The organism is Prauserella sediminis (genome assembly GCF_014195435.1).
GTDB lineage: Bacteria > Actinomycetota > Actinomycetes > Mycobacteriales > Pseudonocardiaceae > Prauserella > Prauserella salsuginis.
Window position 1 is genome coordinate 1 of the sequence record NZ_JACIBS010000007.1, and the last position, 57,671, is coordinate 57,671.

Genomic DNA, 57,671 nt, shown 5'->3' on the forward strand with positions numbered 1-57,671 from the left:
CTACCGCGACTTCTTCGACGGGATTCCCGTCACGTTCGAGCGCGTCAACCCGGGCCACTACCCGGAGTTCTTCGGCAGCGCGTTCGTGGTCTATCCCGAGGGCGACTTCCCCGCAGTGCAGATCATCGTGCCGACGCCGGACGGGCACTGGCCGTGGGCGGAGGCGGCACCCGAGGGCTTCGCCTCGTGGCAGCCGGTGCTCACCGAGAGCGGCGGACCCGAGAGCTGGACCCCTGGCGTCGACGGACCCTGAGTGTCGACGGTCCCTCAACGGTCCACTGCGCGCGGGACGTTCGCCCGGCGCGCCTGCGGGGCCGGTCGCGGCGCCGCCGGTAATCTGACGGCCTCGAACGGATGTTCCCGAACAGGGGGAGACAGGTGCGCGTGCTCGGTGTGGATCCCGGGCTGACCCGGTGCGGGCTCGGCGTCGTCGACGGTGGACTCGGCCGGTCGGTGACCTGTGTGGCCGTCGACGTGGTGCGCACGCCCGCGGACGCCGAGTTGTCGACGCGGCTGCTGCGGATCTCCGACGCGGTCGAGCACTGGCTGGACGTGCACCGGCCCGAGGCGGTCGCCGTCGAGCGCGTGTTCAGCCAGCACAACGTCCGCACGGTGATGGGCACCGCGCAGGCGGGGGGTGTCGTTGCGCTGAACGCGGCGCGCAGGGGGCTGCCCGTCGTGTTCCACACGCCGAGCGAGGTGAAGGCCGCCGTCACCGGGTCGGGCCGGGCCGACAAGGCCCAGGTCACCGGTATGGTGACGCGGCTGCTGAAGCTCGAGTCGCAGCCGAAACCCGCCGACGCCGCGGATGCGCTGGCGCTGGCCATCTGCCACCTGTGGCGCGAGCCGATGCGCAAGCGGCTGGCCGAGGCGGAGGCGCGGGCGGCGGAGCTGGCGCGCACCCACAAGGCGAAACTCGCTGCCGCGGCGAAGGACAAGACCCGCAGAGCGGCCGGCGACACGAACAGCGGAAGGGACACGCGCCGGTGATTTCCTCGGTGAAAGGTGAGGTTCTGTCGATCGGTCTCGACCACGTCGTGGTCGAGGTCGGGGGAGTGGGCCTCGCGGTACAGGCCACACCGTCGACACTGGCCACCCTCCGCCGCGGTGACGAGGCCCGGCTGGCGACCTCGCTCGTGGTGCGGGAGGACTCGCTGACCCTGTTCGGGTTCGCCGACACCGAGGCGCGTGACCTGTTCGGCCTGTTGCAGACCGTGTCGGGCATCGGCCCGCGCCTGGCGCTCGCCGCGCTGGCCGTGCTCGATCCGGATCAGCTTCGCACCGCGCTGGCCGACGGCAACATCACGACGCTCACCCAGGTGCCCGGCATCGGCCGCAAGGGAGCCGAGCGCCTCACGCTCGAATTGCGGGACAAGGTGCTCGCCGCGGATCCGGCCGACGGCGGAGCCGGCGCCGCGCCCGCCGCCGGGGCTGCGCGCGCCGAGGTCGTCGAGGCGCTCATCGGGCTCGGGTTCGCGCAGAAGCAGGCCGAGCAGGCGGTGGAGAAGGTCGCAGCCGACCACGCCGGCGCGGACACCTCCGCCCTGCTGCGCGCCGCGCTCACCACCCTCGGCACGAAACGCTGACCGGCCGCCATGCACGATGAGGACATGACCGACTTCGGCGACGCGGGCTCCGACGGCCGTGCAGGGCTCGACGGCGGCACCGGGCTCGACGGCGCTGCGGCTGGCGGCTTCGCCGATGCCGCGGCCGAGGCGGCGCTCTCGGCGTTCCCGCAGGCGGGCGACCGCGAGGTGGAAACTGCGCTGCGGCCGAAGAAGCTCGGCGACTTCGTCGGTCAGCCGCGCGTGCGTGAACAGCTCGAGCTCGTTCTCGAGAGTGCCCGCAAGCGCGGGGTGCCACCGGATCACGTGCTGTTGTCCGGCCCGCCCGGCCTGGGTAAGACGAGCCTGGCGATGATCGTCGCAGCCGAGCTGGGCGCGGCGATCCGCATCACCTCGGGTCCTGCGCTGGAGCGGGCGGGCGATCTCGCCGCGATGCTGTCGAACCTCGCCGAGGGCGATGTGCTGTTCATCGACGAGATCCACCGCATCGCCCGGCCCGCGGAGGAGATGCTGTATCTGGCGATGGAGGATTTCCGCGTCGACGTGGTCGTCGGCAAGGGGCCGGGCGCGACGAGCATTCCGCTCGAGGTCGCACCGTTCACCCTGGTCGGCGCGACCACCCGCTCGGGCGCGCTCACCGGCCCGCTGCGGGACCGGTTCGGCTTCACCGGGCAGATGGAGTTCTACACGCCCGACGAACTCGGTCACGTGATCGAACGGTCGGCTGCGCTGCTGGACATCACGATCGACGACGCGGGCCGCGCCGAGATCGCCCACCGGTCCCGTGGCACGCCGCGGATCGCGAACCGGTTGCTGCGGAGGGTGCGCGACTACGCCGAGGTGCGTGCGGACGGTCAGGCGACGCTGTCGGTGGTACGGGCGGCGCTCGAGGTGTACGACGTCGACCAGCTCGGCCTCGACCGGCTCGACCGGGAGGTGCTCGGCGCGCTCGTCCGCTCGTTCGGAGGCGGTCCGGTCGGGGTCTCGACCCTCGCGGTGGCGGTCGGCGAGGAGCCGACGACCGTGGAAGAGGTCTGTGAGCCGTATCTCGTCCGTGCCGGTATGCTCGCGCGTACCCCGCGCGGCCGGATCGCTACGGCGGCCGCCTGGGAGCACCTTGGCCTGGCGCCGCCGTCGGATGCGGCCGGGGTTGACGCCGGTGCGCCGACCCTGTTCGACTGAAACGTTGCCGGGGTGCGGTGGCAGGGGGTCGCTCGTCCGGGCGGCGTTACCTGGCACACTCGCAAGAGCACATCCAGACAAACGTGGACGTACCGCAAGGCGGAGAGACGTCCGGCGAATGGAGAACCATGGAAGGCCTTTTGCTGCCGCTCCTGCTCATGCTCGTGCTCGCGGTCCCGCTGATCATGGGTACGCGCAAGCAGAAGAAGGCGATGGCGCAGCAGCAGGAGCTGCAGAGCAGCCTTGGTCCCGGCGACCGTGTGATGACCACGTCGGGTATGTACGCGACGGTTGCGGACGCGACCGACGAGAGCACGATCGACCTCGAGATCGCCGACGGTGTCGTGACGACCTGGCTGCGTCAGGCCATCCGCGAGCGCATCGACCCGGTGGCGGCGGACGACGTCGAGGATGAGGACTCGGCCGACGAGGACGCCGCCGACGAGTCGGCGACCGTTACGTCGGACTCGGAGTCCGAGTCGGTGACGACGGCCCAGGTCGCGGAGCCGCTCGAGCACAAGAAGTAAGGCAAGGAACCTGCGACGTCCGTCGTTTCTTCACCGGATCGGCGGCATGAATTCGCGGCTTTGCACGCAGCGTTCACGCAGCGCCGAGTAGTGTCTCGGTGCTGCGTGCGTTCGCGTTGAACGGCCTTTCATCGCTGATCGACGCTCACGCTGCGCACTTTCCGGACTCATCGCAAGCCGCTGAACATCTTCGAGGAGAACCACCGACGTGGCACCACCGGCCGGGACGATCCGCCCGGGACGCTATCTGAGCATTTTCGTCCTCATCGTCGTCGCGCTCTATTCACTGGTGTTCCTCACCGGTGACCGCGAGCCGACGCCGAAACTGGGGATCGATCTTCAGGGCGGTACCCGGGTCACCTTGACCGCACGCACTCCCGACGGTCAGGAGCCGTCGCAGGACCAGCTCGACCAGGCGCGTCAGATCATCGAGACCCGTGTCAACGGGATCGGTGTCAGTGGCGCCGAGGTGGTGCTCGACGGCAGCAATGTTGTCATCACGGTTCCCGGCGAGGAGGGCGAGCAGGCCAAGAACCTCGGCCGTACCGCCAAGCTCGGCTTCCGCACGGTGATCAACGCCCAGCCGGTCCAGCAACAGGGCCAGCAGGGGCAGAACGGTCAGCAAGGCCAGAACGGCCAGCAGGATGGCCAACAAGGTCAGAACGGCCAGAACCAGCAGAACGGCCAGGGCCAGCAGGACGGCCAGTCCGGGCAGGGCGACTCCCCGGATGCAGCCGGGAGCCCACAGGGCGGTGGCGGCAGCCAGCCCCAGTCCGACGAGGACGTCGCCCGCGAGATCCGCGAGGCCAAGCAGGTCCGCCAGAACCCCGCCCTGGACCCGGGCCGCAATCCTCAGCAGGGTGCGTCCCAGCAGGCCATGCAGTTGCAGCAGCAGGCGATGGCGAGCCTGACGTGTTCGGGCAACGATCCCCTGGTCGGCAACGACGACCCGAACCAGCCACTGGTCACCTGCAACGAGGCGGGCACGGAGAAGTACGTACTGAGCCCGGTTTTCCTTGAGGGCACACAGGTCGACGACGCCTCGGCCCAGTTCGACCCACAGCAGGGAGGCTGGCTGGTCAACCTGCAGTTCAAGGGTGAGGGCCGGGAGACCTGGGCGGACTACACCGCGCAGAACACCGGCGCCAACGCCGCCTTCGTGCTCGACAGCCGAGTGGTGTCGGCCCCGACGATCAACGAGCCGATTCCCAATGGGCAGACGCAGATCAGCGGTGAGTTCACCGAGGACGAGGCGCGGAACCTCGCCGACATCCTCAAGTACGGTTCGCTGCCGCTGTCGTTCGAGTCATCGGACGCCACGACCGTGTCGCCGACACTCGGCCTGGCCTCGCTGGAAGCGGGCCTGATCGCCGGGGCGATCGGCATCGCGCTCGTGTTCGTCTACTGCCTGTTGTACTACCGCATGCTCGGTGTGCTCACGGTGCTGTCGCTGGCGCTGTCGGCGACGATCGTCTACGCCGTACTGGTGCTGCTCGGCCGCTGGATCGGGTTCACGCTCGACCTCGCAGGTGTCGCCGGGTTCATCATCGCCATCGGTGTCACCGCGGACTCGTTCGTCGTCTACTTCGAACGCATCAAGGACGAGATGCGTGATGCCAAGACGTTCAGATCGGCGGTGCCGCGAGCCTGGGTCCGTGCCCGCCGGACGATCCTCGCCTCCGACGCGATCATGTTCCTGTGTGCGGGTGTGCTGTACGCCCTGGCTGTCGGCGAGGTCCGCGGGTTCGCGTTCACGCTCGGTATGTCCACCGTGCTCGACCTGATCGTGGTGTTCCTCGTGACGCACCCGCTGGTGGCGATGGTGTCGCGGTCGAAGAAGCTGTCCAGTCCGAAGCTGTCGGGCCTCGGCACCGTGCAGCGCCTCGGCAGTCAGCGGCGCGGCGGCGTCCACATCAGCCAGGCGAAGGCCGCGACGAACACGAAGGGGGCCTGACGTGTCCGAGGGCAACAGCGCCAACACCGCGCCGGCCGCCGAGCCGGGCGGCTCCGGCGACGCGAAGACGTCGCTGTTCCAGCGGCTCTACACCGGCACCGGCGCCTTCGACATCGTCGGTCACCGCAAGCGGTGGTTCGCGGCGTTCGCGCTGCTGATCCTCGTGTGCGCCGGTTCGCTCGGGGTGAAGGGCTTCAACCTGGGCATCGAGTTCGAAGGCGGCACCCAGATCCAGCTGCCCGCCCAGGGCGCGGCCGGTCCGATCGACGAGGACGAGGCCAAGGCCGTCGTCAGCGAGGCGACCGGTGTGTCCGCATCGGAAGCGCAGGTCGTCGGTGTCGGCGACTCCGCGGCCGTTCAGGTACGGCTGAGCTCGCTGGATCCGGGCCAGGTCGCCGATGCCAAGCAGGCGTTGTTCGACGAGTTCCGGCCGCTGGCGGCGAACGGTCAGCCCAGCGGTGCGGTGATCAGCGACAGCGGGGTGAGTGCGTCGTGGGGCGGTGAGATCTCCAAGCAGGCCCTCATCGCGCTGGCCGTGTTCCTGGTGCTGGTGACGGTCTTCCTGGTCATCTACTTCGAGAAGTGGATGGCTGTATCGGCGATCATCACGTTGCTCCACGACATCGTCGTGACGGCCGGTGTGTACTCGCTGGTCGGGTTCGAGGTGACGCCCGCGACCGTGATCGGTCTGCTGACGATCCTCGGGTTCTCGCTGTACGACACCGTCGTGGTGTTCGACAAGGTCAAGGAGAACACCCGCGGGCTGCTCAACCTGACCCGGCGGACCTACGCCGAGGCCGCCAACCTGGCGCTCAACCAGACACTGATGCGGTCGATCAACACGTCGATCATCGCGCTGCTCCCCGTGCTGGGGCTCATGGTGATCGGTTACCTCCTGCTCGGCACGGGCACGCTGCAGGACCTGGCGCTGGTGCAGCTGACCGGCATGCTCGCCGGTGTCGTCTCGTCGGTGCTGCTGGCGACGCCGTTGCTCGTGACCTTCAAGATGCGTGAGCCCAAGTACCGCGAACAGGCCGAGCGCGTCGCCGAGCGCCGCGCCGAGCGGGCAGGCGCCGCCCAGGCAGGGGAGGCCGCCGAGGGCGTCGACCCGGACGACTACTTCGACCCGGGTGACGACGCCCAGCTCGAGACCGAGCTGCGGAAGGAGAAGGCGGTCGCCGCCGCGGCGTCCGTGCCCGCCCGCAACCAGAAGGCGCGCGACCGTAACCGCGGTCGCGACCAGCGGCCGCGACGGTCGGGGACCCCGACGGGGAAGAGCACGGCAGGCAAGGGCACCCCGACCGGGAAGAGGAAGCGGTCATGAACCTCGACGAGGCGCTCGAGCTGATCGCCGAGTTGCCGGACTTCCCCGAACCGGGCGTGGTGTTCCGCGATCTGACACCGCTGTTCGGAGACCCGAAGGCGTTCGCCACCGTGGTCGACGCGCTGGCCGAGGCGGTCGGCGACGTCGATCAGCTGGCGGCGGTGGAAGCGCGCGGGTTCGTGCTGGCCGCTGCCGTGGCGTATGCGAAGGGCGTCGGCGTGACGCTCGTGCGCAAGGCGGGCAAGCTGCCCTCGGTCGGGGGCAGCATCGACTACGCACTCGAGTACGGCACCGCGACACTCGAGCTGCCTGCCGACGCGGTCCGGCCCGGGGCGCGGGTCGCGATCATCGACGACATCCTCGCCACCGGCGGCACGGTTGCGGCGACACAGTCGCTGCTCGCCGGCGCAGGCGCCGAGGTGCGTTCGGTGGCTGTGGTGCTCGAACTCGCCTCGCTGGGCGGCCGCGAGCGGCTCGGTGACGTGCCGTTGCACGTGCTGAAGTCCGTGTGACCGGTCCGCGCGCGGGACGCCTCGCCCGTGCGCGGTGAGCGCCGGAGATCCGGCCCGCGGCCGGCGTGTGAACCCGTCGTGAACGGCGGTGCGCCGAGCCGCTCGCACCGGGGTCTACCCTGAAGGGACAGGCACCCGCGCGCGATGAGCTGGAGGTACGGGTGAGCCAAGAGCTCGATTCCGTGGCAGCCCGGTCGAACGACGGCGACGGCCCCGCGCGTGCGCAGGGCGGGAACCCGGAGTCCACAGGGAACTCGACGTCCAGCGGGGACACGGCACCGGCCGGGAACGCAACCTCGACAGGCAACACGACCTCGACGGGCAGCACGGCGGCTACCGGCGGCAACACGTCCGGTACGAACGCGCAGCGGAGCGGTACCGAGAACTCGTCGGGGACGAACGGCAGCGAGCGGTCGGGATCCGGTGCCGCGGCGTCGCGGGGCGCGGCACAGCCGGGAGCCACGCGGGCGCCCTCGCCGACACGGCGCGTCCGGGCACGGCTCGCGCGGCGGATCACCGCGCAGCGCGCCGCGCCGGTCAAACAGGTTCTCGAACCGCTGGCGGCGATCCACCGCGAGCTCCACCCGAGTGCCGACCTCGGCCTGCTCCAGCGCGCCTACGACGTGGCCGAACACCTGCACCGCGACCAGCGCCGCAAGTCAGGTGACCCGTACATCACGCACCCGCTGGCCGTGGCGACCATCCTCGCCGAGCTCGGCATGGACACCACGACGCTCGTGGCGGCGCTGCTGCACGACACGGTCGAGGACACCGGCTATTCGCTCGAGCAGCTCGGCACCGACTTCGGCGACAAGGTCGCCCAGCTCGTCGACGGGGTCACCAAGCTCGACAAGGTGAAGCTCGGCACGGCGGCGGAGGCCGAGACGATCCGCAAGATGGTCATCGCGATGGCCCGCGATCCGCGGGTGCTGGTGATCAAGCTGGCCGACCGGCTGCACAACATGCGCACGATGCGGTTCCTGCCGCCGGAGAAGCAGTCCCGGAAGGCGAAGGAGACCCTCGAGGTGCTCGCGCCGCTCGCGCACCGGCTGGGCATGTCGACGGTCAAGTGGGAACTCGAGGACCTGGCGTTCGCGATCCTGCAGCCGAAGAAGTACGACGAGATCGTGCGGCTGGTCGCCGACCGCGCCCCGTCCCGTGACACGTATCTGCGCGGGGTCATCGGCGAGCTGAACTCGCACCTCGAAGCGTCCCGGGTGGCCGCGAAGGTCGAGGGCAGGCCGAAGCACTACTACTCGATCCACCAGAAGATGATCGTCCGCGGCCGCGAGCTCGACGACATCCACGACCTGGTGGGCGTGCGGATCATGGTCGACGACGTCCGGGACTGCTACGCGGCCATGGGTGTGGTGCACGCGCTGTGGCAGCCCATGCCGGGCAGGTTCAAGGACTACATCGCCCAGCCGCGGTTCGGCGTGTACCAGTCGCTGCACACCACGGTGATCGGACCGGACGGAAAGCCGCTCGAGGTGCAGATCCGCACCCACGAGATGCACCGCACCGCCGAGTACGGCATCGCGGCGCACTGGCGGTACAAGGAGACGCGCGGGACGCACGGTGGCAACACCGTCGACGTCGACGAGATGGCCTGGATGCGTCAGCTGCTCGACTGGCAGCGTGAGGCCGCCGACCCGGGCGAGTTCCTCGAATCGCTGCGCTACGACCTCGCCACCCGCGAGATCTTCGTGTTCACGCCGAAGGGCGACGTGGTCACACTGCCGGTCGGATCGACACCCGTCGACTTTGCCTACGCCGTCCACACCGAGGTCGGCCACCGCTGCATCGGCGCGCGCGTCAACGGCAGGCTCGTGGCGCTGGAGCGCAAGCTCGAGAACGGCGAGGTCGTCGAGATCTTCACGTCGAAGGCGGAAGGTGCGGGGCCGAGCCGTGACTGGCTGCAGTTCGCCGGGTCGCCGAAGGCCCGCGCGAAGATCCGGCAGTGGTTCGCGAAGGAGCGGCGCGACGAGGCCGTCGAATCGGGCAAGGAGGCCATCACCAAGGAGGTGCGCAAGGTCGGATTGCCGATCCAGCGCCTCGTGTCGGCCGACTCGATGAGCGCGGTCGCGAAGGAACTGCGCTACAACGACATCAGCGCGCTGTACGCCGCCGTGGGGGAGAAACACACGAGTGCTCAGCACGTCGTGCAGCGGCTCACGGCTCTCATCGGCGGTGTCGAGGAGGCCGAGGAGGAACTCGCCGAGCGGGCGACCCCGTCGACGGTCACGCGGCGCCGCGGTTCCGGCGATGTCGGCGTGGTCGTTCCCGGCGCCAGCGACGTGTGGACCAAGCTCGCCCGCTGCTGCACCCCGGTACCCGGCGACGAGATCCTCGGATTCGTGACTCGCGGCGGCGGGGTGAGCGTGCATCGCACCGACTGCACCAACGCCGACGACCTGCGGAGCCAGCCCGAGCGGCTCGTCGACGTCGAATGGGCGCCGTCGGAGTCGTCGGTGTTCCTCGTGGCCATCCAGGTCGAGGCGCTCGACCGGCACCGCCTGCTTTCCGACGTGACGAAGGTGCTCGCCGACGAGAAGGTCAACATCCTGTCCGCATCGGTCACCACGTCGAACGATCGCGTGGCGGTCAGCAAGTTCACGTTCGAGATGGGCGACCCGAAACATCTCGGGCACGTGCTGAAGGTCGTGCGCAACGTCGAGGGTGTCTACGACGTGTACCGGGTCACGTCGGCCGCCTGAGCCGGCCGCGGGCTTCTAGCCTTACCGTCCATGACGGACGGAATCGACCTCACCCGCGACGGCGACGTGGCCCGCCTGACCCTGTCCCGGCCGGCCAAGATGAACGCGATCACCTACGAGATGTGGTCGGCGATCCCGGAGGTCGTCGCCGCCGTCGAATCCGACCCCGCGGTGAAGGTGCTCGTGCTGGCAGGGGAGGGCGAGCATTTCTCGGCCGGGGCGGACATCGGGGAGTTCCGCGATCTGCGGTCGACCCCGGAGGGCGTCGCCACCTACGACAAGGCCGTCGACGCCGCCGTCGACGCGCTGGCCGGGGCGAGCAAGCCGAGCATCGCGATGATCCAGGGCAACTGTATCGGCGGCGGCTGCCAGCTGTCCGTCGCGTGCGATCTGCGGTTCGCGGCGCCGGGCGCCCGATTCGGCATCACTCCGGCCAAGCTGGGCATCGTCTACCACTTCGAATCCACGCGGCTGCTCACCGAACTCGTGGGACCCGCGCAGGCCCGCTACCTGCTGCTGTCGGGCAACCTCGTCGACGCCTCCCGTGCCCGCGAGATCGGCCTCATCACCGACGTGTTCGACGACCTCGAGACACAGACCGGTGAGTTCGCGGCGACGCTGTGCGCGCGGTCGCAGGCGTCCGTGCGCGGGATGAACCGCATCATCGGCAAGATCGCCGCGGGCATGACCGAGCCGGACGCCGAGGTGCACGCGCTGCGTGAGGAGGCCGCTCGCGGCGCGGACTACGCGGAGGGCGTCGCGGCGTTCCTCGAACGCAGGGCGCCGAACTTCACCCACCGTTGAGTGCGTTGTCCGCCTGCGGCGCGCCCAGGGGCCCGATGCCCCCAAGGGCACCTTGGTTGCGTTCAATGCAACGAATCCTCCCCACGCGCCGACGTGCCACTGAGAGCCGGTGGCCGGGCTCGGGAGGGTTCGACGGATTGACCCTGCCTGGCGACGCCCGTGGTGGCGTTGGCGAGCGAGGGGAAGGTTCGTCGCGCCCAATGCAACCAAAGTGCCCTTGGGGGTTTCTTCGGTCCGGCGTGGCCCGTCCCGGTCCCGGCCGCGCAAGGTGTCGGGGACCGGGAAGGGCCATCAGCCGTTGATGCTCACGTCGGTGAAGCGGACCTCGGTGTTCGGCTTGCCGCCGCCGGGGGAGGGGTCGAGCGATCCGTCGTGGCCGGCGCGGGCGACCTCGTCGAGCACCTTCAGGCCCTCGTCGGAGATCGAGCCGAACACCGTGTAGTCCGGCGGCAACTCCGCCTCGCCGTAGACCATGAAGAACTGGCTGCCGTTGGTGTCGGGCCCGGCGTTGGCCATGGCGAGGATGCCGCGGCCGTACTTCAGGCCCTGGTGCGTCTCGTCGGCGAAGGTGTACCCGGGACCGCCCGAGCCCTGTCCCGTCGGATCACCGCACTGCAGCATCTGCAGCCCCTCGGTGCCGAGCCGGTGACACGCGGTGTCGGTGTAGTAGTCCTGCTCGACGAGGCTTTCGAAGCTGTTGACCGCGCACGGCGCCAGCGAGCGGTCGAGCGTGACCGGGATGTCGCCGACCGTGGACGACAGCGTGATGTCGACCGTGCCCTTCGATGACACGTTCTGCCCGTTCGGCGCGTCGACCTGCTTGGCGGCCTGGCCGCTGTCGGGGTATTCGCAGGTCGTCGGGTTCGGCAACGGTTCGCTGCGCTCGACCGGCTCGACGCGCTGGGTGGGGATGGACACGTCCTCCGACGGGGCCGCGCTCGAACTCGCCTCGCCCTGCGCGTTCGCGGCGCCCTCGTCCTCGTCCTGGCCGGTGAACACCACGATGAGGCCCGCGGCGAGGACGACGACGCCGACGGCCGCCCCGATGCCGATGATCTTGCGTCGCTTCGCGCGTTCGGCCCTGCGAGCGAGCTGCCGGTCCAGCTTGCGCTTCGCTGCCTCCCGGCGCTGCTGGTTGGTCCCCACCTGGCCTCCTCGTTCACCCACGTGTTGGCTGGCGGCAGTCTATGGGCACGGTCTGTAAGACCCGGGTACAGGGGCCGCTAGGCTGGGGGAGTCGCGGACGCGGAGGTGAGAACGTGCTGGTCGCAGGATTCCCGGCCGGGACGTTCCAGGCGAACTGCTACCTGCTCGCTCCGGGTCCTGGCGGCCCGTGCGTGGTCGTCGACCCTGGAGAGGGCGCGAGCGCACCACTCGACCGGGCGGTCGCCGAGTACGGACTGACACCCGCCGCGATTCTGGCCACCCACGGTCATCCGGACCACGTGCACACGGCCGCCGAAGCCGCCCGCACCTACGACGTCCCGGTCTGGATCCGGCCGGAGGACAGGCCGCTGTTGCGCAGGCCGTGGCTCGCCCTGAACGACGAGCTCGCGGCCGGGCTCGGCGACCGGCCGTGGTCCGAACCGGACACGGTGCGGGAACTCGGCGCGTCCGCCTGCGGGACGGAGACGGTGCTGGACGTGGCCGGGCTGCGGATCGAGGCGCTGCACACGCCCGGCCACACCGAGGGTTCCGTCGTGTTCCGGCTCGTCACCGAGGAGGGCGGACAGGTCGCGCTCACGGGCGACACGCTGCTGCCGGGCTCGGCGGGCCGCACCGACCTGCCAGGCGGGGACCCGGCGGCACTGCGCCGGTCGCTGGCGATGCTGGCGGAGGTACTCGACGACGCCGCGGTACTGCTGCCGGGGCACGGCCGGAGTACGACCATGGGACAGGAGAAGGCGTCGAATCCCTGGCTGGCCGCATCCGACGGCGGTCCCGTCGGGGTGGGCGGCGCCGCGGGCGGAGCGGACGCGCTCGGCCGGACCGGTGCGGCCCCTGCCGCCCCGCGCGGAACGGCACCGGCCCGAGAAACCGGAGAGAGGCGATCATGAGCGAACCGGAGCCGACCGACCCGGACCTGCCGGACGTGAGCAGTGGCCGGCACGACCGGGGCACCGACGACGGCGAGGCCACCCGCGCCGACGGCACGGCCGGCAGGGGCGCCGCCGACGATGTCACAGCCGACGACAATGCGGCTGACGACAATGTGACCGACGACGGCGCGGACGGCGGTGCACGCGAGCCGGAGCGGATCGTCCTCTACGGCCAGGACGCCAAGCTCCGGCGCAAGCGGGCCGCCGCCGGCCTGGTGGGTGTGGTCCTGTTCGCCGCGGCGTTCGGCGGTGTGGCGGGACTGATCGGCGGTCTCGGCCCCGGTCTCGTCGTCGCCGGGATCGTCGCCGCCGCGTTGGGATTCGTGGTGATGTCCAACGCCCGGCGGCAGGTCTGGCTCGAAGACCGGACCGTGGTCATGCGCAGCTGGGGCAGCCGCCGCGTCGACCTGGTCACCGCGCCGCGGATCGAGCTGCTGCTCAGCGATGTGCGCGGATCGCGCACCGTCAGCCTGCTGGTGACGTCGGAGTCGAACAAGGCCGTGAAGGTCGACCTCGCGATCTACGCCGGAACGGGTGGCCGGGAGCTCGGCATCCTCGCGCTGCGACGGCTCGCGGATGCGCTGGCCGACAACATCGAGGCCAACGGTCTCGTCTTCTCCGAGCTGCTCGTGGCGCAGCTGCGGTCCGAGGCGCGCGGCGACGCGGCGGCGGACCGGCCGCTGTATCGCATCGCCTCGTTGGCGCCGCAGGGCAAGCTCGCACAGCGATTCACGATGGAGGCGGTGAGCCGGTTCGTGGCCTCGTTGGGGTGAACCGCCGCGGCGCCGTGAACTGCCGCAGCGCCGTGCCGCCGGTGTCGTCCGCGTCGCCGCGGTCCTAGCCGTCGGAGCTGGCGGAATTTCCGGAGCTGGCGGAGCCGTCGGAGCTGCCGCGGTCTCCGGAGCTGGCGGAGTCATCGGAGGACGTCGCCGGGCGCAGCGTCACCGGGTGCAGCGCGGCGAGGTGCAGTTCGATGGCCGTGAGCTGCTGTCGCAATCCGTCGAGCTGGTGGCGGATCGATTCGAGCTGATACACCGCCTCGGGAAGTTCACCCGCCGCGAACGTGGCGAGCCGCTCGAGGTGGGAGGCCGTCTCCCGGAGTTCGCGGAGCGCGCGGGCGAGTTCCGGGACGGCGGCGCCGCCCGTCACCAGTGCGGTGGCCGCCCTGGCGATGCCGGTCACGCGGCGGAGGACCTCGCCGGGCACGACGGCGGCGCCGACGAGCTGCCGCACCACGGCCAGCGACCGGTGCACGACGACGGATACGGACGGTCCTCCCGGCTCGGCCTCGGGAGTCGCGTTCCGCGCCGATCCGGCATTCGGGGAACTGCGGTGTGGTGACTCGTCGTGTGGGGGCCGCGGACCCGGCATGGCGTCTCCGCTCGGAACTCGGACGGTGGGGAGGTCGTCGCCGTTCGTACCCCACGGCGCGTGCCGGGGACGCGGCACCCCGCGGTTCCGTGACTGCTGTATTCAGGAGTGACGCGTGTGACTGTTGTGACGATCGCGACCGCCGGAACCATCGCGACCGCCGGAACCATCGCGCCCGCCGGGATCAGCGTGCGGCTCGTCGGGTCCGTCCCCGCGTGCGTCCCCCGGGAGCACACCGGCCGCATCGTCTCCGTCGGGATCGTCTCCGCCGGGATCGGGGCGGCCCGCGGTGGCCGGCGGGGCGTGGTTCGTCTCCCGCACGACGATCAACGCCGCGAGCAGGGTGGTCACGGGTACGGCGGCGATGATGCCGATGCTGCCCGCGAGCGTGCGCACGATCTCGGCGGCCAGCTCCTGCGACGTGAGAATCGACCCGAGCCCGACGTCCGACAGCGACGCCAGCAGCAACGTGGGCAGGGCCGCACCGGCGTAGGCCATCACCAGCGTGTTGACGGCGGATCCGACGTGGGCGCGCCCGATCCGCAGCGCGGCGCCGTACAGCTCCCGCCACGACTGACGCGGGTTCGCACGGTGCAGCTCCCACACCGCGCTGGCCTGGGTGACCGTGACGTCGTCGAGCACGCCGAGCGCGCCGATGACGATCCCTGCCAGCAGCAGCCCTCGGGCATCGATGCTGTGCCCGAGGGAACCGATCAGCGTCGAGGTGTTCTCGTCCAGGCCGGTCAGCCGCGCGCCGCCCGCGAACACCGCAGCGAGCAAGCCGATCAGCGTCAGGCTCACCATCGTCCCGAGCACCGCGGCCGACGTGCGCGCCGACAGACCGTGCGTCGTGTACAGCGCGACGAACATGATCAGTCCGGCACCCGCGATCGCGACGAGCAGCGGGTCGGCGCCGTGCAGGATCGACGGCAGCACGAACAGGCCGATGATCGCGGCCGTCACGGCGAGCGCGCCGAGCGCCGCGACGCCCCGCCACCGGCCCAGCACCACGACCGCGAGAGCGAACAGACCGGCCAGCAGCGCGAGCGGCAGTCCGCGCTGGAAGTCCTGCACCTGGTACGAGGAGCCGGCCTGGGGGTCGGCGCCGCTGTAGGCCAGCACCACGGCGTCACCCGCCGCGAACCGCGGGTTGCCGTCGCCGGCGGGCAGATTCTGCGTGATCGTGAGGCCGTCGGCCGGTCCGTCGGTGAGCGTGATCTGCACCGCCTGGCACCCGCCGCCGTCCGCGGGGTCGCCGACCTGCACCTGCCCCGGCGACAGGCACGGCCCGAGTTCCGCCGAGACGACCTCGCCCTGGACGGGCTCACCGACCGCGTGCCCGGTGACGTCCGGTTCGCCCCACGGGTACAGCAGCATCACGGCGGCCAGTGCGGCGAGCGCGAAGGGCGCGAGCAGTGACGCCAGCAGGATCCGCACCGGGCGCGACGCCGGTGCCGCAGGGTCATCTCCGTGTCCGTGTCCGTGTCCGTGTCCGTGTCCGTGTCCGTGTCCGTGTCCGGCGTCGGGCGACGTTGCGCGCTCGGTCCTGCCCGGCCGGGAGGTCTCACCGGCCCCGGCCGTCCTGGACTGCCGCGCGGGATCGCGACGCCGGGCGGTCTCGCGCGGCCGCGTGGGGACGGACTCGGCGCCGGAGCGGCGCGCATCCGGCGCAGGCCTCCGTACGCGGGCAGCGCGCGGCGCCGGTTCACGGGGCTCCCGGCGAGCCGTGGTGTCCGAGGCGGGCGCGCCGCGGTCGTCGTTACCGGGTGTGCCGGACCGGCCTGGCTCCCCGCCCGTGGTTCCGGGCCTGCGCCGGCGGGCGGGCCGCCGCGGCGCCTCGCCGTCGCCCGCATCCTCGTCCCGGGGCAGTGATCTCCCGCCAGGCGATCTCCCGCCAGGCCTGCCGGGAGGCCCGCCGTGGGGCGGGATCGGTTCGGGCAGTACCGGACCGGTGTCGTCGTCCGAGAAGTCGCGGGGCACGGGGGACATCTTCGCGTTCGGGTGCGGTCACCGGGTGCCAGGGTTGCCTCGCGGGTGCCTGCAGCCCGAGGTCGGCGGGAAACCTGGTGGCGATTGGGTACGGGCGGTTCGTTAACCTGAGCCGTCGGCGGCATCGCCGATCGATCCGACCCGTATCCTTCGCGTTCCGAGAGGACCCTGCGCAGTGCTTCGCACTCACGACGCCGGCACGCTGCGTGCCGAGCACGTTGGCCAGACCGTCACCCTGACCGGCTGGGTGGCCAGGCGGCGCGATCACGGCGGGGTGATCTTCGTCGACCTGCGGGACGCGAGCGGCGTCACCCAGGTCGTGTTCCGCGAGGGCGAGATGGCCTCGCGTGCCCACAACCTGCGGGCCGAGTACTGCATCAAGGTCGTCGGTGAGGTGTCGAAGCGCCCGGAGGGCAACGAGAACCCGGAGATCCCGACCGGCGACCTCGAGGTCTACGTCAACGAACTCGAGGTGCTGTCGGAAGCGTCGCCGCTGCCGTTCCCGGTGGACGAGCGGCTCGACGTCGGCGAGGAGGTGCGGCTCAAGCACCGGTACCTCGACCTGCGCCGCGACGGCCAGGCCCGCAACATGCGCCTGCGCAGTGACGTCAACCGCGTGGCGCGCGGCGTGCTGCACGACGAGGACTTCGTCGAGGTCGAGACGCCCACGATGACGCGGTCCACGCCCGAGGGCGCGCGCGACTTCCTCGTGCCCGCCCGCCTGCGGCCGGGCTCCTGGTACGCCCTGCCGCAGTCGCCCCAGCTGTTCAAGCAGCTGCTGATGGTCGGCGGGCTCGAGCGCTACTACCAGATCGCGCGGTGCTACCGCGACGAGGACTTCCGAGCCGACCGGCAGCCCGAGTTCACCCAGCTCGACATCGAGATGAGCTTCGTCGAGCAGGACGACGTGATCGCGCTCGGCGAGAAGATCGTCCGGCAGCTGTGGACGCTGATCGACGTCGAGCTGCCCGAGACGTTCCGCCGGATGAGCTACGCCGAGGCGATGGCCAAGTACGGCTCGGACAAGCCCGACCTGCGATTCGGGCTGGAACTGACGGAACTGACCGAGTTCTTCGCGAACACCCCGTTCCGGGTGTTCCAGGCGCCCTACGTGGGTGCCGTCGTCATGCCCGGCGGGGCCGACCAGCCGCGGCGCACGCTCGACGCCTGGCAGGAGTGGGCCAAGCAGCGCGGCCACAAGGGGCTGGCGTACGTGCTGGTCGGTGAGGACGGCACGCTGTCGGGCCCGGTGGCCAAGAACATCTCCGACGAGGAGAAGGCAGATCTGGCCGACGCCGTCGGCGCGAACCCCGGTGACTGCATCTTCTTCGCAGCGGGCCCGCCGAACAGCGCCCGCGCCCTGCTCGGTGCTGCGCGCGGGGAGATCGCCGACCGGCTCGGCCTGATCGACGAGAACGCCTGGTCGTTCGTGTGGATCGTCGACGCCCCGATGTTCGAGGCCGCCGACGAGACCGAGGACGTCACCGTCGGCACGGGGCAGTGGACGGCCCTGCACCACGCGTTCACCTCGCCGAAGCCCGAGTGGCTCGACACGTTCGACAGCGACCCGGGCCAAGCGCTCGCCTACGCCTACGACCTGGTCTGCAACGGCAATGAGATCGGTGGCGGCTCCATCCGTATTCACCGGGCGGACGTGCAGCGGCGCGTGTTCGAGGTTATGGGCATCTCGCAGGAGGACGCGCAGGAGAAGTTCGGCTTCCTGCTCGACGCGTTCCAGTACGGCCCCCCGCCGCACGGCGGTATCGCGTTCGGCTGGGACCGCATCGTGATGCTGCTGGCCGGAGCCGACTCGCTGCGTGACGTCATCGCGTTCCCCAAGACCGGTGGCGGGTTCGACCCGCTGACGAGCGCGCCCGCGCCGATCACGGCCCAGCAGCGGAAGGAGGCGGGTGTGGACGCCAAGCCCGCGAAGCCCGCCAAGCCCGCGCAGGGCGACGAGCAGGGTTCCGCCCAGTAGCGGAGTCCCGGGGTCGCGGACGGCTGCGGGACCCGCGTTCCGGCAGCCGGGGGACGCGGCCGGACCCACGACCGTTCGCCGGCGTGACGTCGTGTCGGCCACACGGTCGAATGTCGCCGTGTGGCACCGATTGCGGTCACCGGATTGTGGTCACTGTTCCCGTCGCACTAGTAGGGTCGGAGCCAATGACTGTGGACACCCCTCCCGCCGACGATTCGACCGTCGGCGCGGGAGCGGAATCTTCCTCCAGTGATACCGCTGTGGCCGCTGTGGCGGCTGCGGAGGCGGTTCTCGCGCAGCGGTTCGGCAGCACGATCTCGCTGGTGGAGGCCGAGGATCTCGCCGGAAGCGGTCCGGCCACGGTGGTGCGCGCCCGGGTGGCGTCGTCGCCGTTCTCGCTGCCCCGCACGCTCGTCATCAAGCACTATCCCGATGAGCCCGCCGACGGCGAGGACGACGCGTTCGCCCGGGAGGCAGCCAGCTATCAGCTGTTCACGGCGCTGTCGGCCGACGACCGCACCTGTCCGGAGATCCTCGCGCACAGTGCCGACCACCGACTGCTCGTGATCGATGACCTGGGGAGGGCGCCGACGCTGCAGGACAAGCTGAGCGGCTCGGACGCCCGTGCGGCCGAGACCGCGCTGCTGTCGTGGGCGCGGTCGCTTGGCCGGATGCACTTCAGCACGGCCAACCGTGAGGCGGACTTCAACGCCCTGCTGCGCAGGCTCGGCAAGGCCGGGCACAGTGGCGGCCAGTCCGAGCAGTCCGCGCCGCCGGCGTGGGACCCGGCGTGGGCGGCGACCGACGCACCCTCGTTGCTGGCGGAGGAGCTCGGCATCGACACGCCCGCCGAGGTCGCCAGTGCGGCGGAGCGCGCCGCGGAACAGGCTCGATCGGCCGCCTTCCGCGCGTTCAGCCCGGTGGACCTGTGGCCGGACAACAACCTCGTGACCAGTGACGGGGTGCGGTTCCTCGACTTCGAGCGGGGACGGGTGCGCAGTGCCCTGGTCGACGCCGCGCACATGCTGGTGCCGTTCGTGTCCGGCCCCGAGCCGCTGGCCCTGCCGCGCGGTGTCAGCGAGGCGATGATCACCTCGTGGCGCGCCGAGGTGGCCGACCTGTGGCCGTCGCTGGCAGAGGAGGAGACGCTCGACCGGTATCTCGCCGATGCCGCGCAGCTGCTCGTCTGGGAGGCGACCTGCCGGTGGCTGCCCGCGCTCACCGGCGCGGAGGGTGCGTCCGGCGACGGCCGTGACAACGGCGACCGGGTACGTGCCCAGGAGCGGGGAACCGCCTCGGCACGGGCGGCCGCGCTGGTCACGTGGTGGCGCGACCTGGCCGACCGCGCCGGTCGTGCCGGTGACGCGGCCGACGGCACCGCCGTCGCCGCCCACGCCGCTTCCGTGGCACGTGCGCTCGACGGGCGTTTCGGACCGGACCTCGAACTGCCGCTGTACCCGGCGTTCCGCTGACCCGCACCCCCGCGCACCCGCCCGCGCGCAGGGGGTGCCGTCAGGGTTCGCCCACCCGTATCCACGCCGTTACCCGCGTCTCACCGCGGGTGCGCACGGGCGCGCGACCGTGCCGGTGTGACGCTCGACAGCCGCGTACAGCCGGATCCCCTCCCGCACCCCGCCGACCCGCCCGAGTGCTCCCACCGACCCACTGGCCGACCCACCGTCCGCCCTGCCGACCCGCCCGCCGCTCCCTCGGTGGTGCCGCCCGGCGCCGAGCCGCTTCGCGGCGCACCGCGGCGGGTGGAGCGGCTGGCCGTGCTGGGCGACTCCACCGCCGTCGGTCTCGGCGATCCGCTGCCGGGCGGTGCCTGGCGTGGCGTCGGGCCGTTGCTCGCCGCGGCGCTCGGGGTGCAGCCCGAGCACTACGTCAACGTGTCGGTCACGGGTGCACGCGTCGGATGTGTACGTACCGACCAGCTGCCGCGCGTGCTCGAGCAGGCCCCGGACGTCGCCGTGGTGGTCGCCGGCATGAACGACACGCTGCGCTCGGATTTCGACACCGCAGCACTGGCCGAGGACCTCGACGCCACCGTCACGGCCCTGCAGACCGCCGGTACGACGGTCGTCACGGTCCGCTTCCACGACCACGGGCGCGTCTTCCGGTTGCCGGGCCCGCTGCGCCGGGCGCACGCGGTGCGCGTGGCGGCCCTCAACAGCGCCGTCGACACCGTGGTGATGCGCAGGGAAGCGCTGTGTGTGGACCTCGACCTGCTGCCCGGGGCCTACGACCTGCGGTCCTGGAGCGTCGATCGGCTCCATCCGTCCGAACGCGGCCACCGACTGCTGGCCAGCGGCATCACCGAGGCCTTGTCCCGCGCCGACGTCGCCGTTGCCGAACCGGTGTCGCTCGTCTGCTCAGGGGGCGCCACCGCAGGGACGGCCGACCACGTTGCGTGGCTGTTGGCCAAGGGCGTGCCGTGGCTCTGGCGCCGCGGCCGGGACCTGGTGCCGTACGCAGCGGGGATCGTGGCTCGCGACCTCGTCCGGACCGGGCTGCGGGCCGCGGGCACGGGCCGGGTGCCGGTCGTGTCACTGCTGCGGGCGCTGCCGATTACGGTCGAGGGGTGCAGCAAGACGAACTGTTCACGGTGAACGAGGACGTGGCGCCCCCGCCGGTGTCGGACCAGCCCCAGGCGCCGCCGCAGCCACCACCCGGTGCGCCGCTCGCCGTCCGGATGCGGCCCGCCTCGCTGGACGAGGTCGTCGGCCAGCAGCACCTGCTGGGCGAGGGTGCTCCACTGCGCAGGCTCGTGGAAGGAGCGGCCCCGGCGTCGGTGCTGCTCTACGGCCCGCCGGGTACCGGCAAGACGACGCTCGCCAACCTCGTGTCCACGGCGACGGGCAGGCGGTTCGTGGCCCTGTCGGCCCTGTCGGCGGGCGTGAAGGAGGTCCGCGGCGTCATCGAGGAGGCCCGCAGGCGCCGCAAGTACAACGCCGAGGACACGGTGCTGTTCATCGACGAGGTCCACCGGTTCTCCAAGACGCAGCAGGACGCGCTGCTGGGCGCGGTCGAGGACCGCACGGTGCTGCTCGTGGCCGCCACGACCGAGAACCCGTCCTTCTCGGTCGTCTCGCCGTTGCTGTCGCGATCGCTGGTGCTCCAGCTGCGGCCGCTCACCGACGACGACGTCGCCGAGCTGCTCGGCCGCGCGCTCACCGACGACCGCGGTCTGGCAGGCCGGTTCGAACTCACCGACGACGCTCACGGTCACCTCGTGCGGTTGGCCTCCGGCGACGCAAGGCGCGCCCTGACGGCCCTCGAAGCCGCGGCCGACGCGGTGAGCGTGTCCGCGTCCGCCGACGAACCGGCCGCCATCGAACTCGCGACCGTCGAGGCCACCGTCGACAAGGCCGCGGTGCGCTACGACCGCGACGGCGACCAGCACTACGACGTGATCAGCGCGTTCATCAAGTCGATCCGCGGCTCGGACGTGGATGCCGCCGTGCATTACCTGGCGCGCATGATCGAGGCGGGGGAGGACCCGCGGTTCATCGCCCGCCGTCTCGTCGTGCACGCCAGCGAGGACATCGGCATGGCCGATCCGACGGCGCTGCAGTCCGCGATCGCCGCCTCCCACGCGGTGCAGTTCATCGGTATGCCCGAGGGCAGGCTGGCGTTGGCACAGGCGACCGTGCACCTGGCGACGGCGCCGAAATCGAACGCCGTCATCGCCGCCATCGACGGCGCACTCTCCGACGTGCGGGCCGGCGGTGCGGGCACGGTGCCGCCGCACCTGCGGGACGGGCACTACACCGGCGCCGCCGCGCTCGGTCATGCGCAGGGCTACCGCTATCCGCACGACGTGCCCGAGGGCGTGCTCGCTCAGCAGTACCCGCCGGACGAGCTGGTCGGCCGCGACTACTACGCACCCACCCAGCGTGGTGCCGAGCGCACGCTGGCCGAGCGCGTGCCCCGGCTGCGACGCACCGTCCGCGGCGAACGCGGGAACCCCGGCGAAGGCCGGTGACGGCCGCGCCCGCTTCCCGCGTGAGACCGCACAGCACACGGCTGCGACACGCTGGGTCACCGACAGGCAGGGCTGCCGGTCCGGACGGGGTGGCGCACGGTAGCCTCACAGTCCCATCGACTCAAGGGACCGTCTCACCGATCCATGAATAGGGAGGGCACGTGTCGGCAGGGCAGATCGCCGCACTGGTCGCCGCGGGCGCCTTCGTGCTGCTGGTGCTGTTCTTGGTGATCGCGCTGGTCAAGCTCGGCCGTACGCTCGACGAGGCCACGATCGCGATCCGCAAGGCGCACGAGAACACCGACCCGCTGTTGCACGGGGCCAGCGACACGATCACGCACGTCAACACCCAGCTGGAACGGGTCGACGGCATCACATCCAATGTGCAGACCGTGTCGGGTAACGCATCCGCGCTGTCGTCGGTGTTCACCGCGACGCTCGGCGGCCCGCTGGTGAAGACCGCGGCGTTGTCGTACGGCATGAGCAAGGCGATCAAGGCGCGCCGCGCGGCGAAGGCCGAGGACGGCAAGCACACGCTCCGGCGTGGGAGGAAGAGCAAGCGATGAAACGCCTGTTCTGGCTCGGAGTCGGCGTGGCCGCGGGCGTCACGCTGTCCCGCAAGGCCAGCGAAACCGCTCGTCAAGCCACTCCGGTGGGGGTAGCCTCGAATGTGGGTGACGCCGTGCGGGAACTCGCCGGCGCCATCGGCGCGTTCGGGGCCGACGTCCGCGCCGGTATGAGTGAGCGGGAGCAGGAGCTGAATCGGATCGTGGACCGCCCGGTGACGCGGGTCCGGCCGCCGGAGTCCGGCAGGCCGGAGCAGCAGGCGCGGGTTTCGTATCCCGAGTCGGCGTCCCCGCAGACGAGCGCGTCCGGACAGGCCGCCCGGCGGCCGCCGCGTCCTGCTCGCCCAGCCGGCGAGGCCGGCCAGCAGGGCAGGCCCCAACGCAGGGCGCGAGCTCCGCGGGCGGAAGGCTGAGGCCACCGGGCATCTCGCCCGCCTGCGCGCACGCCTTCCGCCGCCCCGGTCCGACGCCGTAGGCGGTCTGCCGAACCAGACCGCCGCTCCACCGGCGGCGCGGCTCCGGACGTCGTACCGCTCGCGGCGGTGCCACGGCCGGAACCCCGGGACCGGCGAGCACCCCGGTGCACCCGCCCGGCCCCGGAACCGCCGCCACATTCTGCGAGGAAGCTCCAGTGGAAACACACGAAATCAGCAAACGGTTCCTCGACCATTTCGAGAACCACGGCCACACGCGCGTACCCAGTGCGTCCCTGATCCTGGACGACCCGACGCTGCTGTTCGTCAACGCCGGCATGGTCCAGTTCAAGCCGTACTTCCTCGGCGAGGTGCCGCCGCCGTACCCCCGTGCGACGAGCGTGCAGAAGTGCGTGCGCACCGGCGACATCGACGAGGTCGGCAAGACCACGCGCCACAACACGTTCTTCCAGATGGCGGGTAACTTCTCGTTCGGCGACTACTTCAAGGAAGGCGCCATCGAGCGGGCCTGGGAACTGCTGACGTCCTCCCAGGACGACGGCGGGCTCGGGTTCGACCCGGCCCGGCTCTGGGTGACCGTCTACGAGCACGACGCCGAGGCCGCGGGCCTGTGGCGGGAAATCACCGGTATCCCGTCCGAGCGGATCCAGGTGCGCGACGGCAAGGACAACTACTGGGACATGGGCGTACCCGGCCCCGGTGGCCCGTGCTCGGAGATCTACTACGACCGCGGCCCCGAGTACGGCCGCGACGGCGGTCCGGTGGTCGACGAGGACCGGTACCTCGAGATCTGGAACCTCGTGTTCATGCAGGACGTCCGCGGCGACCAGAGCCCGAAGCTCGGGTATCCGCCGGTCGGTGAGCTGCCGCAGAAGAACATCGACACCGGCATGGGCATCGAGCGGGTCGCGTTCCTGCTGCAGGGCGTGGACAACGTCTACGAGACCGACCTGGTGCGCCCGGTGATCGCGCGGGCCGAGGAGTTCTCCGGCAGGCGGTACGGCGCCGACCACGCCGACGACGTGCGATTCCGCGTCATCGCCGATCACGCCCGTTCCGGCGCGATGCTCATCGGTGACGGTGTCACCCCCGGCAACGAGGCCCGCGGCTACGTGCTGCGCCGGCTGCTGCGGCGGATCGTCCGCGCCGTCCGGCTGCTCGGGGTCCACGAGCCGGTGCTGCCCGAGTTCGCACAGGTGGTGCGCGATGCGATGGCGCCGTCGTACCCGGAGATCGCCCGCGACTTCGACCGCATCAGCGACGTCATGCGCCAGGAGGAGGAATCGTTCCTGGCGACGCTGACCAGTGGCTCGCGTATCTTCGACCTGGCGGCCGAGGAGACGAAGCGCTCCGGCGGGTCGATCCTGGCCGGCGACAAGGCGTTCCAGCTGCACGACACCTACGGCTTCCCGATCGACCTGACCCTCGAGATGGCGGCCGAACAGGGCCTGTCGGTCGACGAGAACGGCTTCCGCACGCTCATGGAGGAGCAGCGGCAGCGGGCGAAGGCCGACGCGGCCTCGCGCAAGACCGGCCACGGCGACCTGTCGGTCTACCGGAGGCTGCTCGAACAGCACGGCGAGACGCAGTTCCTCGGGTACACGGACCTGCAGGCCACGGCCAAGGTCCTCGGACTGCTGTCGGACGGGCAGCCGGTGTCGGTCGTCGGCGAGGGCAGCAAGGCGGAGATCATCCTCGACCGCACTCCCTTCTACGGCGAGAGCGGTGGGCAGATCGCCGACACCGGCGTGCTCGTGGGCCACGGCGTCGAGGTCACGATCACCGACGTGCAGAAGCTCGTGCCCGGCCTGTTCGTCCACCGCGGCGAGGTCACGGGCGGGGAGCTGGCGCTGGACACGGAGCTGACGGCGTCGGTCGACGAGACGCGGCGGCAGTCGGTCGCGCGCTCCCACTCGGCGACGCATCTCGTGCACGCCGCGGTGCGGGGCGCGTACGGGAACCGCGCAGCGCAGGCCGGTTCGCTGAACTCGCCCGGCCGGATGCGGTTCGACTTCACCACGCCGGGTGCGGTGTCGTCGGACGTGCTGACCGAGGTCGAGGAAGAGGTCAACGACTACCTGCAGACCAACGTCGAGGTGTCGGCCTACACGACGACGAAGGACAAGGCCCTCGAGCTCGGCGCGATCGCGCTGTTCGGCGAGAAGTACGGCAACGACGTCCGCGTGGTCGACATGGGCGACTATTCGCGGGAACTGTGCGGTGGCACCCACGTCGACCGGATCGGTGAGCTCGGCCTGGTCAAGCTCGTGTCCGACGCGTCGATCGGCTCGGGCGTGCACCGGGTGGAAGCCCTCGTCGGCACCGACGCGCTCCGGCAGGTCCGGAAGGAGCAGCTGCTCGTGTCCCAGCTGGCCGGCACGCTGAAGGTGCCCGCCGAGCAGGTGCCCGAACGCATCGAGGACGTCCTGTCGCGGCTGCGCAGTGCGGAGAAGGAGATCGAGCAGCTCAAGACGCAGCAGGTGCTCGGTTCCGCGGGATCGCTGGCCGACGGCGCGGAGGACGTCGCGGGCGTGGCGCTCGTCGCGCGGAAGGTCGAGGGTGGCATCGACGCGGCGGGTGTGCGTGCGCTCGCGGGCGAGGTGCGCAACCGGCTCGGCTCCCGTCCTGGCGTCGTCGCCCTGTTCGCACCGTCCGAGGACGGCAAGGTCAGCTTCGTCGTGGCCACGACCGCTGCTGCCCGCGACAAGGGTCTCGCCGCCGGCAAGCTCGTCCCGTCGTTCGCCGAGGCCGTCGGCGGTCGTGGCGGTGGTAAGCCGGACATGGCCCAGGGTGGCGGCAGCAACCCGGCCGGCATCGACCAGGCGATCGCGGCGTTGCGGAACGCCCTCGCGAACGGGTGAGTGCGGTGGAACCGGACCGGCCCGGGGTCGACGATCCCGGGCCGGGACGTCGGCTTGCCGTGGATGTCGGTTCCGTCCGGGTCGGCGTGGCACTGAGTGATCCCGCGCCGATGTTGGCGACCCCGCTCGTTACGCTGGCCCGGGACTCGGAGGGGAATACCGACATCGGCGAGCTCGCCGGGCTCGCCGCCGAACACGATGTGGTCGAGGTGATCGTGGGACTCCCCAGGACGTTGGCCGACCGGCACGGTTCCGCCGCCGAGATCGCGGCGGAGTACGCGGGGCGGCTCGGCGAACGGATCACGGTTCCGGTGCGACTGGCCGATGAGCGGTTGACGACCGTGACGGCAAGCCGGATGTTGTCGCAGCGCGGTGTGAAGGGCAAGAAACAGCGTGCGGTGGTCGACCAGGCCGCTGCCGTGGAGATCCTGCAGGCGTGGCTCGACGCGCGCAGCGCGGCGATCGCGAGGGGGACCGGACCGGCATGACGAGCCCGCACGACGGACCCCCGCCGCGTGATCCACGTGATCGCCGTCCGCCGCGGCGGCGCGGCCCGGTAGCCCGGAGCGACGGTGAACCACCGCGTCCCGAGAACCCACAGCGTCCCGAGAACCCACCGCGTCCGCCCGCGGCCCGCCGTCCGGCCGGGCAGCCGCCTCGCCGAGAGTCGATGGGTGAACCGGGGCCGCCGCCGGGACCGCCGCCGAAGCAGCCGCGTAGGCAGCCACCGCCCGAGGGTGCGCCCCGTGGTGCGGCGCAGGAGCCGCAACGGCCGGAACCCGAGCGCAGGCCCGAACCGCCGCGTGCGCCCCGGGGTGAGGCCCGGCCGCCGGGTGGGCGCGCCGGCCGGTCCCGCCCGTCGATGCCGCCGGTTCCGCCGGAAACACCTGCCGGTGCGGAGGATCAGCCACCGGCGCGGCCCGAACGGCGTGCGCCCGACGGCGAATCGCCCGAGGCCCCCCGCGCGCCGCGACCACGGCAGGCCCCGGGCGGCGAGTCCGCCCCTGGCCGGCGTCACGGGCGCCCTGGCCCGAACGACGGCGTGCACGCGGACGAACGCCCGACACAGATCTTCGACCTCGGCTTCGCCGACGAGGCGGCCCACGTTTCCCACCACGGCGTTCCCCACCACGGCGTTCCCCATCACGGCGATGACGCTCACGACGGCTATTACGACGACGTCGGCGGATACGACGAGGGCGCCCGCGGCGGGGCCGGTCACGACGACCGGGACCCGACCCGCAGTGACGACGACTACTTCGACGACAGCGACTACGACGACTACGACGACTATTACTACGACGACGGCGAAGAGGACGATCGCGACGGGGACCGCGCGGAACCGGCGTACATCCTCGGCGACGACGGCGACGATCCACCTCCCACCGAGCGGCGGCGCGGCCGGCGCGCGTTCCGGTGGCTGGCCGCACTCGTCGTGCTCGCACTCCTCGCGGGCGGTGCGTACTTCGGGGCCAGGGAGCTGCTGGGATTCGGCTACGAGGACTACGAGGGCTCCGGCGACACGGACGTGCTGCTGCACGTCGAACAGGGCGACTCGACGCGGACCATCGCGTCCAAACTGGACAAGATCGACGTGGTGGCCAGTGCCGACGCGTTCCTGGACGCCGCGGAGGACGACCAGCGCGTGCTGGCCGTCCAGCCCGGCTACTACGTGGTCAAGACCAAGGCGTCCGGTGCCAGCGCGGTCGAAACGCTCGTCGGCCCTGAAGCCCAGGTCGGGCAGGCCGAGATCCGCGCGGGCACTCGCCTCGCGGACCGGGGTGGCGACAGCCCGCAGCCGGGTGTGCTGAGTCAACTGTCCGAGGCGTCGTGCGCGGACCTGAACGGCGAGAGCACCTGCGTGAGCGTCGAGGACATGCGCAGCGAGATGCAGTCGACGGACCTGACCGAGCTCGGGGTGCCCGAGTGGGCGGCGGAGCCCGCCCAACAGCGGGCTCCCGAGCACCGCCTCGAAGGTCTGATCACGCCCGGCATCTACGACATCCGGCCCGGCTGGGACGCGCGCAAACTCCTCACCGAGGTCCTGACGACGTCGGCCACGCGACTGGAGGCCGCAGGTCTGCCGGACGCCGCGGAGGGGTCCGGGCACACGCCGTACGAGGTTCTGGTCATCGCGTCGATCGTGCAGGTCGAAGGCGTGCAACAGGATTTCGGCAAGATCGCCAGGGTGATCGAGAACCGGTTGCGCGAGGGCATGCCCCTCGAGATGGACTCGTCGATCAACTTCGCGCTGGAGAGCCCGACCATTCGCACCAAACGCGAAGCACGGGACAAGGACGGACCGCACAACACGTACACCCGGCGGGGCCTGCCCGCCACCCCGCTCGGCGCGCCGAGTACGGAAGCCATCTCCGCTGCCGAGTCCCCGCAGGAAGGTCCCTGGAAGTACTTCGTGCTGTGCGAGGAGAACGGCCTCTCGTGCTTCAGCCAGTCCTATCCCGAGCACAAGCGGGCCGTCGGGGAAGCGCAGCGCAAGGGGGTGTACTGACCCGATGCCCGCCGCACGCCGGGCCGCCGTGCTCGGCAGGCCCGTCGACCATTCGCTCTCACCCGTCCTGCACGGCGCGGCCTATCGCGCACTGGACCTGCCCGACTGGACGTACGAGCGGATCGACATGGACGAGGCGGGGCTGCCCGCGTTCGTCGACGGTCTCGGCCCGGAGTGGGCGGGCCTGTCGGTGACCATGCCGGGCAAACGCGCCGCGCTGGTCCACGCCACCGAGGTCACCCCGCGGGCACGAGCCGTCGGCGCCGCCAACACGCTCGTGCCGGTCGCGGGCGGCTGGCGGGCCGACTGCACCGACGTCGACGGCGTCAGCGGCGCGCTGCGGTGCGCCGGCGGGTTCACCGGCGGCGGCCGCGCCGTCGTGATCGGTGCCGGTGGCACGGCGGCCGCGGTGGTGGTGGCCGCCGCCGAGCTGGGGGTGTCGGCCGTTGCGCTGGTCGTGCGGGAACCGGCGCGGGCGGTCGAGACCACCGAGGCCGCGCGGCGGGTGGGTCTCGACGTGGATGTGCTGCGGTGGTCGGACACCGACCTGGCCGCGCTCGCCGCCGGAGCGGACCTGCTGGTGAGCACCGTGCCGTCCGAAGCGCTGACCGCCGACCTCGACGCGCTGTCCGACGTGCCGTGCGTGCTCGACGTGATCTACCACCCGTGGCCGACGCCGCTGGCCGAGGCCGTGACGGCGCGGGGCGGGCGCATCGCCACCGGTCTGGACATGCTGCTGCACCAGGCGTTCGGGCAGGTCGAGCAGTTCACCGGCCACCCGGCACCGCGTGCGGCCATGCGCGACGCACTGCGTGAGGCAACCGGCGGCGAAGTCCCCCTGCCGCTCGACTGAGACGACGGTCCCCGCGGCTGCCTGCCGGCGGCCGGTCGGGGCTCGGGGCAGCCCGGCGCGATCGGGCGGACGCTCGTTTCCCGAAGGACGCCCGACGTTCACCCATCACTCGTAAGGTGGGGCGCGACTTCCGGGAGGTAACTGTGCGTCGATCGCGTTGGCTGTCAGGGTTCGTCGGTGTGGCCGCGTCGGCGGGGCTGGCCGTGTCGTCCGTACCGGCAGTGGCGGATCCGGGTTCCGGCCGAGGCGGTCCGGCCGACGTGCGGTTCGCGACGTTCAACGCGTCCCTGAACCGCGCTGCCGAGGGCGAGCTGCTGCGCGACCTGTCCACCGGCGACGACGAGCAGGCCCGCAAGGTCGCCGAGGTCATCCAGCGCGACCGCCCCGACGTCCTGCTGCTGAACGAGTTCGACTACGTCGCAGGCGGCGCGGCGGCCGACGCGTTCCGCGACAACTACCTCGAAGTGGGCCAGCACGGCGCCGCGCCGATCGACTACCCGCACGCCTACACCGCCCCCGTCAACACCGGCGTGCCCACCGGTTTCGACCTCGACCGGGACGGCGAGACCGGCGGGCCCGGCGACGCGCACGGCTTCGGGGACTTCGAGGGCCAGTACGGCATGCTCGTGCTGTCGAAACACCCGATCGATACCGGGGCCGTGCGCACGTTCCAGAACTTCCGCTGGCAGGACATGCCCGGCGCCACGCTGCCCGACGACCCGGCCACGCCCGAGTCGGATGACTGGTACTCCGACGAGGTTCTGGACGTGTTGCGCCTGTCGTCGAAGTCGCACTGGGACCTGCCGATCGACGTCGACGGCCGCACGGTGCACCTGCTTGCCGCGCACCCGACGCCGCCGAGCTTCGACGGCGAGGAGGACCGCAACGGCACCCGTAATCACGACGAGATCCGCTTCTGGGCGGACTACGTGACACCGGGCAAGGGCGGCTACATCTACGACGACGCCGGCGGCCGCGGCGGCCTGACGCCGGGGGAGCGGTTCGTCATCGCGGGCGACTACAACGCCGACCCGCACGACGGGGACAGCGTCGACGCCGCCGCCACGCAACTGCTCGACGCGCCACTCGTGCGCGACACCCGGCCCGCCAGCGAGGGCGCCGTCGTCGCTGCCGAACAGCAGGGCGGCGCCAACGACGAGCACGTCGGCCCCGCGCGGCTCGACACCGCCGACTTCGACGATGAGAGTCCCGGAAACCTGCGCGTCGACTACGTGCTGCCGTCCCGTGGCCTGCTGCCCTACGACGACGGCGTGTTCTGGCCCGAACCGGGCACCGACCTGGCACGACTGGGCGACGCGTCCGATCACCACCTGGTGCGCGTCGACCTGTTCGTGCCCTGATCGTCGACAAGGCCCGTTCCGCGGGACCGACGGGTGCTCGCCGGAACGGGCGCGCGTGACTCGGTCCCGAGTGCCACAGGGGTTAGCGTGTGGCCATGAAGATCGCGATCCTCGACGACTATCAGAACATCGCACTCGAGCTGGCCGACTGGGACTCCCTCGGCGCCGAGGTGGACGTGCTCACCGAACACATCGCCGACCCGGATGCCCTGGTGGAGCGGTTGGCCGGATGCGAGGCCGTGGTCGCCATGCGCGAGCGCACCCGGCTGCCGGGTGACGTGCTGCGACGACTGCCGGAGCTGCGGCTGATCGTCAGTCTGGGAGGTGCGCGGAATCCGGCGATCGATCTCAAGGCCACCGCCGAACTCGGCATCGTCGTGTCGCACACCGGATATCTGCCGCATCCGACGGCCGAGCACACGTGGGCACTGATCCTCGCGGCGATGCGCGGGATCCCGGACGAGACGCGCTCCGTGCGCGAGGGCGGCTGGCAGACGTCGGTCGGTCGCAGTCTGCAGGGCGCCACCCTGGGCGTCGTCGGCCTCGGCAGGCTCGGGGCGCGGGTCGCGCGGATCGGCCAGGCGTTCGGGATGCGCACCATTGCCTGGAGCGCCAACCTCACGCAGGAGAAGGCCGACGAGCACGACGTCCTCGCCGTCCCGAAGGAGCAACTGCTGGCCGAATCCGACGTCGTGACGATCCACCAGGTTCTCAGCTCCCGCACCCGCGGGCTGATCGGCGCGCCCGAACTGGCCAGGATGAAGCCGGACGCGTGGCTGGTCAACACCTCGCGCGGGCCGATCATCGACGAGGCCGCGCTGTTCGACGCGCTGCGGGACCGCCGCATCGGCGGTGCCGCGCTCGACGTGTACGACACCGAGCCGCTGCCCGCCGACCATCCACTGCGGACCGCTCCGAACACGGTGCTCACGCCGCACATCGGCTACGTCGTGCGTGACCTGTACGAGGTGTTCTACCGCGACGCGGTCGAGGACATCGCCGCTTATCAGGCCGGTGAGCCGATCCGCGTGATGTCGCTGTAGCGCGGTGTGCGTGCTCGCCGGCCCGGTGGGATCAGAGGTCGGCGAGCACCGCGTCGGTGAACGCGGGCCAGACTTCGACGGCCCACGGCCCGAAGTCCCGGTCGGTCAGCGCGATGCACGCCACGCCCGCGTCTGGGTCGACCCACAGGAACGTGCCGGACTGTCCGAAGTGGCCGAACGTGCGCGGCGAGCTGTTGGCGCCCGTCCAGTGCGGGCTCTTGCCGTCGCGGATCTCGAAGCCGAGGCCCCAGTCGTTCGGCTTCTGGTGTCCCAGGCCGGGCAGAACCCCGTTGAGACCGGGGAACTGCACCTGGGTCGCCTCGTCCAGGGTGGACCGGGCGATGAGTTTCGGCGCGAACAGCTCCGCGGCGAACCGGACCAGGTCATCCACTGTGGACTCCGCGCCGGCGCCGGGGGAGCCGGGGAGCGTCGTCGAGGTCATGCCGAGCGGTGTGAGCACGCCCTCGGTCAGGTACTCGCCGAACGCGATTCCGGAATGCTCGGCCAGGGCGTCGGCGAGCTGCTCGTAGCCGGAGCTGGAGTAGAGCCTGCGCTGCCCCGGCGGTGCCTGCACCTTGTGCTGGTCGAACGCCAGCCCCGCCGTGTGGGCCAGCAGGTGTCGGATCGTCGCACCCTCCGGGCCGGCGGGCGTGTCGAGCTCGACGGCCCCCTCCTCGACGGCCACCAGCGCGGCGTAGGCGGTGAGCAACTTCGTCACCGACGCGAGCGGGAACACGCGCGCCGTGTCGCCATGAGAGCCGCGCACCGTTCCGTCGGTACCGACGACCGCCGCCGCCGCATGGGGAACCGGCCACTGTTCGATCAACCGCAGGCTGTCCATGCGCACCACCCTAGGCAGCGGAGGCAGGCCGGACGGGGGAGGGTCCAGGGCCCCGGTCGCGGCTCCGGGCAGGGGAGAACCCGGTGCCGGAGCGTGTCGGCACCGGGGTTCTCCGGCGTGCTGAGCGGGCTGGGTGCGTCAGGTACTGGTGCCGCCCCCGGTGCCGCCCGCACCGCCCGTGGACTCCGTGCCGGTCCGCGCGGCGCTGTCGGCGGCGGTTCCGGCGTCGGCAGCGGCCGAGTCCTTCTCGTCCTCGGCGCCGTCGGCGTCGTCCTCGCGTCCCGGGGTGCGCAGATTCCACTTGGTGATCACCCAGCGGAACACGACGTAGTAGATCGCCGCGTACACCAGGCCGATCGGGATCAACAGCCACGCCTTGTTGGCCGCCGGTGCGGTCATGTTCAGCAGGAAGTCGATCCCGCCTGCGGAGAACGAGAATCCGAGATGGATGTCGAGGGCGTTGACGAGCATCATCGACGTGCCGGTGAGCACCGCGTGGATCAGGTACAGCGGCCACGCCACGAACATGAACGCGAACTCGATCGGCTCGGTGATGCCGGTGAGGAAGGCGGTCAGGGCCGAGGAGAGCATCACGCCGCCGACCAGCTTCTTCTGGCTCGGCTTGGCCGACTGCCAGATCGCCAGCGCCGCCGCGGGCAGCGCGAACATGAAGATCGGGAAGAAACCCGTCATGAACGCGCCCGCATTCGGGTCGCCGGCGAAGAAGTTGTTGATGTCGCCGCCTTCGAAGACGAACCACAGCGGCACGTTGAGCAGCTGGTGCAGGCCGACCGGGATCAGCAGCCGGTTCAGCATGCCGTAGAGGCCACCGCCGACGACGGCGTCGCTGGTGGCGGCCTCACCGGCGGCCTGGATGCCCGCGTCGATGACCGGGAACGCCAGGCCGAACACCACGCCGAGCAGCAGCAGCGCGAACGAGTTGACGATCGGCACGAACCGGCGACCGCCGAAGAACGCCAGGTACTGCGGCAGTTTCACGCGGTGGAAACGCTGCCACAGCACCGCCGTCACCAGGCCCACGACGATGCCGGAGAGCACGCTGTAGGGCCACTTGATCGGCTGGAGGAGCCAGGCCTCCTCGTAGCCCTCGAGGTCCTCGATCGGCGCGAAGACCTGCACGACCTTGTTGAACACCACGAAGCCGACGGCCGCGGCCACACCGGTGGAACCGTCGCCCTTGCGCGCGAAACCGACGGCGATGCCGACCGCGAACAGCAGCGGCAGCCAGTCGAACAGTCCGCCACCCGCGGCGACGAAGACGTCGGCGACGCCGGACGTGGCGTCCCAGCGGCCGAGCATGTCGGCTTGGCCGAGACGGTTCAGCAGGCCGGCCGCGGGCAGCGTGGCGATGGGCAGCATGAGGCTGCGCCCGAACCGCTGCAGACCGGCCAGGCCTCTGCGGTTGCCCTGCGCTCGATCGCTCATGAGCGTCCTTCCGGTGGGTACGTGGTCGACGGGATCGGGTTGTCGGATTCGTGGTCCGCGGGGTGCAACCGGACAGAGTAGCGGGAATCGGGCCGTCGCCGTGGGCGATTCGCCGATGCCGCGCCGCGGGCCGGGCGCGGTGATAGATTCCGGTCTAGACCACTCGGTCGAAGAGGGAGAATGCTCCGTCGCTCGACCGGGTGTCAACCCGCTACTGTTCGTGTGGAGCGGTGCCGGGACCGGCGGGAACGGCGCCGTCGCCGACGCGGCGGCACGGCACACCGGCCGACCGGAACCGCCGGTGCGCCCCGGTCGCGGCGACAACTGAACGCGGCGACAACTGAACGCGGCGACAACTGAACGCGGCGACAACTGAAAACAGCACCACGACGCCGTGCCGCCGGGACGCCGTGCTGTCGGGGCGCCGTGCCGCCGGGCGTGGCAGGACTGCCGTGGCAGCCGGGTGCTGTGGCGCTGAGGTGCTGTGGCATGGGTGCCGGGACGGCAACCACAACCCAGCGGGCCGGGACGATCCGGTAGAACCGACACTCCGGGCAAACACGAGGCTGCACCACGACGGGTGCAGCAGGAACGATTCGGGAGGCCGTGATGGCGGACGAGAGGGCGGGGCGGATCCTTGCGGCTCTGGGCGGCGCGGGCAACGTCGTCGAGATCGAAGGCTGCATCACCCGGCTGCGGTGCGAGCTCGAGGACGGGTCCGTCGTCGACGAGGCGGCGCTGAAACAGGCGGGCGCGCACGGCGTGATGAAGGCCGGTTCGGTGGTGCAGGTCGTGGTCGGCCCCGAGGCCGACGCGATCGCCGAGGACATTCAGGACCTGCTGTGACGGGTGTGGAGCGGGTCGTGTGGAGCCCGGTCGGCGGCACCGTGACAGCGCTCGCCGATGTGCCCGATCCGGTGTTCTCGCAGGCCATGGTCGGTCCCGGGATCGCGGTGGAACCGCGCGGCGGCCGTGCCGATGCGGTGGCGCCGATCGACGGCACGTTGACGACCGTGCACGCGCACGCGTTCGTCGTCGCGGGTGACGACGGCGCGGCCGTGTTGGTGCACCTCGGCATCGACACCGTCAAACAGCAGGGCGAGGGCTTCACACTGCACGTGGTGAAGGGTGAGCGCGTGCGGGCAGGGCAGCCGGTCGTCGGCTGGGACCCGGACGCCGTGCGGGCCGCCGGCTACGCGCCGATCGTGCCCGTGATCGCCCTCGACGCTCAGCAGGAGGCCCTGCGGCCCGTCGATGCCGGCAGGACGGTCGAGGTGGGCGACGAGCCTGTTCACCTGGAGCGGCTGAACCAGCGGCGGGATCACGCCGCTGCGACGGGCTGTCCGGCCGGGGGTGCGTTCGGACGTCGGGCTTCGGCCCGGCGGGCGCGGCACGTGGTGTCCGGCCGGGGTCGTGTGGCCGGGGTCGTGTGGCTGGGGTGCGATGTGAACGGTCCCCTCGTGACGGTGGCTGTCGTCCGGCCGGGTGGGATCCGTCCGGCGTGTGACAGCCGCGGTACCCCTCGTGTCACCACGGCTTGGTGCCGGGCCTCATCCGGCGCAGGCTGGCGTGCGTGTTCCGGGAATGGATGATCACCATCGCGGCCGGCGTCGCGGGTGCGGCGGTCTCGTGGGCAGCGTGCCGGGTCACGGTTCGTGCGCCGCGGCCCGCCGCCGTGCCTGTCCGGTGCTGCGTGGTGGTGACCGCGCTCGCCTGGGCCTGGCTCGGCCGGCGCTGGTCGGTGGGCGGCCTGCCCGGCTGGTGGCTGCCCGTGCCGCTGGCCGTGTTCGCCGTGGCGGCACCGCTCGTGGCGGCAGACCTGAGGTACCGCAGGCTGCCGGACGTCCTCACCGCGACGCTCGCCGCCCTCGTCGGCGTCGCCCTCGCGGCGAGCGCCTTCGCCGTAGATGCCGTTGCGGCGGATTCGGGGGAGGCGGGCACCGGGCTCGTGGTGCGGAGCGTCGCCGGAGCCGTGGGCTTCACCGTCGTGCATGCGCTGGTGCGGGCGGTGTCACCCCGTTCGATGGGTGCGGGTGACGTCAAGCTGGCCGCCGGCCTCGGTGGCGGGGCCGGCGCGGTCGGCTGGCCAGCACTCGTGGTCACGTCGGCTGTGGCATCGCTCGTCACGCTGGCGGCGGCATGGATGACGCGGGTGACGTGCCGCGGGCCGACCGGCCGGGGCGTGCCGCACGGACCCGGCATGGTGCTCGGAGCCTGCCTGGTCGTGGCCTTTCCCGGGGCCGGGTTGGACGGCGGTGCGGGGCCGGCGACGTGGGCGGTCACCGGCTCGGGCATGGGCGTGATCACGCCTGGTCCCGGGTAGCTGCGGTCACGCAGCCGCGACGTGACAGGATCGGCGGTGTGTTGCGCTGGATAACCGCAGGTGAGTCCCACGGCCCGGCCCTGGCCGCGATTCTCGAGGGCATGGTGGCCGGCGTCGAGGTGACGACGTCCGACATCGGTGAACAGCTCGCCCGCAGGAGGCTCGGTTTCGGCCGCAGCCCGCGGATGGGTTTCGAGACGGACCAGGTCGACTTCGTCGGCGGCGTCCGTCACGGCACGACCCAGGGTGGTCCGATCGCCGTGCAGATCGACAACTCGGAGTGGCCGAAGTGGGAGAAGGTCATGGCGCCCGATCCCGTCGACCCGGCCTCGATCGAGGGGCTCGCGCGGAACGAGGCACTGACCCGGCCGCGGCCCGGTCACGCCGATCTGCCGGGGATGCAGAAGTACGGCTTCCCCGAGGCGCGGCCCGTGCTCGAACGCGCGAGCGCACGGGAGACGGCATCGAGGACGGCCCTGGGCACTGTCGCGCGCGCGTTCCTGCGCCAGCTGTTCGGTGCCGAGGTCATCAGTCACGTCGTGTCCATCGGCGGCGCGGAGGCACCCGAAGGGCCGTTGCCGCAGCCGGGGGATCTCGCCGCGATCGACGAGAGCCCGGTGCGGGCGTTCGGCGAGGAGGCGACCGAGGCGATGGTCGCCGAGGTCGACGCGGTGCGGAAGGCGGGTGACACCGTCGGCGGCGTCATCGAGGTGATCGTCCACGGCCTGCCGCCGGGCCTCGGCTCACACGTGCACTGGGACCGCAGGCTCGACGCCAAGCTCTCCGGCGCGCTTATGGGTGTGCAGGCGATGAAGGGCGTCGAGATCGGCGACGGTTTCACCACCGCTCACCGGTGGGGCAGCCAGGCGCACGACGAGATCGATCCCGGCGACGGGCCGACGGGCGTGACCCGGCGCTCCAACCGCGCGGGAGGCCTCGAAGGCGGCATCACCAACGGTGAGCCGCTGCGGGTGCGTGTCGCCATGAAGCCGATCTCGACCGTGCCCAAGGCCCTGTCCACAGTGGACGTGGAGACCGGGGAGCCCGCCGTCGCCATCCACCAACGCTCGGACGTGTGCGCCGTGCCGCGCGCCGGAGTGGTGCTGGAGTCGGTGGTCGCGCTCGTGGTGGCCGACGCGGCGCTGGAGAAGTTCGGCGGCGACTCGCTCGCCGAGTCCCGGCGCAACCTCGACGGGTATCTCGCCTCGCTCGACGAGTGGTGGCGACGCGGCGGCGCGGAATGAGCCCGATGCCGGGACCTGTCGTCGTGGTGGGCCCGCCGGGATCGGGCAAGAGCACCGTCGGACGGCTGCTCGCCGACCGCCTCGGCGTCCCTTTCCGGGACGCCGACGCCGACATCGAAGCCGCCGAAGGACGTGCGATCAGCGACATCTTCGCCGAGGACGGCGAGCCGGTGTTCCGCGACATCGAGGAACGCACCATCGCGCGGACGCTCCCCGAGCACGAGGGTGTGTACGCGCTCGGCGGCGGTGCCGTGCTCGCGGCCGGGACGCGGCGCAGGCTCGCCGGGCACACCGTGGTGTTCCTCGCCGTCGGCATGGCGGAAGGTGTGCGGCGCACGGGCCTGTCGACCGCCCGACCGCTGCTGACCGGCGTAAACCCGAGGGCCACCTACAAGGCGTTGCTCGATGAGCGGCTGCCGGTCTACCGGGAGGTCGCTACCTGCGAGGTCAACACCGACGACCGGACCCCGGATGACATCGTCGCCGAGGTGATCGAGCGCCTCGGCGACCCGACGAACACGACGACCCGAACATGACGACCCCACGAACATGACGAGGAGCAGGGGATGACCAGCGAGCCGGTCCGCATCGAGGTCCGCACCGCGCGGCCGTACGAGGTCATGGTGGGCCGTGGGCTGCTCGGCGAGCTCACGCAGGCCGTCGGTGACGCCTCGACGGTCGCGTTGATCCACCCGCCGTCGCTGACCACGACCGCTGAGGCGGTGCGCGCCGAGCTCGCCGAGGCGGGGCTGGACGCCCACCGGGTCGAGATCCCCGATGCCGAGGACGGTAAGGCGCTCAAGGTGGCCGACTTCCTGTGGGACGTGTTCGGGCAGATGGGCCTGGACCGCCGCGGTGTGGTCGTCGGCCTGGGCGGCGGGGCTGTCACCGACGTGGCGGGTTTCGTGGCCGGGACGTGGATGCGCGGCGTGAAGCTGGTGAACGTGCCGACGACGCTGCTGGGCATGGTCGACGCCGCGATCGGCGGCAAGACTGGCATCAACACCGAGGCCGGCAAGAACCTCGTCGGGGTGTTCCACGAGCCGTCGACGGTGCTCGTCGATCTCGCCACGCTGGACACGCTGCCGCCGAACGAGCTCGTCGCGGGCATGGCCGAGATCGTCAAGGCCGGCTTCATCGCCGATCCGGTGATCCTCGATCTGATCGAGGCAGACCCGGCCGCCGCCGTCGACACCCAGGGCGAGGTGCTGGGCGAGCTGGTGCGCAGGGCCATCCAGGTCAAGGCGGACGTCGTCGCGGCCGACCTGCGGGAATCGGACCTGCGGGAAATCCTGAACTACGGGCACACACTCGGTCACGCTGTCGAGCGCAGGGAGCGCTACCGCTGGCGGCACGGTGCGGCGGTCAGCGTGGGCCTCGTGTTCGCCGCGGAACTCGCCCGCCTGGCGGGCAGGCTGGACGACGCGACGGCGGACCGGCACACCACGGTGCTGCAGTCGCTGGGCCTGCCGACCCGGTACGACGCCGACGCGCTGCCGCAGCTGCTGGAGAACATGCGCTCGGACAAGAAGACCCGCTCGGGCACACTCCGGTTCGTCGTACTGGACGGGCTCGCCAAGCCGAGCAGGCTCGAAGGTCCGGACCCGGCGCTGCTGGCCGGGGCGTACTCGGTCGTGGCGTCCGACGAGGCGACCGGCTCGACGGGGAGCGGAGGGCTGCTGCTGTGACGGTGTTCGTGCTGAACGGGCCGAACCTCGGCAGGCTCGGCACGCGTGAGCCCGGCGTGTACGGCGCGACGACCTATGCCGGGCTCGTCACGCTGTGCACGGAGACCGGTGCGGCGCAGGGTCTCGACGTCGACGTGCGGCAGACCGACCACGAGGGCGAGATGGTCGGCTGGCTGCACGAGGCTGCGGATCTGGGCGCTCCCGTGGTACTGAACGCGGGCGCGTGGACGCACTACTCGATAGCCGTCCGCGACGCCGCGGCGCAGCTGTCGGCTCCGCTGCTGGAGGTGCACATCTCGAACGTGCACCGGCGGGAGGAGTTCCGGCACCACAGCGTCCTGTCCGACATCGCGACCGGGGTACTGGCCGGATTCGGCGTCGACGGGTACCGACTCGCGCTCGAGTGGCTGGCGCGTCACCCCGCCTGATCCTCGTAGGATGACCGCTACGGCCCTGCCACTACCGGGTGACGGCGGTCGTACACTGAGCGTCCGCCCACGCGACGTTCGGCGGGATTGCGGTGCCACGCCGGGTGGTGTGTGACGTTCGGGGGAGAACGTACGGGGAGGGACGGAGTTGGTCGGCGCGATGAATCGGCCTCGGAGCCGGGACGGGCGCGCGAGGGGATCGCGGGCCCGTCGTGCGCGGCCGGCCGCGGCCGTCGTCGTCGGCATGGCGCTGGTCGCCGCCTGTACCCCGAGCGACGCGCAGACCCGCGGCGGCGATCGTGACAGTGGCGCCTCGCGCACCCCTCGTACGCCGTCGATGCAGCAGGAACAGCTCGCGCTCGAGGTCGACCGGCGGCGGCAGAGCGGCGGCGTGGTCGCCCACGGCGGCGCCGACGCGCCGTACAACTACGGCCCGACGGTGATGCGCGACGGCGACACGACCCGCATGTGGTGGTGCAGCCAGTACGGCAGGGCCCGGCCGCCGGGGGACGACCTCCTGCACGCACGGTCCGGCGGGCTCGACGGGCCGTTCCGCGCACCCGGTGGTGGCATTCCCGAGGTGGTCCTGTCGGGTGCGCCGGGGTCGTTCGACGGCAAGCACACGTGCGATCCGTCGGTGATCCGTGTCAACGGGATGTACTACCTGTACTACACGGGAGCGGCGGGCAGTCACGATCACGGCAACGCCATCGGCCTGGCCACCAGCACCGACGGCCGCAGCTGGAAACGCACCGGCTCGCCGATCGTGCGGGCGGCTCACGACACGAACCGGGACAACACCTACGGCGCAGGGCAACCGGCGGTGGTGCACGTCGACGGCTGGTTCTACCTCATGTTCACCGACACCACCGGCGACGCAGCCGGCTGGAACGGTGCCGGCCAGTTCGTGCTCCGCGCCAAGGAGCCGACGTTCTCCGGCAATGTCGAGGCGCTCGGTCCCGACGGTTTCACCGGAGTCGACGGCACCGCGGCCCCGCGGCAGCGGTCGGTCGTGGACGCGTTCAGCGCCGACCTGACGTGGATCGATGCGATGGACGCCTTCGGCATCGCGCACCAGACCGACCGCGGAACGACGGTCACCTTCTGGAACCGGGACTTCTCGGCGCAGCCGTATGCACCCGTGGTGCTGCCGGTGCCCTGGAAGGAAGGCCCCGGCCTGGTCCGTTCCCCGCAGGGGCACGCGCCGGTCTCCACGGAGAATCCGTGCGGGCGGGTCCCGATCGACGTCGTGCAGGCCACGCGTACCGGCAGGGCCGGGGCGCCGACGGGGCTGCGGCACTTCGGCGCCGACGCCCACGGATTCGAGGGCTGCCGCACCGTCAACGGCGCGCTGGCGGCGCTGGACGGGTTCGCGGTGCCCTCCCCGGAACGCACGATGGACGTGATCGCCGATGGGCGGGTGCTCCGAGTGGAGCGGCGTTCGGTGGCAGAGGCGCTGTCGTCGCGCGTGCTGGACGACCGACTGCCCGTACTCGACGAGGCCGACGTCGCCGCGCGGCTGCCCGCGGAGGCGCGCGTGGTCGAATCCCCCGAGGGGCGCGGTTTCCTGCTCGGCGACACGATCTGGCCGGTGACCGGCGCGTCCGCGGAGAATGCGTTCGCCGCGAACGGCTCCGAACCGGAGCGGATCAGCACCGAACAGTGGCGGACACACGCCCTCGGGCCGACGCTCGGGTCCTGATCCCGCACGGACGCCGTCCCGGGCGATCCCGTGTGGACGGCGTCGGCACCGGCGGGGCACGTCGTGTCCGGCGGCGTCGCGACCGGACGAGCACGTCGAGCCGGACAGTCGGACGGCCCGCGTCGACCGGCGAGGTCATGAACGGCCGCGACGTGTGGTCCGGCCGGCTCGGGGTCAGTCGCCGGAGGAGCGGTCGCCGCCGGGGGAGTCCGATCCGGATCGTCTCGTCCGCAGGCGGGGTGTGGGACGCGGGCGGCGGTCCGGCCGCGGCTTCGCCAGCAGCACGGTCTCGTTGCGTTCGTCGCGGCCCGCGGGTGTCCGTGCCATGGCCGTGGCGGAGCGGGGCCGTGCACCCGCGTCCGGGCCGTCGGCGGTGTCGGCGTCGTCCGGGTCGAGGTCGGGCGGGTCGAGGTCGCCGCGATCCGTGTCGGGCTCGTCGCCGGGATCGGTGTCCAGGTCGGACCCGGGCCGGGGAATACGGGAGCCGACGACCAGCCCGAGCGCTGCGGGAATCAGCACCAGCAGAGCGGTGAACGCGGCGCCGCTCGTCAGCGCCGCTCCGAGCTCGCTGACGCCTGTGCGGTCGACCAGCACCGCCTTGCCGATGACGCCGAGAACCCCTGCGGCCGGGCCGGTGACCAGTCCGGCGATGAACCAGGTGCGGCCGCCGTCGGGGCGGCGGGACCAGCCGTCGAGCGCACCCCACAGCGCGGCCGCACCGACGAGCAGAGCGATCGCGGCCGCGCGGGCGAGCGTGGTCTCGCCCGGTTGGAACACGGCGATCTTGGCGAGCGCGACCGTGGCGGCGGCATGCAGCACCGACATGCCGAGCGCGCGGAGGACCCAGTGCGGCATCGGCCCACTGTAACCGCCACCGCCACGTCGTCACCCGATCCGGGCTTAAGCTGTCCGCCGTGTCTGACTCGTCCTCGTACACCCACGCCGACGCGCACCGGCGCCGCCGCGGCGCACTCGCCGAGCGGCTGCAGGCCGCCGAGCTCGATGCGCTGTTGGTGACCGATCTGCGCAACATCCGTTACCTGACCGGGTTCACCGGCTCGAACGCGGCATTGCTGCTGCACGCAGCAGGCGACACGGACACGGTGTTCTGCACCGACGGGCGGTACACCACCCAGGCCGCCTCCGAGGTGCCGGACCTGACGACGGTCGTCGACAGGGCGAGCGCGCTCGCCCTGGCCCGGCGCGCGGCCGGCGAACCCGCCCGATACCGGCGCACCGGGTTCGAGAGCCAGTACGTGAGCGTGGAGCAGCACGCGGGCCTGGCCGAGGCTGCGGGTGACGTCGAGCTGCGCCGCAGCCCGGGTCTGGTGGAGCGGCTGCGCCTGGTCAAGGACGAGCTCGAGATCGACGCGCTGCGCCGGGCGTGCGCAGCGGCGGACCAGGCGCTCGCCGGCTTGCTGTCCGACGGCGGTCTGCGGCCGGGCCGCAGCGAACGCGAGGTCGCCCGCGACCTGGAGAATCGGATGCTGGACCACGGCTCGGAGGGGGCGGCGTTCCCGTCCATCGTGGCCGCGGGGGCGCACTCGGCGATCCCACACCACCGCCCCACCGATGCGGTCCTCGCCACCGGTGACCTGGTGAAGATGGACTTCGGCGCCACCGTGGACGGCTACCACTCGGACATGACGCGCACCGTCGTGCTGGGCACGCCCGCGGCGTGGCAGCAGGAGATCTACGACCTGGTGCAGGCCGCGCAGCTGTCAGGCGTCGCGGCAGCCGTTCCGGGAGCGGGGACCGCGGCGGTGGACGCGGCGTCGCGGGACGTCATCGCCGGGGCGGGGCGCGCCGAGGAGTTCCTGCACGGCCTCGGGCACGGCGTCGGCCTGGAGGTTCATGAGGCTCCGAGTCTGGCCAAGACCGGCGACGGTACACTGGCGGCCGGTATGGCGGTCACCGTCGAGCCCGGCGTGTATGTCGCCGGCCGTGGTGGAGTCCGCATCGAGGACACGCTCGTCGTGCGGGAGTCAGCTCCCGAGCTCCTCACCCTCAGCACGAAGGAACTCGTGGTCGTCTAAGTACGCGGCCCGACCCCGATATCAGGAGAACTCACAGCAGTGGCCACCACCAACGACCTGAAGAACGGCGTCGTCCTCAACTTGGACGGCCAGCTCTGGTCCGTCGTGAACTTCCAGCACGTCAAGCCGGGTAAGGGCGGTGCGTTCGTGCGCACCACTCTCAAGAACGTGCTCTCCGGCAAGGTCGTGGACAAGACGTTCAACGCGGGCACGAAGGTCGAGACGGCGAACGTCGACCGCCGGACGATGACGTACCTGTACAACGACGGAACCGACTACGTGTTCATGGACGGCGAGACCTTCGACCAGGTCTCGGTGCCGCCGCAGACCGTGGGCGACGCCGCGAAGTTCCTGCTGGAGAACAGCGAGGTGCAGGTCGCCCAGCACGAGGGTGAGACGTTGTACGTCGAACTGCCCGCCTCGGTCGAGCTCACCATCGAGCAGACCGACCCGGGCGTGCAGGGCGACCGCTCGACGGGCGGCACCAAGCCGGCGCAGCTGGAGACCGGAGCCGAGGTCCAGGTTCCGCTGTTCGTCAACCAGGGCGAGAAGATCAAGGTCGACACCCGTGACGGCCGCTATCTCGGCCGCGTGTGAGCACCGCGGTGAGTTCGGAATCGGAGTCCCGGCGCGGCGGCAAGATCGGCCGCCGCGCCGCCCGACGGCGTGCCGTCGAGCTGCTCTACGAGGCGGCGCAGCGTGAACTCGACCCTGCGGCCGTGCTGAAGGAGCATGCAGGCAGCCCTGACGTCGACATCGTCGGCGACTACACGTTCACCGTGATCGAAGGCATGTCCGAGAATCAGGGTCGGGTCGACGAGCTGCTGGCCGAGCATGCGCAGGGCTGGACGCTCGAGCGGATGCCGCCGGTCGACCTGGCGATCCTGCGCGTGGGCGTCTACGAGATGCTGTGGTCCGCCGACGTGCCCGACGCCGTGGCGATCGACGAGGCGGTCGGCCTGGCCAAGGACCTGTCGACCGATGACTCGCCGCGGTTCGTCAACGGAGTACTCGGCCGGATCGGCAACATCGCCGACCGCCTGCGCGCGATTCTCTGAGCCCGAGCGGCCCGCTGGGCCACTGCCTGGGCGTCTGTGGAGCACAGCGTCTCTGGAGCACAGCGTCTGTGGAGCGCAGTGCCGCCCGGACCGCTGTGCGCGCCGTGGTCACAGCCGTTGGGCCGCAGTGTCACTGGGCCACGGTGTCGTTGGGGCACGGTGTAGTTGAGCCACGGTGTCGCCGGATCAAGGCGCCGTTGGATCACAGTGCCGCTGGAGCACGGCGTCGTTGGAGCACGGCGTCGTTGGCTCCCGGCGCTGCCTTCCGAAACGCAGTCCTCCGGGTTCGTTGTCGGGTCCCCGACGTCACCCCGCGGTGCAGCCACCGGCAGGCCGAGCTGCGCCGTTCACCGGGTCGGCGCCGTTCGGGAAAACCGCCTGGGCCGACCCCGGCCGCAGGCGGTTTTCCCCGGTCAGTCCTCCTTGGAAGGACGGGCCTCCGGCGGGAGCACACCCCAGTCGATGAGCTGCTCGGTCAGCTCGCCGGGCGTCATGTCGTAGATGATCGCCAGCGACCGGAGGTCCTCCGTCCGGATGGACAGGACCTTGCCGTTGTAGTCACCGCGCTGGCTCTGGATCGTCGCGGCGTACCGCGCGAGCGGGCCGACCTTCTCCGCGGGCAGCTGCTGCAGCCGCTCGAGGTTGATGACGATCTTCGTCGCGGGTTCGGCGCCGGACGGCACGCGTCCTTCGGGCAGGAGCTCGACCACAGGCACGCCGTAGAAGTCGGCCAGTTCGGCCAGCTTCTGGACGGTCACGGCACGGTCGCCCCGTTCGTAGGAGCCCACCACGACCGCCTTCCAGCGGCCGCCGGACTTCTGCTCGACTCCATGCAGGGACAGGCCCTGTTGCTGGCGGATACCGCGGAGCTTCGCCCCGAGCGCCTTGGCGTAATCGCCCATGTGGTGGTTCTCCGTTTCCTTGCCCCGGATCGGCCCGGCTGACCGACAGGGAACTCGTGAGTCGAATACTCAGAGTAATGGTTACGCGTTGTCGTCACCAGGTCAAGCAGCTCATCGCACCCGGTGAGTTGTTTGCCACAGATGGACCACTCGTTCGGGGAGCCGGTAACAGCTGCTACCGTCTGTGCCGGACCTCCGAAAGTAGGGGTCGTCAGTCCTTTAAAGACCCGTCCGGTGAGGCGGGAAAGGAGCTCACACCGTGGCACCACCTCGTGGTGCGGCGGCACCGGCCGAGCGAGAACTGCTCTCGGCCGGCGACGTCGCGCGCACTATCGCCCGGATGGCGCATCAGGTCATCGAGAAGACAGCCCTCGACGGTGCCGGCGGGACGGACGGTCCTGCCGAACCACCGCCGCCGCCCGTGCTGCTGGGCATTCCGACCCGTGGCACGCCGCTGGCGCACCGGCTCGCGGCGCGAATCGAGGAGTTCTCCGGCGTTGCCGTCCCCGCGGGCGCGCTCGACGTCACGCTCTACCGCGACGACCTGCGGCGCAAACCGACCCGCCCGCTGGAAGAGACCGACGTGCCCGGCGGTGGCATCGACGACCGGGTCGTGATCCTCGTCGACGACGTGCTGTTCTCCGGCCGCACCATCCGATCGGCCCTCGACGCGCTCAGCGACCACGGCCGGCCCCGCGCGGTGCAGCTGGCGGTGCTGGTCGACCGCGGCCACCGGGAACTGCCGATCCGGGCCGACTACGTGGGCAAGAACGTGCCGACCTCGCGCACGGAGGAGGTCTCCGTCCTGCTGGCCGAGACCGACGGCCGTGACGCCGTTCTGATCAGGGGGCAGTAGATGCGGCACCTGCTCACCACCGACGGGCTCGGCCGCGACGAGGCCACCGCGGTACTCGACACGGCCGACGAGCTCAAGCGCACCCTGCTCGGCCGCGAGGTCCGCAAACTGCCGACGCTGCGCGGGCGCACGGTCATCACGATGTTCTACGAGAACTCCACGCGCACCCGCGTGTCGTTCGAGATCGCGGGCAAGTGGATGAGCGCGGACGTGATCAACGTGTCGGCGGGTGGATCGTCGGTCGGCAAGGGTGAGTCCCTGCGCGACACGGCGCTGACACTGTCGGCGGCGGGTGCGGACTGCGTGATCGTGCGGCACCCGGCCTCCGGCGCGCCGCACCGGCTGTCCGGCTGGCTCGCCGACACGCGCACGTCCGTGGTCAACGCCGGCGACGGCATGCACGAACACCCCACGCAGGCGCTGCTCGACGCGGCGACGCTGCGGGAGCGGCTCGGCGGCATCGAGGGACGGCGCATCGGGATCGTCGGCGACGTGCTCCACAGCCGGGTCGCCCGCTCGAACGTGCACCTGCTGACGACGCTCGGGGCGGAGGTCGTGCTCGTGGCACCGCCCACGTTGCTGCCCCACGGCGTCGATCAGTGGCCCGTGACGACCGCGTTCGATGTGGACTCCCAGCTTCCCGGCCTCGACGCGGTGATGATGCTGCGTGTGCAGGCCGAACGGATGCGGGGAGCCTTCTTTCCGTCGGCGCGGGAGTACTCGATCGCGTACGGCCTCAGCGAGAAGCGGCTGGCGATGCTGCCGGAGCATGCCGTCGTGCTGCATCCGGGGCCGATGCTGCGGGGGATGGAGATCGCCTCGCCGGTGGCCGACAGTCCGCGGGCGGCGATCACCGATCAGGTCGCCAACGGCGTCCACGTGCGCATGGCCGTGCTGTACCACCTGCTGGCAGGGGACGGAGACCACCATGGCTGATCATCGACGCGTCCGTGGTCGCGGTGGTCGACCGGGTCGGACCGCTGCTGTGCCGCACTTTTCCGCCGCACCAGGGGACGGTGTCCCGCAAGGAGCTGCATCATGACGGACATTCTGATCACGGGTGCTCGGCCGTACGGCGAAGGCGATCCGGTGGACGTGCTGGTGGCCGACGGGGTCATCGCCGAGATCGGGGAGCGGGGAGCGGTGCGGGCGCCGGAGTCGGCCGAGGTGCTCGACGCGGCGGGACAGGTGCTGCTCCCGGGGCTGGTCGATCTGCACACGCATCTGCGTGAGCCCGGCCGGGAGGACACGGAGACGATCGAGACCGGGTCCCGTGCTGCGGCGCTGGGCGGGTACACGGCGGTGTTCGCGATGGCCAACACCGATCCGGTGGCCGACAATGCGCTCGTCACGGGTCATGTGCTGCGCCGCGGCCGGGAGGTCGGCCTGGTCGACGTGCACCCGGTCGGCGCGGTCACCGTCGGGCTGGCAGGGGAGCGGCTCGCGGAGATGGGCACGATGGCGACCGACGAGGCCGGGGTGCGGATGTTCTCCGACGACGGCCGGTGCGTGTTCGACCCGCTGCTGATGCGGCGTGCGCTGGAGTACTCGACGGCGCTCGGCGTCGTGATCGCGCAGCACGCGGAGGAGCCGCGCCTGACCGACGGGGCGCAGGCACACGAGGGGGAGCGGGCCTCGCGCCTCGGGTACGCGGGCTGGCCCGCGTCGGCCGAGGAATCGATCGTGGCCCGGGACTGCGTGCTGGCGCGTCACGCCGGCGCACGGCTGCACGTCTGCCACGTGTCGACCACGGGTACTGTGGACGTACTGAGCTGGGCGAAGGGGCTCGGCGTGGACGTCTCGGCCGAGGTGACGCCGCATCATCTGCTGCTCACCGACGAGCGCCTGGAGACCTACGACCCGGTGAACAAGGTGAACCCGCCGCTGCGGGCGGAGCGGGACACCGAGCGGCTGCGGCAGGCACTGGCGGACGGCGTCCTGGACTGTGTCGCCACGGACCACGCGCCGCATGCCGAGCAGGACAAGAGCTGCGAGTGGGACGCCGCGCGGCCCGGGATGCTGGGACTGCAGACGGCGCTGTCGATCGTCGCTCACACGATGGTGCGCAGCGGGCTGCTCGACTGGCGCGGAGTGGCCCGGGTGATGAGCGAACGGCCTGCGGAGATCGCGGGACTGCCGGACCAGGGCAGGCCCCTGGCCGTGGGGGAGCCGGCGAACCTGGCGCTCGTCGATCCGGACGCCGAATGGACCGTGCGGGGTGCGGAGCTGGCGAGTGTCGCGGGCAACACGCCGTACGAAGGGATGCGACTGCCCGCCGTGGTGACGGCCACGCTGCTGCGTGGGCGGCTCACGGCTCGTGAAGGGAAGATTGACTGATGGACAGGCTGTTGCTGACGCTGTTGTTCGTCGCGCTGCTGCTGTTGTGCGTGTATGGCATGTGGAAGGGCTGGCGACGACAGGCGCGGGCGCAGAGCGTGCGCATCCCTCCGTTCCCCACGCGCCCGGCGGAGCCGGGGACGGCGCTGCTGGAGGCGCCGGGTCTGTACGTGGCGACGACGTATGCGGGTCACTGGCAGGAGCGCATCGTCACCCGCGGCGCTGGGCTGCGCGGACCGGCGACGCTCCGCCTTCACGACGACGGCATCGACGTCGATCGTGAGGGCATGCCGGGCTTCTGGATTCCCCGCGAGGCCGTCACCGGCATCGCCACGGGCAAGGGCATGGCGGGCAAGGTCATGGGTACCGACAGCCTGCTGATCGTGACCTGGCGTGCCGGCGAGTCCGGTGAGGCGGGTGAGTCCGGCGGCGCCGTCGAGCTCGACACGGGATTCCGTGCCGACGATCGCGGCGTCTATCCAGAGTGGATCAAACAGGTCGAACGCGCCTCGGCGGACGAGGCCGCGACCGAGAGCGACGAGGAGCGCATCGTGGGAGGTGCACAGGCATGAGCGCGACACGCACTCCGGCGGCACTCGTGCTCGAGGACGGCCGGATCTTCCGGGGCAGCGCCTACGGGGCGCAGGGCCGGACCCTCGGCGAGGTGGTCTTCTGCACGGGCATGACCGGGTACCAGGAGACGTTGACCGACCCGTCGTACCGCAGGCAGATCGTCGTGCAGACGGCGCCGCAGATCGGCAACACCGGGTGGAACGACGAGGACGACGAGTCCGCGCGCATCTGGGTGGCGGGCTACGTGGTGCGCGACCCGGCGCGTACGCCGTCGAGCTGGCGGTCGAAGCGCGGGCTGGACGAGGAGCTGGCGGCGCAGGAGATCGTCGGGATCTCCGATGTGGACACCCGCACCCTCACCCGGCACATCCGCGAGCACGGTGCGATGCGCGCCGGGGTGTTCTCCGGTGACGGACTGGTGGCCGACGACGAGATGGTCGCGGCCGTCGCCGCGAGCCCCGCCATGGCGGGTGCCGACCTGGCGGGCGAGGTGACGACGGCGCAGCCGTACGTCGTGCCTGCGGTCGGCGAGACCCGCTTCCGTGTCGCGGCGCTGGACCTCGGGATCAAGGCGAACACGCCGCGGCAGCTGGCACGCCGGGGGATCGAGGTGCACGTGCTGCCCGCGATCTCCACTGTGGAGGACCTGCTCGCCGTGGGTGCGGACGGTGTGTTCCTGTCCAACGGGCCGGGGGACCCGGAGACGCAGCGCCACGCGATCGAGCTGACGAAGGCGACGCTGCAGCGGGAGATCCCGCTGTTCGGCATCTGCTTCGGCAACCAGATCCTGGGCCGCGCGCTGGGACTGGGCACGTACAAGATGCGCTACGGCCACCGCGGCATCAACATCCCGGTGATCGACGCGGCGACCGGCCGCGTCGCGATCACCGCGCAGAACCACGGGTTCGCCCTCGAGGGTGAGCCGGGGCAGCGGTTCGACTCGCCGTTCGGCACCGCGGAGGTGAGCCACCACTGCGCTAACGACGACACGGTCGAGGGCCTGCGGTGCGTGGACGTCCCGGCGTTCTCGGTGCAGTACCACCCCGAGGCCGCCGCGGGCCCGCACGACGCGAACCCGCTGTTCGACGACTTCGTCTCGCTCATGCACAGCCGCCGTACGAACACGGCACAGGAGGCGCACCGGTAATGCCCAAGCGTAGGGACATCGAGCACGTGCTCGTGATCGGCTCGGGGCCGATCGTCATCGGCCAGGCGGCCGAGTTCGACTATTCCGGCACGCAGGCGTGCCGCGTGCTGCGCCAGGAGGGCCTGCGGGTCAGCCTGGTCAACTCCAACCCGGCGACCATCATGACCGACCCGGAGTTCGCCGACGCGACCTACATCGAGCCGGTGACCCCGGAGTTCGTGGAGAAGGTCATCGCCGCCGAACGCCCGGACGCCCTGCTGGCGACCCTCGGCGGGCAGACGGCGCTCAACTGCGCCGTCGCGCTGCACGAGGGCGGCGTGCTGGAGAAGTACGGCGTCGAACTCATCGGCGCCGACATCGACGCGATCCAGCGCGGTGAGGACCGGCAGAAGTTCAAGGACATCGTCCGCGAGGTCGGCGGCGACGTACCCCGCAGCGCCGTTTGCCATTCGATGGAGGAGGTCCGCGCGACCGTCGCCGAGGTCGGGCTGCCCGTCGTCATCCGGCCGTCGTTCACGATGGGCGGCCTCGGTTCGGGCATGGTGCACACCGAGGACGAGATGGAGCGGCTCGCGTCGCTGGGTCTCGAGGAGAGCCCGGTGACCGAGGTGCTCATCGAGGAGAGCGTGCTCGGGTGGAAGGAGTACGAGCTCGAGCTGATGCGCGACGGCCACGACAACGTCGTGGTGGTCTGCTCCATCGAGAACTTCGACGCGATGGGCGTGCACACCGGCGACTCGATCACCGTCGCGCCGTCGATGACGCTGACCGACCGCGAATACCAGCACATGCGCGACGTCGGCATCGACGTGCTGCGTGCGGTGGGCGTGGAGACCGGCGGGTGCAACATCCAGTTCGCGATCAACCCCGTCGACGGCCGCATGGTCGTGATCGAGATGAACCCGCGGGTGTCGCGGTCCTCGGCGCTGGCGTCGAAGGCCACGGGCTTCCCGATCGCGAAGATCGCGGCGAAGTTGGCGATCGGCTACACGCTCGACGAGATCAGCAACGACATCACCGGTGAGACCCCGGCGAGTTTCGAGCCGACGCTCGACTACGTCGTGGTGAAGGTGCCGCGGTTCGCGTTCGAGAAGTTCCCCGGCGCCGACCCCGAGCTGACGACGACGATGAAGAGCGTCGGCGAGGCGATGGCGATCGGGCGCAGTTTCCCGGAGGCGCTCGGCAAGGCGATGCGGTCCATGGAGACCAAGCGCGTCGGGTTCTGGACCCGGCCGGACCCGGAGGGCGCCACGGTCGAGTCCACCCTGGACGAACTGCGCACGCCGCACGACGGCCGGATCTACGCCGTGGAGCGGGCGCTGCGGTTGGGGGCGAGTCCGGAGCAGGTGCATCAGGCCTGCGGCATCGACCCGTGGTTCATCGACCAGATCGCGCTCATCGGCGAGGTCGGGGCCGAGGTTCGCGACGCCCCGGTGCTGTCCGGTGATCTGCTGCGGCGCGCCAAGCGGACGGGACTGTCGGACCGGCAGATCGCGGCGCTGCGGCCGGAACTGGCCGGCGAGGACGGGGTCCGGTCCCTGCGGCAGCGGCTCGGGGTGCACCCGGTGTTCAAGACGGTCGATACGTGCGCGGCGGAGTTCGCCGCCCGCACGCCGTACCACTACTCGGCCTACGAGGCCGATCCGGCGGCCGAGACGGAGGTCGTCGCGCAGCCGGACAAGCCGAAGGTGCTGATCCTCGGCTCCGGCCCCAACCGGATCGGCCAGGGCATCGAGTTCGACTACTCGTGCGTGCACGCCGCGCTCGCGCTGCGGGAGGCCGGGTTCGAGGCCGTGATGGTCAACTGCAACCCGGAGACCGTCTCGACGGACTACGACACCTCGGACCGGTTGTACTTCGAGCCGCTGACCTTCGAGGACGTCCTCGAGGTGGTGCGGGCCGAGCAGGAGTCCGGCACGGTGGCGGGCGTCATCGTTCAGCTGGGCGGGCAGACGCCGCTCGGGCTGGCACAGCGGCTCGCCGACGCCGGCGTGCCGGTGGTCGGCACCCCGCCGGAGGCGATCAACCACGCCGAGGACCGCGGGGCGTTCGGCGACGTGCTGACGGCGGCGGGACTGCCCGCGCCGAAGTACGGCACGGCCACCTCGTTCGACGGCGCGAAGCAGATCGCCGACGAGATCGGGTACCCGGTGCTGGTGCGGCCGTCGTACGTGCTCGGCGGCCGGGGCATGGAGATCGTCTACGACGAGGCCTCGCTCGAGAACTACATCGCCCGTGCCACCGAGGTCACGCCCGAACACCCGGTGCTGGTGGACCGGTTCCTCGACGACGCGATCGAGATCGACGTCGACGCGCTCTACGACGGCGAGGAGCTGTTCCTCGGCGGCGTGATGGAGCACATCGAGGAGGCGGGCGTGCACTCGGGCGACTCGGCGTGCGCGCTGCCGCCCATCACGCTCGGCAGGACGGACCTGGACCAGGTGCGCCGGTCCACCGAGGCGATCGCCCGCGGGGTCGGCGTGCGCGGATTGCTCAACGTGCAGTACGCCCTCAAGGACGACGTGCTGTACGTGCTCGAGGCGAACCCGCGCGCGTCGCGGACGGTGCCGTTCGTGTCGAAGGCGACGGCCGTACCGCTGGCCAAGGCGGCCTCGCTGATCATGACCGGCTCGTCGATCAAGGACCTCCGCGGCCGGGGTGTGCTGCCCGCGGAGGGCGACGGCGGCGAGCTGCCCGTGGACGCGCCGGTGGCGGTCAAGGAGGCGGTGCTGCCGTTCCACCGCTTCCGCACGCCCGAGGGACACGGTGTGGACTCGCTGCTCGGCCCGGAGATGAAGTCGACGGGCGAGGTGATGGGCGTCGACACGGCGTTCGGCACGGCGTTCGCCAAGTCGCAGTCGGGCTCGTACGGCTCGCTGCCCACGAGCGGGACCGTGTTCGTGTCGGTGGCCAATCGCGACAAGCGGTCGCTGGTGTTCCCCGTCAAGCGGCTCGCCGACCTGGGCTTCCAGGTGGTCGCGACCGCCGGGACGGCCGAGGTGCTGCGCCGCAACGGGGTGCCGTGCGGCGTGGTCCGCAAGCAGCACGAGGGCGCGGACACGGCCGTCGTGACGGATCCGAACGAGCCGAACATCGTCGAGCTGATCCTCGACGGCGGCGTCGACATGGTCATCAACACCCCGTACGGCAACAGTGGCCCCCGGATCGACGGCTACGAGATCCGCACCGCGGCCGTCGCGCGCGGCATCCCGTGCGTGACGACCGTGCAGGGCGCGTCGGCGGCGGTGCACGGGATCGAGGCGATGATCCGTGGCGACGTCGGGGTGCGCTCGCTGCAGCGGCTCCAGGCGTCGCTGCGGGACGGCTCGTGACCGAGCGATTCGGGGCCCGGCTGGCCCGCGCGGTCGCCGCGCGCGGGCCGCTGTGCGCCGGTATCGACCCGCATCCGGGGTTGCTGGCCGAGTGGGGCCTGCCGGTGGACGTGCGTGGGCTCGAGCGGTTCGCGCTGACGGCGACCGAGGCGCTCGCGGGCGAGGTGGCGGTCGTCAAGCCCCAGTCGGCGTTCTTCGAGGCCCACGGCTCGGCCGGGGTGGCCGTGCTGGAGCGTGTCGTCGCGGCCTGCCGTGATGCGGGCGCACTCGTGTTGCTCGACGTCAAGCGGGGCGACATCGGGTCGACGATGGCGGCCTACGCCGCCGCGTACCTGTCCGACGGGTCGCCGCTGGCCGCCGACGCCGTCACGGTGTCGCCGTACCTGGGATTCGGGGCCCTCGAACCGGCGTTCGAGGCCGCGGCCGCCTCGGGTAGGGGCGTGTTCGTGCTCGCTCGCACGTCCAACCCCGATGGCGAGGCACTGCAGCGGGCGGACGAGGGCGGCCGGACCGTGGCCCAGTCCATTGTGGATGACGCAGCGGCCCGGAACGCGGGCGCCGAACCCCAGGGCGACGTCGGCGTCGTCGTGGGTGCGACGAACGTCCCTGGTGAGCTTCGCCTCGCCGGGCTGAACGGGCCGGTGCTGGCGCCCGGTTTCGGCGCGCAGGGCGCGACGGCGGCCGATCTCGCGGGCGTGTTCGGGCCCGCGTTGCCCGCCGTGCTGCCGGCCTCGTCGCGGGCGCTGCTGCGGTGTGGGCCGGAGGTCGCGGCGATACGTGACGAGCTGCGCCGGGTGCAGGCCGAACTGGCGGGCGGCGGACCGGCCGGAGGTCGTTCCGCGGCAGGGTGACCGGTTCGCGTAAGCGAATGTAAGCCCTGGTCCGCGCCGATGTTGATCTTGCACTAGGCTGTCGGTGCAAGTGGCGCAGCGGGGGTACGCGGTGCCACTGTCACCGGCGTTCGGTGGTGGGGAATTCCGGCCTTGTGCCGCCCTCCGCCGACAGCTGTGGGTAGGGTCTTCCCGGGTTGGCGTGCCGCGGCCTCCAGTCGCGGCACCCGGGCGCGGATCGGCCGCGTGTGCGGGCATTTTCGGGCACGCACAGGCCGGGTTCGGCGCTCACCCCCGCATTGTGAGTCCAGGTCAGGGGTGGGTACGGTCGCCACACCCACCCAGAATTTTGAGTAATACCGGAGGAAAACGTGGCACTTCCCCAGCTCACCGAGGAACAGCGTGCTGCGGCGCTGGAGAAGGCCGCCGCCGCCCGTCGCGCCCGCGCGGAGCTCAAGGAGCGGCTCAAGCGCGGCGGTACGACCCTCGAGGATGTGCTGAAGCAGGCCGACGAGGACGAGGTGCTCGGCAAGATGAAGGTCTCCGCGCTGCTGGAGGCCCTGCCGGGCGTGGGCAAGGTACGTGCACAGCAGACGATGGAGCGCCTCGAGATCGCGGCCAGCCGTCGTCTGCGCGGCCTCGGTGAACGGCAGCGCAAGGCGCTGCTCACCGAGTTCAGCGGCGAGTGAGCGAGCAGCGACAGCGCGGCTCGAACCAGGCCGGCGTGCGCGGCGGCCGGAGGGCATCCGGTGAGCCGGTGTCGGGCACGACCGCCCGGCGCCGGCTCACCGTCGTATCGGGCCCGTCCGGGGTCGGCAAATCGAGCGTCGTCGGCGAGCTGCGCGCCCTCGATCCGGACATCTACTTCAGCATCTCGATGACCACGCGCGCGCCGCGCGAGGGCGAGGTCGACGGGGCGCACTACCACTTCGTCGATCGTGAGACGTTCGACGCCATGGTCGCCGACGGCCAGTTCCTCGAGTACGCGGAGTTCGCCGGTAACTGCTACGGCACCCCCCGTGGTCCCGTCGAACAGGCCCTCGACGAGGGCAGGCCCGCGGTGCTGGAGATCGAACTCCAGGGCGCACGCCAGGTGCGGCAGGCCATGCCCGACGCACAGCTGGTGATGCTGCTGCCGCCGTCGTGGGGCGAACTGGTCGACCGGCTCACCGGCAGGGGCACCGAGGCGATGGAGGCCGTGCAGGCGCGGCTCGGCGAGGCCGAACGCGAACTCGCGGCCGCCAGCGAGTTCGATGCCCAGGTCGTCAATGCCGATGTGAAGACCGCCGCGCAGGAGTTGTTAGACTTGGTCAGCGGCCCGGCCGGGGCTCCGGACTGACTCCGGGACGGCTCCGGGCACCGACCGATCCGGCACCGGCCGACAGAGAACTTCCGACACCGACCCTTCCGCAGATTCGGAGCAGTAGTGACCGCGTTCACGTTGGGCCCGCAGAGCGAGCAGCTCGAGGGCATCACGAATCCGCCCATCGACGACCTGCTCGACAAGGTCAGCTCCAAGTACGCGCTCGTGGTCTACTCGGCCAAGCGCGCCCGTCAGATCAACGACTACTACGCGCAGCTCGGCGAGGGCCTGCTCGAGTACGTCGGTCCGCTCGTCGAGCCGGGACCGCGGGAGAAGCCGCTGTCGATCGCTCTCCGTGAGATCCACGCGGGTCTGCTGGAGCACACGGAAGGCGAGTGAGTCGACGGCTCATCCGACGTGACAAAACCGGCGATGCCGGCCACCGCCAGACGGTGCCGGTCGCCGGTTTTCGTCGTCTCGGACCGGTTCGCGTGACGCCTCGCACGTTGCGGCGCGGCCACCGGGGCCGTAGGACCTACTGACATGAAGCGGATCGTTCTCGGGGTCGGCGGTGGCATCGCGGCCTACAAGGCGTGCGAGGTGCTGCGCGGGCTCACCGAATCCGGCCACGACGTCCGTGTCGTGCCCACGGAGGCGGCCCTCAACTTCGTCGGTGCGGCGACGTTCGAAGCGCTGTCTGGGCATCCGGTGCACACCGGTGTGTTCACCGCCGTGCCCGAGGTGCAGCACGTGCGCATCGGCCAGGAGGCGGATCTGGTCGTGGTGGTGCCCGCCACCGCCGACCTGCTCGCACGTGCCGCCCACGGCCTCGCCGACGACCTGTTGACCGGCACGCTGCTCACGGCGCGGTGTCCGGTGGTGTTCTTCCCCGCGATGCACACCGAGATGTGGGAGCACCCGGCGACCCGCGACAACGTCGCCACGCTCCGTTCCCACGGTGCGGTCGTCGCCGAGCCGGCCGCGGGCAGGCTCACCGGCGCGGACAGCGGCAAGGGCCGCCTCGCCGATCCGCGCGAGATCGTCGACGTCGCGCGGCTGCTGCTCGCCCGCGGCGATGCGTTGCCGCGCGACCTGGAGGGGCGTCACGTGGTCGTCTCCGCGGGCGGCACGCGGGAACCCCTCGACCCGGTGCGTCATCTCGGCAACCGGTCCTCGGGCAAGCAGGGTTACGCGCTCGCCCGGGTCGCGGCCCAGCGGGGTGCCAGGGTGACGCTCGTGTCGGCCCACACCGACGCGCTCCCGGAACCTGCGGGCGCGGACCTGGTCGACGTCTCGACGGCCGCGGAACTGGGGGAGGCCGTCGACGCGGCCGCCGCCGATGCCGACGTCGTCGTGATGGCCGCAGCCGTGGCCGACTTCCGCCCAGCGGGCACCGCCGGGCACAAGATCAAGAAGAGCGACGAGAACCCCGATCCGGTCATCGAGCTGGACCGCAACCGGGACGTGCTCGCCGGGCTCGTGGCACGGCGCAGGCCGGGGCAGATCGTCGTCGGGTTCGCCGCGGAGACCGGCGACGCCGCGGGCAGCGTGCTCGACCACGCCCGTGCCAAGCTCGCCCGCAAGGGCTGCGACTTGCTCGTCGTCAACGCAGTCGGTGACGGCGGTGCGTTCGACGCCGACGACAACACCGGCTGGCTGCTCGCCTCGGACGGCGCCGAGGACCGCATTCCGCTCGGCGCCAAATCCGAGCTCGCCGCCACCGTGTGGGACGCGGCGGTGCGACTGCTGGGTGACGACCTCGGCAGGTGACCGGCGCCGCCTGCGACTTCCCAGATACCGGGAAACGCGCGGATGCCGCCGATAGGGTGAGGCTGTTCCCGTCGTCGAGAGGTGAGGTGCAGTCGGTGGCCGCCGTGCAGGGCAGGTTGTTCACGAGTGAGTCGGTGACCGAGGGTCATCCTGACAAGATTTGTGACGCGATCAGCGACACGATTTTGGATGCGATGTTGGCGCAGGACCCGCGGTCGCGG

53 protein-coding genes and 1 pseudogene (1 of these 54 running past the window's edge) are annotated in these 57,671 nt (G+C 71.4%); 47 read left to right on the top strand and 7 right to left on the bottom strand.

What is annotated here, in order from left to right; translation table 11 throughout:
* The 10 genes from FB384_RS23035 to FB384_RS23080 form a co-directional block, all read left to right on the top strand.
* Window positions 1-253: DUF4262 domain-containing protein (locus tag FB384_RS23035; protein WP_183786936.1), on the top strand; the 253-nt coding region annotated here is incomplete at its 5' end.
* 125 nt (window positions 254-378) lie between these two features.
* Window positions 379-990 carry a crossover junction endodeoxyribonuclease RuvC gene (gene ruvC, locus FB384_RS23040; protein ID WP_183787012.1) on the top strand — a complete coding sequence of 204 codons (612 nt, stop codon included), beginning with the start codon at window positions 379-381 and terminating at the stop codon, window positions 988-990.
* Window positions 987-1,586: a Holliday junction branch migration protein RuvA gene (ruvA, locus tag FB384_RS23045; RefSeq protein ID WP_183786937.1), complete on the top strand. Its 600-nt coding sequence runs from the start codon at window positions 987-989 to the stop codon at window positions 1,584-1,586. Before ruvC ends, ruvA begins: the two co-directional genes overlap by 4 nt.
* Window positions 1,587-1,610: 24 nt before the next feature.
* Complete coding sequence (gene ruvB, locus FB384_RS23050; protein WP_183786938.1) at window positions 1,611-2,747, top strand: Holliday junction branch migration DNA helicase RuvB; 1,137 nt, start codon at window positions 1,611-1,613, stop codon at window positions 2,745-2,747.
* 128 nt (window positions 2,748-2,875) lie between these two features.
* On the top strand, window positions 2,876-3,274 hold the full coding sequence (gene yajC / locus FB384_RS23055; RefSeq protein WP_183786939.1) for a preprotein translocase subunit YajC: 399 nt from the start codon (window positions 2,876-2,878) through the stop codon (window positions 3,272-3,274).
* Window positions 3,275-3,482: 208 nt separating this feature from the next.
* Window positions 3,483-5,228 (top strand): protein translocase subunit SecD, encoded by a 1,746-nt coding sequence (secD, locus tag FB384_RS23060; protein ID WP_183786940.1) that lies wholly within the window; start codon window positions 3,483-3,485, stop codon window positions 5,226-5,228.
* A 1-nt stretch (window position 5,229) separates the two neighbouring features.
* Window positions 5,230-6,552 (top strand): protein translocase subunit SecF, encoded by a 1,323-nt coding sequence (gene secF, locus FB384_RS23065; protein WP_183786941.1) that lies wholly within the window; start codon window positions 5,230-5,232, stop codon window positions 6,550-6,552.
* Complete coding sequence (locus FB384_RS23070) at window positions 6,549-7,064, top strand: adenine phosphoribosyltransferase (protein ID WP_183786942.1); 516 nt, start codon at window positions 6,549-6,551, stop codon at window positions 7,062-7,064. Before secF ends, FB384_RS23070 begins: the two co-directional genes overlap by 4 nt.
* Window positions 7,065-7,225: 161 nt before the next feature.
* Complete coding sequence (locus FB384_RS23075) at window positions 7,226-9,781, top strand: RelA/SpoT family protein (protein ID WP_308216713.1); 2,556 nt, start codon at window positions 7,226-7,228, stop codon at window positions 9,779-9,781.
* 30 nt (window positions 9,782-9,811) lie between these two features.
* Window positions 9,812-10,585: an enoyl-CoA hydratase-related protein gene (locus FB384_RS23080; RefSeq protein ID WP_183786943.1), complete on the top strand. Its 774-nt coding sequence runs from the start codon at window positions 9,812-9,814 to the stop codon at window positions 10,583-10,585.
* 291 nt (window positions 10,586-10,876) lie between these two features.
* Here FB384_RS23080 and FB384_RS23085 read toward each other — a convergent pair whose 3' ends face one another.
* Entirely contained in the window at window positions 10,877-11,731 is an 855-nt protein-coding gene (locus FB384_RS23085) for a peptidylprolyl isomerase (RefSeq protein ID WP_183786944.1), read from the bottom strand.
* Window positions 11,732-11,844: 113 nt separating this feature from the next.
* Here FB384_RS23085 and FB384_RS23090 point away from each other — a divergent pair, with 113 nt between their 5' ends.
* Window positions 11,845-12,642 carry an MBL fold metallo-hydrolase gene (locus tag FB384_RS23090; RefSeq protein ID WP_183786945.1) on the top strand — a complete coding sequence of 266 codons (798 nt, stop codon included), beginning with the start codon at window positions 11,845-11,847 and terminating at the stop codon, window positions 12,640-12,642.
* Complete coding sequence (locus tag FB384_RS23095; protein ID WP_228726636.1) at window positions 12,639-13,457, top strand: hypothetical protein; 819 nt, start codon at window positions 12,639-12,641, stop codon at window positions 13,455-13,457. Before FB384_RS23090 ends, FB384_RS23095 begins: the two co-directional genes overlap by 4 nt.
* Window positions 13,458-13,521: 64 nt before the next feature.
* On the opposite strand, the gene FB384_RS23100 is transcribed toward FB384_RS23095, so the two are convergent.
* Both FB384_RS23100 and FB384_RS23105 read right to left on the bottom strand, forming a co-directional pair.
* The gene (locus tag FB384_RS23100; protein WP_183786946.1) at window positions 13,522-14,055 is read right to left on the bottom strand and encodes a hypothetical protein; all 534 of its coding nucleotides are present in this window, start codon (window positions 14,053-14,055) and stop codon (window positions 13,522-13,524) included.
* Window positions 14,056-14,157: 102 nt separating this feature from the next.
* The gene (locus FB384_RS23105; protein WP_323985413.1) at window positions 14,158-15,492 is read right to left on the bottom strand and encodes a YibE/F family protein; all 1,335 of its coding nucleotides are present in this window, start codon (window positions 15,490-15,492) and stop codon (window positions 14,158-14,160) included.
* 727 nt (window positions 15,493-16,219) lie between these two features.
* Here FB384_RS23105 and aspS point away from each other — a divergent pair.
* The 12 genes from aspS (at window position 16,220) to FB384_RS23165 (ending at window position 31,634) form a co-directional block, all read left to right on the top strand.
* Window positions 16,220-18,022, top strand: a complete 1,803-nt coding sequence (gene aspS, locus FB384_RS23110) for an aspartate--tRNA ligase (RefSeq protein ID WP_183786948.1) — start codon at window positions 16,220-16,222, stop codon at window positions 18,020-18,022.
* Window positions 18,023-18,207: 185 nt separating this feature from the next.
* On the top strand, window positions 18,208-19,494 hold the full coding sequence (locus FB384_RS23115; RefSeq protein WP_183786949.1) for a phosphotransferase: 1,287 nt from the start codon (window positions 18,208-18,210) through the stop codon (window positions 19,492-19,494).
* 300 nt (window positions 19,495-19,794) lie between these two features.
* A complete protein-coding gene (locus tag FB384_RS23120; RefSeq protein ID WP_183787014.1) occupies window positions 19,795-20,631 on the top strand; it encodes an SGNH/GDSL hydrolase family protein in 837 nt (278 codons plus the stop codon).
* Window positions 20,604-22,007 carry a replication-associated recombination protein A gene (locus FB384_RS23125; protein WP_183786950.1) on the top strand — a complete coding sequence of 468 codons (1,404 nt, stop codon included), beginning with the start codon at window positions 20,604-20,606 and terminating at the stop codon, window positions 22,005-22,007. Before FB384_RS23120 ends, FB384_RS23125 begins: the two co-directional genes overlap by 28 nt.
* 161 nt (window positions 22,008-22,168) lie before the next feature.
* The gene (locus FB384_RS23130; protein WP_183786951.1) at window positions 22,169-22,573 is read left to right on the top strand and encodes a DUF948 domain-containing protein; all 405 of its coding nucleotides are present in this window, start codon (window positions 22,169-22,171) and stop codon (window positions 22,571-22,573) included.
* Window positions 22,570-22,986 (top strand): hypothetical protein, encoded by a 417-nt coding sequence (locus tag FB384_RS27615; protein ID WP_443687879.1) that lies wholly within the window; start codon window positions 22,570-22,572, stop codon window positions 22,984-22,986. Before FB384_RS23130 ends, FB384_RS27615 begins: the two co-directional genes overlap by 4 nt.
* Window positions 22,987-23,204: 218 nt before the next feature.
* Window positions 23,205-25,868 (top strand): alanine--tRNA ligase, encoded by a 2,664-nt coding sequence (alaS, locus tag FB384_RS23140; RefSeq protein ID WP_183786952.1) that lies wholly within the window; start codon window positions 23,205-23,207, stop codon window positions 25,866-25,868.
* Window positions 25,865-26,356 (top strand): Holliday junction resolvase RuvX, encoded by a 492-nt coding sequence (gene ruvX, locus FB384_RS23145; RefSeq protein WP_183786953.1) that lies wholly within the window; start codon window positions 25,865-25,867, stop codon window positions 26,354-26,356. Before alaS ends, ruvX begins: the two co-directional genes overlap by 4 nt.
* 554 nt (window positions 26,357-26,910) lie before the next feature.
* A complete protein-coding gene (locus tag FB384_RS23150; protein WP_323985414.1) occupies window positions 26,911-28,377 on the top strand; it encodes an endolytic transglycosylase MltG in 1,467 nt (488 codons plus the stop codon).
* A gap of 4 nt (window positions 28,378-28,381) precedes the next feature.
* Window positions 28,382-29,230, top strand: coding sequence for a shikimate dehydrogenase (locus FB384_RS23155; protein ID WP_183786954.1), 849 nt, complete (start codon window positions 28,382-28,384; stop codon window positions 29,228-29,230).
* A gap of 161 nt (window positions 29,231-29,391) precedes the next feature.
* Window positions 29,392-30,591: an endonuclease/exonuclease/phosphatase family protein gene (locus tag FB384_RS23160; protein WP_183787016.1), complete on the top strand. Its 1,200-nt coding sequence runs from the start codon at window positions 29,392-29,394 to the stop codon at window positions 30,589-30,591.
* Window positions 30,592-30,686: 95 nt separating this feature from the next.
* A complete protein-coding gene (locus FB384_RS23165) occupies window positions 30,687-31,634 on the top strand; it encodes a D-2-hydroxyacid dehydrogenase family protein (RefSeq protein ID WP_183786955.1) in 948 nt (315 codons plus the stop codon).
* A gap of 31 nt (window positions 31,635-31,665) precedes the next feature.
* Here the strand turns inward: FB384_RS23165 and FB384_RS23170 are convergent, their stop codons facing one another.
* Together FB384_RS23170 and FB384_RS23175 are read right to left on the bottom strand one after the other, a co-directional pair.
* Window positions 31,666-32,475 (bottom strand): serine hydrolase domain-containing protein, encoded by an 810-nt coding sequence (locus tag FB384_RS23170; protein WP_183786956.1) that lies wholly within the window; start codon window positions 32,473-32,475, stop codon window positions 31,666-31,668.
* Window positions 32,476-32,613: 138 nt separating this feature from the next.
* Window positions 32,614-33,921 carry a PTS transporter subunit EIIC gene (locus FB384_RS23175; protein ID WP_183786957.1) on the bottom strand — a complete coding sequence of 436 codons (1,308 nt, stop codon included), beginning with the start codon at window positions 33,919-33,921 and terminating at the stop codon, window positions 32,614-32,616.
* Window positions 33,922-34,530: 609 nt separating this feature from the next.
* Between FB384_RS23175 and FB384_RS23180 the strand changes: the two genes are divergently transcribed.
* From FB384_RS23180 to FB384_RS23215, 8 genes and pseudogenes are all read left to right on the top strand, one after another.
* On the top strand, window positions 34,531-34,767 hold the full coding sequence (locus FB384_RS23180) for a glucose PTS transporter subunit EIIB (RefSeq protein ID WP_183786958.1): 237 nt from the start codon (window positions 34,531-34,533) through the stop codon (window positions 34,765-34,767).
* Between the two features lie 5 nt (window positions 34,768-34,772).
* Window positions 34,773-35,229 (top strand): annotated as a pseudogene (locus FB384_RS23185) (PTS sugar transporter subunit IIA).
* Between the two features lie 232 nt (window positions 35,230-35,461).
* Window positions 35,462-36,244, top strand: a complete 783-nt coding sequence (locus tag FB384_RS23190) for a prepilin peptidase (RefSeq protein ID WP_323985415.1) — start codon at window positions 35,462-35,464, stop codon at window positions 36,242-36,244.
* A 38-nt stretch (window positions 36,245-36,282) separates the two neighbouring features.
* Entirely contained in the window at window positions 36,283-37,488 is a 1,206-nt protein-coding gene (aroC, locus tag FB384_RS23195) for a chorismate synthase (RefSeq protein WP_183786959.1), read from the top strand.
* A gap of 5 nt (window positions 37,489-37,493) precedes the next feature.
* Complete coding sequence (locus tag FB384_RS23200; RefSeq protein WP_407676108.1) at window positions 37,494-38,024, top strand: shikimate kinase; 531 nt, start codon at window positions 37,494-37,496, stop codon at window positions 38,022-38,024.
* 30 nt (window positions 38,025-38,054) lie between these two features.
* Window positions 38,055-39,176, top strand: coding sequence for a 3-dehydroquinate synthase (gene aroB / locus FB384_RS23205; protein WP_183786961.1), 1,122 nt, complete (start codon window positions 38,055-38,057; stop codon window positions 39,174-39,176).
* Window positions 39,173-39,604 (top strand): type II 3-dehydroquinate dehydratase, encoded by a 432-nt coding sequence (gene aroQ / locus FB384_RS23210; protein WP_183786962.1) that lies wholly within the window; start codon window positions 39,173-39,175, stop codon window positions 39,602-39,604. The genes aroB and aroQ overlap by 4 nt, the downstream gene beginning before the upstream one ends.
* 244 nt (window positions 39,605-39,848) lie before the next feature.
* Window positions 39,849-41,306 carry a family 43 glycosylhydrolase gene (locus FB384_RS23215; RefSeq protein WP_221213580.1) on the top strand — a complete coding sequence of 486 codons (1,458 nt, stop codon included), beginning with the start codon at window positions 39,849-39,851 and terminating at the stop codon, window positions 41,304-41,306.
* A gap of 174 nt (window positions 41,307-41,480) precedes the next feature.
* Here FB384_RS23215 and FB384_RS23220 read toward each other — a convergent pair whose 3' ends face one another.
* Window positions 41,481-42,161: a B-4DMT family transporter gene (locus FB384_RS23220; RefSeq protein WP_183786964.1), complete on the bottom strand. Its 681-nt coding sequence runs from the start codon at window positions 42,159-42,161 to the stop codon at window positions 41,481-41,483.
* Between the two features lie 59 nt (window positions 42,162-42,220).
* Between FB384_RS23220 and FB384_RS23225 the strand changes: the two genes are divergently transcribed.
* From FB384_RS23225 to nusB, 3 genes are read left to right on the top strand one after another with little or no spacing between them, the layout of a single operon-like run.
* On the top strand, window positions 42,221-43,342 hold the full coding sequence (locus tag FB384_RS23225; protein WP_183786965.1) for a M24 family metallopeptidase: 1,122 nt from the start codon (window positions 42,221-42,223) through the stop codon (window positions 43,340-43,342).
* Between the two features lie 39 nt (window positions 43,343-43,381).
* A complete protein-coding gene (gene efp, locus FB384_RS23230; RefSeq protein ID WP_183786966.1) occupies window positions 43,382-43,939 on the top strand; it encodes an elongation factor P in 558 nt (185 codons plus the stop codon).
* Window positions 43,940-43,947: 8 nt separating this feature from the next.
* On the top strand, window positions 43,948-44,400 hold the full coding sequence (gene nusB, locus FB384_RS23235; protein WP_183786967.1) for a transcription antitermination factor NusB: 453 nt from the start codon (window positions 43,948-43,950) through the stop codon (window positions 44,398-44,400).
* Window positions 44,401-44,813: 413 nt separating this feature from the next.
* Here the strand turns inward: nusB and bldD are convergent, their stop codons facing one another.
* Complete coding sequence (gene bldD, locus FB384_RS23240; protein ID WP_003096372.1) at window positions 44,814-45,302, bottom strand: transcriptional regulator BldD; 489 nt, start codon at window positions 45,300-45,302, stop codon at window positions 44,814-44,816.
* A gap of 259 nt (window positions 45,303-45,561) precedes the next feature.
* On the opposite strand from bldD, the gene pyrR reads away from it, so the two are divergent.
* The 12 genes from pyrR to metK all read left to right on the top strand — a co-directional run.
* Window positions 45,562-46,158, top strand: coding sequence for a bifunctional pyr operon transcriptional regulator/uracil phosphoribosyltransferase PyrR (gene pyrR, locus FB384_RS23245; protein WP_183786968.1), 597 nt, complete (start codon window positions 45,562-45,564; stop codon window positions 46,156-46,158).
* Window positions 46,159-47,094, top strand: coding sequence for an aspartate carbamoyltransferase catalytic subunit (locus tag FB384_RS23250; protein WP_183786969.1), 936 nt, complete (start codon window positions 46,159-46,161; stop codon window positions 47,092-47,094).
* Between the two features lie 102 nt (window positions 47,095-47,196).
* Window positions 47,197-48,495, top strand: coding sequence for a dihydroorotase (locus tag FB384_RS23255; protein ID WP_183786970.1), 1,299 nt, complete (start codon window positions 47,197-47,199; stop codon window positions 48,493-48,495).
* Window positions 48,495-49,067, top strand: coding sequence for a PH-like domain-containing protein (locus tag FB384_RS23260; RefSeq protein WP_228726637.1), 573 nt, complete (start codon window positions 48,495-48,497; stop codon window positions 49,065-49,067). Before FB384_RS23255 ends, FB384_RS23260 begins: the two co-directional genes overlap by 1 nt.
* Entirely contained in the window at window positions 49,064-50,215 is a 1,152-nt protein-coding gene (carA, locus tag FB384_RS23265; RefSeq protein WP_183786971.1) for a glutamine-hydrolyzing carbamoyl-phosphate synthase small subunit, read from the top strand. The genes FB384_RS23260 and carA overlap by 4 nt, the downstream gene beginning before the upstream one ends.
* Window positions 50,215-53,547 (top strand): carbamoyl-phosphate synthase large subunit, encoded by a 3,333-nt coding sequence (gene carB, locus FB384_RS23270; RefSeq protein WP_183786972.1) that lies wholly within the window; start codon window positions 50,215-50,217, stop codon window positions 53,545-53,547. The genes carA and carB overlap by 1 nt, the downstream gene beginning before the upstream one ends.
* The gene (gene pyrF, locus FB384_RS23275) at window positions 53,544-54,398 is read left to right on the top strand and encodes an orotidine-5'-phosphate decarboxylase (protein ID WP_183786973.1); all 855 of its coding nucleotides are present in this window, start codon (window positions 53,544-53,546) and stop codon (window positions 54,396-54,398) included. The genes carB and pyrF overlap by 4 nt, the downstream gene beginning before the upstream one ends.
* 350 nt (window positions 54,399-54,748) lie before the next feature.
* Window positions 54,749-55,066: an integration host factor, actinobacterial type gene (gene mihF, locus FB384_RS23280; protein ID WP_183658795.1), complete on the top strand. Its 318-nt coding sequence runs from the start codon at window positions 54,749-54,751 to the stop codon at window positions 55,064-55,066.
* Window positions 55,063-55,716 carry a guanylate kinase gene (gmk, locus tag FB384_RS23285; RefSeq protein ID WP_183786974.1) on the top strand — a complete coding sequence of 218 codons (654 nt, stop codon included), beginning with the start codon at window positions 55,063-55,065 and terminating at the stop codon, window positions 55,714-55,716. Before mihF ends, gmk begins: the two co-directional genes overlap by 4 nt.
* An 87-nt stretch (window positions 55,717-55,803) precedes the next feature.
* Complete coding sequence (rpoZ, locus tag FB384_RS23290) at window positions 55,804-56,079, top strand: DNA-directed RNA polymerase subunit omega (protein WP_030531793.1); 276 nt, start codon at window positions 55,804-55,806, stop codon at window positions 56,077-56,079.
* A gap of 144 nt (window positions 56,080-56,223) precedes the next feature.
* On the top strand, window positions 56,224-57,450 hold the full coding sequence (gene coaBC, locus FB384_RS23295; RefSeq protein ID WP_183786975.1) for a bifunctional phosphopantothenoylcysteine decarboxylase/phosphopantothenate--cysteine ligase CoaBC: 1,227 nt from the start codon (window positions 56,224-56,226) through the stop codon (window positions 57,448-57,450).
* Window positions 57,451-57,545: 95 nt separating this feature from the next.
* Window positions 57,546-57,671 carry the beginning of a methionine adenosyltransferase gene (metK, locus tag FB384_RS23300; RefSeq protein WP_183786976.1) on the top strand. Its footprint extends 1,074 nt past the window's final position, so the window shows 126 of its 1,200 coding nt (coding positions 1-126); the start codon lies at window positions 57,546-57,548; the stop codon falls past the right edge of the window.

Bases quoted from the DNA above. Each gene is read 5' to 3' on its own strand.
- ruvB (WP_183786938.1), top strand. From the start codon at position 1,611: ATGACCGACTTCGGCGACGCGGGCTCCGACGGCCGTGCAGGGCTCGAC.
- yajC (WP_183786939.1), top strand. From the start codon at position 2,876: ATGGAAGGCCTTTTGCTGCCGCTCCTGCTCATGCTCGTGCTCGCGGTC.
- FB384_RS23070 (WP_183786942.1), top strand. From the start codon at position 6,549: ATGAACCTCGACGAGGCGCTCGAGCTGATCGCCGAGTTGCCGGACTTC.
- FB384_RS23080 (WP_183786943.1), top strand. From the start codon at position 9,812: ATGACGGACGGAATCGACCTCACCCGCGACGGCGACGTGGCCCGCCTG.
- FB384_RS23095 (WP_228726636.1), top strand. From the start codon at position 12,639: ATGAGCGAACCGGAGCCGACCGACCCGGACCTGCCGGACGTGAGCAGT.
- FB384_RS23100 (WP_183786946.1), bottom strand. From the start codon at position 14,055: ATGCCGGGTCCGCGGCCCCCACACGACGAGTCACCACACCGCAGTTCC.
- FB384_RS23115 (WP_183786949.1), top strand. From the start codon at position 18,208: ATGACTGTGGACACCCCTCCCGCCGACGATTCGACCGTCGGCGCGGGA.
- FB384_RS27615 (WP_443687879.1), top strand. From the start codon at position 22,570: ATGAAACGCCTGTTCTGGCTCGGAGTCGGCGTGGCCGCGGGCGTCACG.
- FB384_RS23155 (WP_183786954.1), top strand. From the start codon at position 28,382: ATGCCCGCCGCACGCCGGGCCGCCGTGCTCGGCAGGCCCGTCGACCAT.
- FB384_RS23165 (WP_183786955.1), top strand. From the start codon at position 30,687: ATGAAGATCGCGATCCTCGACGACTATCAGAACATCGCACTCGAGCTG.
- FB384_RS23170 (WP_183786956.1), bottom strand. From the start codon at position 32,475: ATGGACAGCCTGCGGTTGATCGAACAGTGGCCGGTTCCCCATGCGGCG.
- FB384_RS23175 (WP_183786957.1), bottom strand. From the start codon at position 33,921: ATGAGCGATCGAGCGCAGGGCAACCGCAGAGGCCTGGCCGGTCTGCAG.
- FB384_RS23180 (WP_183786958.1), top strand. From the start codon at position 34,531: ATGGCGGACGAGAGGGCGGGGCGGATCCTTGCGGCTCTGGGCGGCGCG.
- FB384_RS23200 (WP_407676108.1), top strand. From the start codon at position 37,494: ATGCCGGGACCTGTCGTCGTGGTGGGCCCGCCGGGATCGGGCAAGAGC.
- aroB (WP_183786961.1), top strand. From the start codon at position 38,055: ATGACCAGCGAGCCGGTCCGCATCGAGGTCCGCACCGCGCGGCCGTAC.
- FB384_RS23215 (WP_221213580.1), top strand. From the start codon at position 39,849: ATGGCGCTGGTCGCCGCCTGTACCCCGAGCGACGCGCAGACCCGCGGC.
- FB384_RS23220 (WP_183786964.1), bottom strand. From the start codon at position 42,161: ATGCCGCACTGGGTCCTCCGCGCGCTCGGCATGTCGGTGCTGCATGCC.
- bldD (WP_003096372.1), bottom strand. From the start codon at position 45,302: ATGGGCGATTACGCCAAGGCGCTCGGGGCGAAGCTCCGCGGTATCCGC.
- FB384_RS23250 (WP_183786969.1), top strand. From the start codon at position 46,159: ATGCGGCACCTGCTCACCACCGACGGGCTCGGCCGCGACGAGGCCACC.
- FB384_RS23255 (WP_183786970.1), top strand. From the start codon at position 47,197: ATGACGGACATTCTGATCACGGGTGCTCGGCCGTACGGCGAAGGCGAT.
- FB384_RS23260 (WP_228726637.1), top strand. From the start codon at position 48,495: ATGGACAGGCTGTTGCTGACGCTGTTGTTCGTCGCGCTGCTGCTGTTG.
- carA (WP_183786971.1), top strand. From the start codon at position 49,064: ATGAGCGCGACACGCACTCCGGCGGCACTCGTGCTCGAGGACGGCCGG.
- carB (WP_183786972.1), top strand. From the start codon at position 50,215: ATGCCCAAGCGTAGGGACATCGAGCACGTGCTCGTGATCGGCTCGGGG.
- coaBC (WP_183786975.1), top strand. From the start codon at position 56,224: ATGAAGCGGATCGTTCTCGGGGTCGGCGGTGGCATCGCGGCCTACAAG.